Source organism: Tenacibaculum sp. (assembly GCF_048269885.1).
Taxonomy (GTDB): domain Bacteria; phylum Bacteroidota; class Bacteroidia; order Flavobacteriales; family Flavobacteriaceae; genus Polaribacter.
Genome location: NZ_JBLWTZ010000020.1, coordinates 1 through 57,671, shown reverse-complemented (window position 1 = coordinate 57,671; position 57,671 = coordinate 1). Strand labels below are relative to the sequence as shown.

Here is a 57,671-nt window from a genome sequence, read left to right as displayed (position 1 = left end):
TACGGTCTCTTTATTTTCTGCTGCTTCAAAAGAATCGTTAACAGCTATTACTTTATCTTCTTCTACCGGTGGTACAACTTCACTATCGCTACCTCCACAATTAATAAACAATGCGAGCATTGTTATTACTCCTATTACTTTCTTCATGATTCTCTATTAAATAATTTAGTCTTTTGTATGTTTATCATGCACCTTTGTTGGTACATTCTCATTCCATAGGGTTAAAATATCTGTCGCTACGCTTGCTCCACTTCCTGCGGCTATCGCAAATTGACTTCTCCAACCAGCTAGTGTTCCACAAACATATAATCCTTCTCTAATTAAGTGGTTAAAGTTACGCAATTGAATTCTATCTTTCATAGCATTTGCACGCATATGTCGTTCTACATATTGTTCTAAACCAGCTATATCGAACGGTTTAGAGTAATTAAGTGCTATAACTACATTGTTGCTACGGTACTCTTTTTTATTTGTAACAACTTTATAAATATCTTCTTCTTCCAAAACAGCGATTACTTTCTCGTTATCTATTTGAGATACCTTTGGGTATAATTGTGTTAACTGCTCTTTCCCTTCTTCGAGAATGTCTTTTCCTAAAGTTCCTGGAGCAAGTCCAAGAACATTATTAAAAAGTGCATCTTGTAAATGAGAAGAACGCTGATGCATTATAATTCCTACTTTTTTGTTTTTTGCATACTCTTTAGCAAGTCCAGACCCTAAAACTAAAGCACATTGCATGCCTGATACTCCTCCTCCTACAATAAGTGTGTCAAAAATCATCTTAAGCTACTAACATTTTAAAATTAGCTGCAAATAGTTTTACTGCAATGGCCAATAAGACTACTCCAAATATTTTTCTAATAATATTAATTCCGTTAGGTCCAATAACTTTTTCAATTTTAGAAGAAGTCTTTAACACAATGTAAATGACAATTACATTTAACAAAACAGCTACTATTATATTCTCCAAATTAAATTCAGCTCGTAAAGAAAGTAATGTTGTTAAACTACCAGGACCAGCAATTAATGGAAAAGCCAAAGGAAAAACAGTCGCGCTTAGCGCTTCCTCATCATCTTCTTTATAAAGGGTTATTCCCAATATCATTTCTAACGCTAGAAAAAATAAGATAAAAGAACCAGCTACGGCAAATGAATGTACATCAATACCTATTAAATTTAATAGTCTCTGTCCTAAAAATAAAAACAAAATCATGATAAAACCTGCTATTACAGAAGCTTTTTCTGATTGAATGTGTCCTACTTTTTTACGTAAATCTATAATAATAGGAATGTTCCCTACAATATCAATTACCGCAAACAGTACCATAAAGGCTGTAAAAATTTCTTTGAAGTTAAAGTCCATAGTTGCTATATTTTCGCGTGCAAAATTATATAAGTAATATTACAATCTAGTATTTTTGCATTTAAATTTACGAGAAGTTAATATAAACTTCCAATATTAAAGACATTTTATGTTTCAATTAGGAAAAACCATCGTTTCTGAAGACCTTATAGAAAAAGAGTTTGTTTGTAACTTATCGGCATGTAAAGGTGCTTGTTGTATAGATGGGGATGCAGGTGCGCCTCTTGAAAAAGAAGAGACCGCAATTTTAGAAGAGATTTACCCAAGAATCAAACCTTTTTTACGAAAGGAAGGAATTGATGCTATTGAAAAACAAGGTACTTGGATTACTAGTGATTTTGGTGAACTAGAAACCCCTTTAATAAACGATGCTGATTGTGCTTATGTTATTTTTGATGATAAGGGTACCGCTTTATGCGCTATTGAAGAAGCATACAATCAAGGTATTGTAGATTGGAAAAAACCTGTTTCTTGCCATTTGTATCCTGTTCGTGTAAAGGATTATAGTGAATTTGCTGCCGTTAACTACCACAAATGGGAAATTTGTGATGATGCTTGTTCTTTAGGTAAAGAACTGCAAGTTCCTGTATACAAATTTGTAAAACAAGCTTTAATTAGAAAGTTTGGGCAAAACTGGTATGATGAACTTGAAAAAGTAGCTGAGAAACATTTAAAAAAATAATTTCATAAAACTAAAAAGCGATGCTAAATAGCATCGCTTTTTTATTAAAAACTCTTTTTAGTTTACAGTAAAACTCCAAACTTGTCCTATTGACTTCGCTCCCGAGTTGTCTTTAGTATTTATTTTCCAATAGTACGTTTTACCACTTACAACATCAACTTCTAAACTAGTAGTACTTAAGTTTTCTTCTTTTATTGTTGTTGGGTCTGCATCTTCTCCAAAATATACATCATAGGTTAATGTATCTCCAGTATTTGAGTCAGCTCCTTTCCATTGAAGAGTTATGGTAGTTCCAGATATCGTTCCTTCATCTTCTGGTTTTACTAATTCAGCTGTAAATGGTGCTGTATTAGTTTCTCCCTCGCCTTTAGTATAAAAAGCAAAGACCTCCGATGGATCTCCTTCTTTTCCTTTATTATCAACTGCTGTCACTCTCCAATAATGAGCGACTCCTTTATCTAAAGCGATAGTGATGTTCGACGCAACTGCGGTTTGAGTTTTAACAATATTTGTTAATTCTCTATTCGTTGCTATTTCAATTTTATAACTAATGTTGTCATTATTTGGATCTGTCGCATCGCTCCAATCAAAAGGAATGCTATTATCAATACATAATAAGTTTTGTGTGGGATATGTTAGGGTTACCTTGGTTGGCGCTTCATTAACAACTTCTCCACCGCCGCCACTACTACTTCCTCCTCCACAACTAAATAACAGTGCTGTTGAAAATAATCCTAGTGTTTTAAGTACTCTTTTCATTATTTTAATATTTTAAATGTGTTTGTTTCATCTGTTCCTAGTTTTAGGATATAAATTCCTGATTTAAACTTATCGAAAGGAATAGATAACTCATTACCTTGTTTGTTAATCTTGTTTTTTAATACAACTTTTCCTGTAACGTCATAAACCATAACCTCAATAGTTGAGGCAGCATCGTTAGGAACTAATAAGTCAATAGATTCTGAAACTGGGTTTTTCTTAAGGAAAATATTGTCGATAACTGTTTTAAATTTTCCTTCACATTCTTTTGCTGTTTTAACTTCTAAGATACCACTTCCTTGAACATTGATATCAAACGTTGAGTGATTAAATGTGTCTATTAAGTTTCCGTTTAAATATACATTATAAGGAGCTGTACCCGATGTAACATTTATTGTATACCCTTTCGCTACATTATTTTTAGCAACTTTTAATGAAACTGGACTTGTTTCTTTTATTTGAACTTCGAAACATTGCACATAATCGTCTCTATCATTCACCTTCACGCACACTTCATACGCACCAGGTACTAGGTTTGAAAATGTTATTGATTCTGTTGTTAATTGTTCAGATACTTCTGTTGAGGTTCCTTTTACAGTAACGGTATAACTTACAAAGGTTTGCTTAACGTTTACAGTGATTTTTCCGTCGTTTTCATCTGCACAGGTTTCTGATGTAGTTTGGATAGCAATATTATCTGCATTCTTATAACTAGTATCACAAACATCACCTACTCCATCTCCATTACCATCTGCTTGGTCGGCATTTGCTGTATTAGGACAGTTGTCTACATTATCCATTACACCGTCTCCATCGGTATCTTGGCAAGCATCTCCTATTCCATTATTATCTGCATCTACTTGATCTGGATTTGCTGTTGTTGGACAATTATCATTGACATCTAAAATACCATCTCCATCGGTATCTTGACAAACATCTCCTATTCCGTTTCCATCAGCATCTGCTTGGTCTGGATTTGCTGTATTAGGGCAGTTGTCTACTCCGTTTAACACACCGTCTCCATCTTCGTCTCCATTTACATCAAAAGTAAATTTCCCTGAGAAAACACCTCTACCATAAGTAGCTGCAAAAACAGTATTATCATCTCGCAAATCTAAATCTAAAACAGGAACATTACTCATTCCATTATAAGACTGTGTCCAAGTAGGCGAAACATCATTAAAATTACTCGTTTTCCAAACACCTAAATCTGTACCTATAATTACTTCATTTTTACTTAATGGGTTTTGTAATATTGCTTTTACTGGGATATCAGGCAAATTACCTTCTTTACTAACCCAATTTGCTCCTCCATCATTAGAATACCAAATGTTGTTTACACCATAATTATGCATTGTAACAAAAATTTGATTTTCTGTTTCACCAAACTCAATATCAGATACCGAACCAACAAAGTCAGGTCCTGTTATATTAGACCAAGTACCAGAACCTGAATCAGCGCCCTCTACTTTAAGAAGTTTTCCATTTTTTAATCCCACAAATAGTTTACTTGAAGTAGTTGTGTGAGGTGATACTCTTAATGCAGATGGTTCAGAATCCATTAATACATTTGTTAATAATGATTTTTCTACCAAACCGTCTACCAAGATATTTGAGTATCTTCTAATTGCTGAACTAAAAGATGATGATGAATAATTTGAATATAAAATATTCAAATTAGAGTCTAACTCTTCTTGATTTATAAAATCTCCATTACGAGCATTTTCATCGTTAATGGTTATTACTTTATCTGTTTTGTAGTCATACAGTATTATACTTTGGTTATAAACATAGTTCGCTATAAAATACTTATCCTTTCCATCGGTGTCAAAAAAACTGGCAGCACCATCACCTCCAGAGGCTCTTATTGAACTATTAATTCCTTCCGAAGCTTCTTGAACTAACTGGGTTCCATTATCTTGTGCTCCTGCTAAGAAATATTCTTTTCCTTCAAATGCTGTTGTTGGTGCTACTCCTAGGGTATAAAACTGTAGTGTATTATAATTGTTGTTTCTAGCATCTATTGTAGATCCTGAGTTATTAGAATAGTATACTCCTCCATCATTACCAAACACCATTCTACTAGAAGAGGCAAATGCCAAACCATGGTGATCAGCATGTACCAAAGAAACCCCTAGTGAGGATAATAAATTGTTATTTGACCATTTTGAAATTTGTTGCCAACTATCTGCTCCATTGGTAGATTTAAATAAATCTATTCCTCCAACATACAGTGTGTTTTCATCATTTGGGTCTACCTTTATTAACAAATCATAAAAAGCTTGTCCTCTGGTAAAATCATTCGCTTCTATATCAGTATCCGCATCATTTGGTAATGCTGTTTCATTAACTGTAGTAAAGCTATCTGTCGTTTTTAAAATTTTTACTGGAGCTTCAGAATCATTAATTTCTGCTAACACATATACCATTCCTGCATTAGAAGGTGATAATGCTATTTCCGTTCTAATTCCATTTTCAATAGAATGAACTAAACTAAAATTCTCTCCATCAGTCGACTTTAAAATTGCTCCTCCTCCATCTCCAAAAGTAAAGCTTCTTGTAGTACTCAAATAGATTGAGTTATCTGAGGCAATTTCTAAATTATTTGGTTCATAAGGATTTCCTCCTGATGTTTTTGGAAGGTTTATTTTGGTAAAGTCCGTACCGTTAATTGATTTGTAAACACCAATGCTATCTCCTCCTAATGAAATTCCTCCTGTATATCCTGCTTCTCCTGCTGCTATGTATACTTCAGATACTCCTGAGTTATTTCTTATTACAATATCGTTTATGTGTTGTATTCCTGGAACTATAGTCGAATTTGTCGCATCCTCTTTTAATTTTGTTAACGTTCCATTTACAGAACCTGTAGATAACTTAGTTATTATAGCATCCCCTATTTCTTGGTTTATCATTACTGCTGGAATGGTTACTGCTTCCGCTCCATCACCTGCAGCCATGTTAAAAGGAGTTGTATTTTCATTATTAACTATAATTACAGCCACTGCTCCTGCGTCTTGAGCATTTTTTGCTTTTGCTGAAAAATTACAGGTTCCTCTTCTAATAACGGCTATTTTCCCATTTAGTTCTGATGCATTTGTAATAGCTTCACAACCATTGTCAGTTGGAGCTATTCCATCATTTACTAAAATTAAATCTTGTGTTATTGGTGTTGTTATATCTCCTCCAAAGGCAGTTGTTAATACTGATATATAATCTCCTCCTATTTCGGCAGGTGAATTAACGGTTAGTTTAGAATTTGTATCTAAAAAGCTTTCACCTGTAACTCCTCCTAGCACTTTTGACCAAGAGTTTCCTCCATCTGTAGATTTCCATAAACCATCTCCATTCACATCTCCGTTTACATACGACTCTCCAGTTCCTACATAAAAGGTTTTTGAGTCATTTGGATCTCCAGCTATACATGATACTGCTAAGTTTTCAGGTATTCCTACGCGAACCCATTTAGAATCTGGGTTTGATATGTTTGTATTTTTCCACAAACCTCCACTAACTCCTCCTGCAAAAACAGTTTCATTCGTAGCATCATTTGGATCGAACAAAAGTGCTCGTGTTCTTCCTCCAACATTATCTGGTCCTCTTTCTACCCAAGCATTATCGGCATCACCAGGTACTTTTCGTCCAATTCTTCGTTTGTTTAATTCCTCTTGAAGTCTGTAAACATTTTCTTTGTGTGTTCTTCCTGTACTAGGATTGATTTCATTCAGGTATTTTTGCTCAAAATAAGCGTTCGGAGGCAGTCCTTGCGCTTTTCTTTTTTTCTTAGGAAGTTTTCCTGTTTTTTGAAAAGGATGTTCTTGCAACGTTTTTGCATGCTGTTTTCTTAGTTTATCAATTTCCGTTTCATTAGTAACGGAAACTTTAAAAACAACACCGCAGATAGCTATAATTAAAAAGCTAAAAAAAAGTATTTTTTTATTCATAATAAAGTAGTTGATGAGTACTATAACAGATAATTTTTACTTTACCCTAATTATTTTTAGCAATAATACATCAAACGACTTGTTTTTAAATAAAAAAACTAACTATTTAACACTTTCTAACTAATATTTCCCATTATTTTTCTGTGTAAACGAATAGCATACCCGTCTGATAAACCTGCAACATAGCTAGAAATTTGCATAATTCTATCGTATAAACCCTCTTTATCTTGTTGGTACTCTTTGGGTATTAAGTTTAAGACCAGCTTATCATAATTAGATTGTTCATTATCAAACTTATTGTTTAAAGCCGTTACAAAAACATCTAGAAGGTCTGCAATAATTTTATATCCTGCAACTTCTTTTTCAACAACCTCTTTGCTTCTGTAAATTTTATCGACGCTTATTTTAATGATATCATTAATCTGAGCTTCGTATTTACATTTGTCTAACAGCCCCTTATCGAACGTTCCATTCAAAATAGCGACTTCATTGTCTAAAAAGATCGTTACTGCTTCATTAATTAACACTCCTATAGCTAACGCTCGTAAATAACTTACACGGTCTTTAGTGTGCTGTAATGAATGGTATTTTTGACTATCAATCGTATCTTTTACCAACTTAATCATGTATTCTAAGGCATAATCTTCTTCAATTAACCCTAAATTGATTCCATCTTCAAAATCGATAATTGTGTAACAAATATCATCAGCTGCTTCTACTAGGTACGCTAAGGGGTGTCGGTAATAAGAAATTCCTTCAGCTTCTTTCTTCAATAATCCTAAATCTTGCACTACATCTAAAAAAGCGTCTTTTTCTGACTGAAAAAAGCCGTATTTCTTATCTACGATGTGTTTCGTTGGTTTCTTTGGTAGACTCTCTTTAGGATACTTTAAAAAAGCTCCTAGTGTTGCATACGATAAGCGTAAGCCTCCTTGAATTCCTTCTCTATTTTCTGTAAGAATTTTAAATCCGTTGGCGTTTCCTTCAAAATCTATTAAATCTTGGTACTCTAAATCGGTTAATTGATCTTTGTACTGAAGCCCCTTTCCTGTTTTAAAATACTCTCCAATAGCTTTCTCTCCTGAATGTCCGAATGGCGGATTTCCAATATCGTGCATTACCGATGCCGCAGCTACAATGGCTCCAAAATCGTTAAAAGTATAGCCTAGCTCTTTTAAATGAGGGTGGCGCTCTAACAATACTTTTCCTACACGTCTTCCTAAAGTTCTACCTACAACCGATACTTCTAAACTGTGGGTTAAACGAGTGTGGACGAAATCAGTTTTAGACAATGGAATTACCTGTGTTTTATCTTGTAGGCTGCGAAAAGCCGATGAAAATATAATTCTATCAAAATCTACCTCAAAACCTAAACGAGTTTCATCTTGTTTTGCACGTTCACGTTTTTGAGTATCACCAAAACGTTTTAAAGAAAGGAGTTGTTCCCAGTTCATCATTCGTAAATAAAATTTTGTCGAAAATACAAAATCTTTATCCTAAACCTAGTTTTTCTTCTACATCATATTCTCTAATAACCTCCTTATCAGACGCAGCTACTTCTAGCCATTCTGTAAAACTTTTCACCTTGTAATGCAAACATCCATCCATATAGTAAGCTAATGACCATTCATTATCCTTTTTCTCTTCATGAGTTAACCAACACCATGCTCCTCCATTTGAATCTTCAGACATTAAAGAAAGTAAACTTTCTGTCATAACCTTCTCCTCTCCTAAATAAACAGATTCGTTTAAAGTATTATGGTAATCGTATTCTTTATAAAAGCCTCCATTTTGGATACTATCTATATTTTGTACAAAAACCCAATCGCCTCCATCTCCAAAATATTTCAGAAATAGTTTATATGACTTTGGGAGTTTTAGATTTAACTTCTCTTCAATCACTTTAATTTCTTCATCAGTTAATGTTTTTCCAACATTCTCATGGTAATGGTAGTTTTCTAATAACCTAACTATACTTTTAGAAATTTGATGATTGTAATCAGTAGAATTCCTAAATTTATCTAGCAAACTCTTTGATTTACTCCTAACAGCTTTTTTCTTTTCTATTTTATCTGAATCAATTCTGTTATTCTTTCTTAAAATAACAACAGCTACGGAAAAAATGCCAAGAATTATAAAGTATTTTATCTCCATAGACCTTTAAAATACTAAAAAAGAGAAGCCTTTCGACTTCTCTTTATCACTTTTAATTTAATTGGTAATTTTCATTGCTAACAAAAATGAATTCACTTTGTTTTCAATGATTTTTTTTAAGATCCACACATTAAGCAATCGTCTGGGCCTGCATTTTTGGAAGCTTCAACCATCGCCTTAAACTCTTCAGGACTCATCGGTTTTTCGTCTTCTTTCTTTTCTACATTTAATGTGAATTGCTTCGCATTTACAGCAGACTTTGTACGTAAATAGTACATTCCTGTTTTTAATCCAGATTTCCAAGCATAGAAATGCATCGATGTTAACTTTGCATAGTCAGGATCTTTCATAAATAAATTTAACGATTGAGATTGATCGATAAAATATCCTCTATGGCGTGCCATATCAATAATATCTTTCATACTCATTTCCCAAACGGTTTTGTATAACTCTTTTAGCTCTTGCGGAATTATGTCAATATGTTGAATAGATCCGTTTGCACGCATAATATCTTCTTTCATATTGTTATCCCATAAACCTAATTCTACTAAGTCTTCTAGTAAATGTTTATTTACTACAATAAACTCTCCTGATAATACTCTACGTGTATAGATATTAGAGGTGTATGGCTCGAATGCTTCGTTGTTTCCTAAAATTTGAGAAGTAGATGCTGTAGGCATTGGTGCTACTAATAACGAGTTACGAACTCCATGTTTTTTTACATTCTTACGTAGTTTTTCCCAATCCCAACGACCACTTAATTCTTCATCTTTAATTCCCCACATATTGTGTTGGAATTCTCCTTCTGACATAGGAGAACCTTTAAAAGTTGAATAGGCTCCTTTCGCCTTAGCAACTTCCATTGATGAGGTTACAGCTGCAAAGTATAGGGTTTCAAAAATTTCTTGGTTAAGCTTCTTTGCTTCTTCTGAAGTAAATGGTAAACGTAACATGATAAAAGCATCTGCTAATCCTTGAATTCCTAATCCTACTGGGCGGTGGCGGAAATTTGAATTTTCTGCCTCTTTAACAGGATAGTAGTTACGATCGATTACTGTATCTAAATTACGAATTACTTTTTTAGTGACTTTAAATAACTTTTGATGATCGAAAAACTTATTTCCATTTTCGTCTTCAGCAACAAACATTGGTATTGCTATTGATGCTAAGTTACAGACAGCTACTTCATCTTCTGCCGTATACTCCATAATCTCAGTACATAAATTTGAAGAACGGATTGTTCCTAAGTTCTTTTGATTCGACTTACGGTTTGCAGCATCTTTATATAACATGTACGGCGTACCTGTTTCTATTTGTGATTCTAAGATTTTCTCCCATAAATCACGTGCTTTAATCGTTTTTCTTCCCTTTCCAGCAGCTTCATAACCTGTGTATAAACGTTCAAATTCTTCTCCATAAGTGTCGTATAAATGAGGGCACTCGTGTGGACACATCAACGTCCAATCAGCATCTTCCTGTACACGTTTCATGAATAAATCTGAAATCCACATTGCATAGAATAAATCACGCGCACGCATTTCTTCTTTACCATGGTTTTTCTTCAAGTCTAAAAAGTCAAAAATATCTGCATGCCAAGGCTCTAAATACATTGCAAAAGACCCCTTACGTTTTCCTCCTCCTTGATCTACATAGCGTGCTGTATCGTTAAATACGCGTAACATAGGTACAATTCCGTTTGAGGTTCCGTTAGTTCCTGCAATATAACTTCCTGTAGCACGGATATTGTGAATAGATAACCCGATACCTCCAGCTGATTGTGAAATTTTGGCTGTTTGTTTTAGGGTATCATAAATTCCATCAATACTATCGTCTTGCATTTGTAGTAAGAAACAAGATGACATTTGTGGTTTTGGTGTACCTGAATTGAATAATGTTGGTGTTGCATGGGTAAAATATTTTTTACTCATCAATTCGTATGTAGCAATTGCTTCGTCAATATCTTCTTTGTGAATACCTATAGCAACACGCATTAACATTTGTTGTGGACGCTCAACAATATTTCCGTTTAACTTTAATAAATAAGAGCGTTCTAATGTTTTAAAACCAAAATAATCGTAATTAAAATCACGACTGTAGATAATTGTTGAATCTAATTTATCGGCATTTTCCATGATGATTTTATATACATCATCTGCTAGTAAAGGAGCTTTATTTCCTGTACGTGGATTGATGTATTCGTACAAATCAGTCATTGTTTCTGAAAACGATTTTTTGGTATTCTTATGTAAGTTAGATACGGCAATTCTCGCTGCTAATTTTGCATAATCAGGATGTGCAGTTGTCATTGTTGCAGCAATCTCTGCTGCTAAATTATCTAATTCAGAAGTAGTTACCCCATCATACAGTCCTTCAATAACACGCATTGCTACTTTAACTGGATCAACAATATTGTTTAATCCGTAACACATTTTTCTAACCCTTGCTGTGATTTTATCGAACATCACTGGCTCTTTTCTGCCGTCTCTTTTTACTACATACATATTGATATTGGTTTTTTGTTGGTTAATAGCGTCGCCAAAACATAGTTGTTTATGGCAACATGTAAAATGTTAATACTAGTTTTGTTTCTTTTGAAACGATTATAACGCTAAAACACTGTAAAAAGTGCTATAACTGAGTAAATACTGCATGTAGGGGAAATAGCAGCTTATTGGTTCCTAAAAATCTGCATCAAAGCTGATGCTTCCTGTACCTCCGGATTTTACTCCAGCTTTTTGGTACTCTGATACTCTTTTTTCAAAGAAGTTTGTTTTCCCTTCCAAAGAAATCATTTCCATGAAATCAAATGGATTGGTAGACCCATATTCTTTTTCGCATTCGAATTCTAAAAGTAGTCTATCGGTAACATACTCTAAATATTGAGTCATTAACGTTGCATTCATTCCTATTAAACTCACAGGCAAAGACTCCGTTATAAATTCTCTTTCAATATCTAAAGCAGAAATTATAATTTCTCTAATTCTTTCTTTTGGTACTTTATTTACCAAATGGTTGTTGTGTAAGTGTACTGCAAAATCACAGTGCATACCCTCATCACGAGAAATTAACTCGTTAGAGAATGTTAATCCAGGTAAAAGTCCACGCTTTTTTAACCAGAAAATTGAACAGAAAGATCCTGAAAAGAAAATTCCTTCAACTGCTGCAAAAGCAATTAAACGCTCGGCAAACGAATCTGAATCAATCCATTTTAATGCCCAATCTGCTTTCTTTTTTATAGCTGGGAAAACTTCAATTGCTTTAAATAATCTATTTTTTTCCTCTTCATCTTTAATATACGTATCAATTAATAATGAATAGGTTTCAGAATGAATATTTTCCATCATTATTTGAAAACCATAAAAGAACTTTGCTTCTGAATATTGCACTTCATTTACAAAGTTTTCTGCTAGGTTTTCATTTACAATTCCATCAGATGCTGCAAAAAATGCTAAAACATGCTTAATAAAGTAGCGTTCATCGTCTGTTAATTTAGAGTTCCAATCGGTTAAGTCTGAATGCAAGTCAATTTCTTCAGCAGTCCAAAAACAAGCTTGTTGCTTTTTATACCATTCCCATAAATCGTTATGTTGAATTGGAAAAATTACAAATCTGTCTTTATTTTCTTGTAAAATTGGTTCAATCGATGCCATGCTTTTTAAGCTCTTTTTAGTGTGTTATTTTTTATTCCCTGAGATAGAAACAAAGATTGGAAAAATTGCTAAATTTTGAAAGCTATACTTATTCACAAATCCCTTGAAGTTTTTAACAAATCTTCTTTTCTCCTTCAATTTACATTTTTTTTAAGTTTTTACAAAAACTTAAAAATCAATACTTTAAAATTAAAAAAAACGCTTGATAAGTGATACTCACTGAGTTTCTTATTTTGTGTTTAAACATAAAAAAAGTGACACAAAATGCATCACTTTTTAAGTTTTTATTTGCTTCTTTTTAAGGGCTATTTTGTAACCTTTAAAACGTCTTCGATTATTTGTTCAATTTGTTTTTTAGGCAGTGCTCCATGTGCCATTTGAGGATCTTCTTTAGCAGGGCAGAACAACATAGAAGGAATGCTTCTTATTCCAAAAGCAGCAGCTAATTCTTGTTCAGCTTCTGTATCTATTTTATAAACATGTATTTTTCCTTCATATTCTACACTTAATTCTTCCAAAACAGGAGCTAATGCTTTACATGGTCCACACCAGTCAGCATAAAAATCAATTATTGCAGGTAATTCTCCTTCAAATTTCCATTCTTTATTTTCTTCATAGTTAAAAACTTTTTTTAAAAAAGCTTCTTTGTTTAAGTTTTCAGTCATGCTTATTCATATTATAATTATGTAAAGGTAGTCGTTTTTATTTCAATAGGTTTACAGGGGCTTTTTTGTTAAAATCATCTTAAAATAAATGACTATGAGTGTTTTTCTTCTAAATTTGGTCTAATTAACCAATTTTTTAATCATGAGAAAAATCCTTCTTCCCATTATTTGTGCAGGAACAATTTTAGTTTCTTGCAAAGAAGAAAAGCAACCTAAAAAAAATATTAGTGTGAACTATCCAGAAACAACTAAAAAACCTGTTGTAGATGAATATTTTGGTACCAAAGTAACTGATAACTATCGTTGGTTAGAAGACGATAGAAGTGCTGAAACTGAAGCTTGGGTAAAAGCTGAGAACGAAGTTACTTTCGATTACTTAAACAAAATTCCATACCGTGAACAGTTAAAAAATCGTTTATCAGAGCTATGGAACTACGAAAAGGTAGGAACTCCGTTTAAAGAAGGTGACTATACCTATTTTTATAAAAACAACGGATTACAAAACCAATATGTTTTATATAGAAAAGATAAAGAAGGGAAAGAAGAGATTTTCTTAGACCCTAATACATTTGCTGAAGATGGAACAACATCGTTAGGTTCAGTAAGTTTTACCAAAGACGGAAAAACCGTTGCTTATGCTATTTCTGAAGGAGGAAGTGATTGGAGAAAGGTTATTATAATGGATGCTGAAACTAAAGAAATAAAAGAAGATACTTTAGTAGATGTAAAATTTTCTGGAATAGCTTGGAAAGGAAATGAAGGATTTTACTATTCTAGTTATGACAAACCTAAAGGAAGTGAATTGTCTGCCAAAACAGATCAACATAAATTATACTTCCATAAGTTAGGAACTCCTCAAAGTTCTGACGAAGTTATTTTTGGAGCCACTTCAGCAGAAAAACATCGTTATGTGGGTGGATACTTAACAGAAGACAACAAATACTTATTAGTTTCTGCTTCAACCTCAACTTCAGGAAATAAGTTATTTATTAAAGACCTCACTGACCCTAACAGTAAGTTAACTCCTATTATTGACAATTTTGATAGCGATACGGGGGTAATAGACAGTAGAGGTAGTAAATTATACTTAGTTACTAACTTGAATGCTCCTAACAAAAAGATTGTTACTGTTGATGCTGCAAACCCAACACCAGAAAACTGGGTAGATTTTATCCCTGAAACTGAAAATGTATTATCTCCATCAACAGGAGCTGGATACTTCTTTGCTAAATATATGGTAGATGCTGTTTCAAAAGTAGTACAATATGATTTTGACGGGAAACTAATTCGAGAAGTAAAATTACCAGGTGTAGGTTCTGCAGGTGGTTTTGGAGGAAAAGCAGAGGCAAAAGAATTATACTTCTCTTTTACCAACTACAATACTCCAAGCTCTTCATATAAGTTCAACCCAGAAGATGGAACTTATGAATTATACTGGAAACCTGCTATTTCTTTCAACGCAGATGACTATGAAAGTAAGCAAGTATTTTATACATCAAAAGATGGAACAAAAGTTCCTATGATTATTACCTATAAAAAAGGATTAGAGTTAAACGGTAAAAACCCTACTATTTTATATGGTTATGGCGGATTCAATGTAAGCTTAACTCCAAGTTTTAGTATTGCCAATGCGGTTTGGATGGAACAAGGTGGTGTATATGCTGTACCAAACTTACGTGGTGGTGGTGAATATGGTAAAAAATGGCACAACGCAGGGACACAGTTAAAAAAGCAAAATGTTTTTGACGATTTTATTGCTGCTGCTGAATACCTAATCAAAGAAAACTATACTTCTTCTGATTACTTAGCTATTAGAGGAGGATCAAACGGAGGTTTATTAGTAGGAGCTACAATGACACAACGTCCTGATTTAATGAAGGTAGCTTTGCCTGCTGTAGGCGTATTAGATATGTTACGTTACCACACATTTACAGCTGGAGCTGGTTGGGCGTATGACTACGGAACTTCTGAACAAAGCAAAGAAATGTTTGAATACTTAAAAGGATATTCACCAGTACACAATGTAAAAGAAGGTACTCAATATCCTGCAACTATGGTAACTACTGGTGATCATGATGATCGTGTAGTACCAGCTCATAGTTTTAAATTTGCTGCTGAATTACAAGAGAAACAACAAGGAGACAACCCTGTATTAATTAGAATTGAAACCAATGCGGGTCATGGAGCAGGAACTCCTGTAGCAAAAACTATTGAACAGTATGCTGATATTTTTGGATTTACTTTATTTAACATGGGATTTGAAACATTACCAAATGCTCCAAAATCGAAAATAAAAAGTTAAAAACTGTAACATTTTTATAAAAACAGACTCTTATTAGAGTAAATTTACTACCTCGGGACAAAATCTCGAGGTAGTTTGTTAAAATTAAGATTCATTCAAAAAACATTAAAAATGAAAACCATTCACAAAATGCTGTTTACTACTGCCGTTGCTTCTTTAGGAGTTATTGCATGTAAAACAGACAAAAAGCCTGAAGAAAAAGTACAGGCAATTGTTTTAGAAAACATGGATACTTCGGTTAAACCTACCGATGATTTCTTTAGATATGTTAACGGTTCTTGGATTGATAACACTGAAATTCCTGCTGACGAAACTTCTTGGGGAGGATTTAATCAGTTGAGAAAAACCACAACCAAAGATGTATTAGCTATCTTAAACAAAGCTATTGAAGAAGGTAATTTCCCTAAAGTAAAAGATGCTGAAGGAAACGAAATAGATTCTGATCAAGAAAAAGCGGTAAACTACTATGAAACTATCATGGATACCGTAGCTAGAAATAAAGCGGGTAAAGCACCTGTACAACCTTTTCTTCAAAAAATTGAAGAAATTAAAGACTTAAACGACGTACAAACTTTTATTACCAACATGGCTCCTTATGGAGGTGCTGGTTTTTATGGTTTTGGAGTGTTTAACGACCTTAAAAATAGTAGTATGAATGCGGGTTATATGGGAGCTGGCGGACTTGGTTTATCAAGAGATTACTACGTGGATGAAAAAGTAAAAGACAAACTTGAAAAATATGAGGTATTTGTAGCTAAAATGTTACAAGAGTTTGGTGATGATGAAGCTACAGCAAAAAAGAATGCAGCGACTATTGTTGCTTTTGAAAAAAGTTTGGCTGAGCCTAGAATGACAAAAGAAGAACGTAGAGATACGCGTAAAATTTACAACCCAATGACCCTTGCTGAATTGGCTGAATTAGCTCCTGTAATTGATTGGGAAGCTCATTTAAAAGGAATTGGTGTTGATAGTATTGATAAAATTATTGTTACAGATCCTGGGTATTTCAAAGCAATGAATGAAATCCTTAAGAACAGCCCTATTGAAACTGTTAAATTATCATTACGTTGGAACGCTATTAACAACTCTTTAGGTTTATTATCTACTGATTTAGAAAAAGCTAATTGGGAATTTTATAGCAAAGATATGCGTGGCGCGAAACAACAACGTCCAAGAGACGAGCGTGCTTTAGCTAATTTAAACGGCGCTATTGGTGAAGCTTTAGGTAAGTTATATGTAGATGAAAAATTTCCTCCTGAAGCGAAGCAAAAAGCTAAGGAAATGATTGATAACGTAATGTTAGGTTTTGAAAAACGCATTGCGCAATTACCTTGGATGAGTGCTGAAACTAAAGAAAAAGCTTTAGAGAAATTACACAAATTAACTGTTAAAATTGCGTATCCTGATAAATGGAAAGACTACTCAACTTTACTTGTTAAAGGATTAGACGAAGGGGGTACGTATTTTGACAACGCGGTTAATGTTCGTAAGTGGAACTTTGAAAAAGATATGGCTAAATTAGGTAAAGAAGTAGATAGAACTGAATGGGGAATGTCTCCTCAAACTGTAAATGCTTACTTTAATCCTGTAAACAATGAAATTGTATTTCCAGCCGCAATTTTACAACCTCCTTTCTATAACTATAAGGCTGATGAAGCTGTAAACTATGGAGGAATTGGAGCAGTTATTGGACACGAAATTTCACACAGTTTTGATGATTCTGGAGCTCGTTTTGACGGTGATGGAAACTTAAAAAACTGGTGGACAGAAGAAGATGCTGAAAAGTTTAAAGAAGTTGGTTCAAAGTTAATCAAACAATTTAGTGATATTGTTGCTATTGATAGTATGAACTTAAATGGTGAGTTTACTTTAGGTGAAAATATTGGTGATTTAGGTGGTGTACAAGCTGCTTATGAAGGATTACAAATTTTCTTAGAAAAGAATGGGCGTCCAGAAAAAATTGACGGATTTACACCAGAACAGCGTTTCTTCCTTTCTTGGGGAACTATTTGGAGAACAAAAATGCGTGATGAAGCGTTAAAAAACCGAATTATGACAGATACACATGCACCTGGAATGTACAGAGCTTATATGCCTCTTAAAAACGTAGATGCCTTTTATGAAGCATTTGATGTTAAAGAAGGAGACAAAATGTACTTAAAACCAGAAGATCGTGTAAGAATTTGGTAAATTCAATTAAAAAATAAGTACCTTTAAACCAGTGTATATACACTGGTTTTTTGTTTTCCAAAAATTAACAACAAGTTTTGTATATTCCAAAAAATAGTAAGTAATTCGCCCTCCTTAATTTTTAATAGAATGAGATTAATTGGAAGGATTGAAAAAATATCCTTTTTAAACTGGGAAATAGAAGATTTACCTGTAAAGATTGATACAGGAGCCTATACTTCTGCAATACATTGTAAGCATATTGAAGAAAAAGACGGTGTGTTAGAGTTTATATTACTCTGCCCAAAAACAGAAAAATATAATAATAAATTGCTTCAAACAAAAAAGTATAAAGTAAAAAGCATAAGAAGCTCAAACGGAAAGAAACAAAAAAGATATGTTGTTTCTACATCCGCTATTTTTTATGGTAAAAAATACAAAATAAAGCTATCGTTATCAGATAGAGGTAAAATGAATTATCCAGTATTAATTGGTAGAAAATTTTTAAACAAAAAATTTATTGTGGACGTTTCACAAAAAAACATCACATCAAAAGAAATATAAAAAATGAAAATTGTTGTTCTTTCTAGAAACCCTAAATTATATTCAACCAAACGCTTAGTAGAAGCAGGCGAAAAAAGAGGTCATGAAATGGTCGTATTAGACCATACCAAATGTGATCTTATTATCGAAAAAAGAAAGCCTGCAATAGTATACAACCATGAGCTTGTAACCGATGTTGATGCCATTATACCTCGTATTGGTGCTTCCGTTACTTTTTATGGTACTGCTGTTGTGCGTCAATTCGAAATGATGAAAGTTTTTTCTGCAGTAGAATCTCAAGCTTTGGTACGCTCAAGAGATAAACTAAGTAGTTTACAGGTACTTTCGAGAGCAAATTTAGGACTTCCAAAAACGGTTTTTACCAATTATTCGAAAGATACTTCAGAAATTATAAAAAAAGTAGGTGGAGCTCCTTTGATTGTTAAACTTTTAGAAGGCACACAAGGTTTAGGTGTTGTTTTAGCCGAAACCCGAAAAGCTGCCGAATCTGTTATTGAAGCTTTTAACGGATTACAGGCTCGGGTCATTGTTCAAGAATACATTAAAGAAGCTAAAGGAGCTGATATTCGTGCTTTTGTGGTAGATGGTGTGGTTGTAGGTGCTATGAAGCGCCAGGGAAAAGAAGGTGAATTTAGATCTAACTTGCACAGAGGAGGAACTTCAGAAATTATAGAGTTAACTGATGAAGAAGAAAATGCAGCTTTAAAAGCTGTAAAAGCAATGAAATTAGGTATTGCTGGTGTAGACATGTTACAGTCTGATAGAGGTCCCTTAATTTTAGAAGTTAATTCTTCTCCTGGTTTAGAAGGCATAGAAAAAGCCACAGGAAAAGATATAGCAAAAAGTATTATACGCTACGTAGAAAGAAATGCTTAAAACAAAACCGATACTCTTTTGTATCGGTTTTTTGTTTCTTACTAAAGAGTTACTTTTGTAGCCATGCTACAGGTAAATAATATTTCATTCACATATTCATCTAAAGAAAACACCTTAGAAAACATCCATTTTACACTTCAAAAAGGAGAACACTTATGTGTAATGGGAGAAAGCGGTTGTGGAAAATCTACACTTTTAAAAATTGTTTATGGCTTACTTGATGTTGATAAAGGAGATTTATATTGGAATGGTACTCAAATTTTGGGTCCTCAACACCATTTAGTTCCTGGAATGGCATTTTTTAAATATGTAGCACAAGATTTTGATTTAATGCCTTTTACCTCAGTAAGTGAAAACATAAAAAAGTTTTTATCTCGTTTTTACCCCAAAGAAGCAGAAGAAAGAACAGAAGAACTTCTTGATGTTATTGAAATGACTGAGTTAGCTAACGAAAAAGTTAAAAATTTAAGTGGCGGGCAACAACAACGAGTTGCTATTGCTAGGGCTTTGGCCAAAGAACCTGAATTATTATTGTTAGATGAACCTTTTAGTCAAATAGATAATTTTAAAAAAAACTCGTTAAGAAGACGCTTGTTTTCTTATTTAAAAAAGAAAAATATTGCTTGCATCGTAGCAACTCACGACGGAAATGATGCACTTTCTTTTGCTGATACTCTGATGGTAATTCGCAACAACCAAATCATTGCGCATGACAGTCCAGCAAATTTATATAAAACCCCAAAAGAAAAATATATCGCTTCTTTATTTGATGATGTAAATGAACTTACCATTAACAAACAAACACTACTGCTATATCCTAATTTGCTTGAGATTACCAAAGAACCTTCAAAACTAGAAGGAACGGTGCTAAAATCTTATTTTAAGGGAAGCCATTGGTTGATAGAAGTTGCTTATAACAACCAATCTATTTTTATACATCACTCTGAAAATATTGAGCATAAAAAAACAGTCCCTTTTAAGTTAAAAGAGACTGTTTAAACCAATAATAACTATCTCAATAATTATTACTCAACTATCTTAAAATAAATTACTTTCTTAAAAAAATACACCCTTACCGTCTAAACACCAAAAGATAAAAGTGTATTATAGCTTCTTCTTCTATTCTGGTTATAACAACCTTTCCTGAATGTAAAACAAGTAACTTTTATTTTACCCTACCTTTTTCTTTAAAAAATTTTTTTGATGGTGTTTTTTGCTCCATTAAACTCAAAAGATTCTCCTTCTTTTTTCCCTAAAATTAACTTCCCAATGGGTGAAGATGAAGATATGGCGAAGTATTTTTTATTTGCAAAAGTTAGCAAGCCTACGCTCACACTAATAAAGTAGTTTATAGTTGAAGTAGTTATAACCACACTACCCAAATGAGCCGTTTTTGAAGTTGTTTTTGTATTAATTTTAGCTAGTGTTTCTTTCATTTGAGCTATTCCACTAAGTTGTTGACCTGCTTTTTCCATTTCTAACTGTAGCATTGCCCTTCCTGTTTCGTGCTTATCTCCTGCAGAACTTTTTGTTTCAGATAGTAAGGCTTTCTGATGAGAAGAAATGGTTTCTTCCACCGTTTGTAAGCGTTTGTTTACATACAACTCACATTGTTTGTATAGCTCTTCTTTAATATTCATTTCTTAATATCTCTAAGCACTTTTAATTTACAAGTTCTGCCAACTCCTTTCCTACTAAACTCCCAATAGCTACTCCCATTCCGCCTAACCGTACACCACAAAAAACATTATTTGAAAGCTGTGTTACAATCGCTTTTTTCTGGTTTCCAACCCCCATAATTCCACTCCAACGATGTTCTATTTCGACTTTATTATTCGGTAAAATTGTCGTTTTTAAAATTTCTTCTAATTTATTTTGGATAAGCGATGTTTGTCCAAACTCGGTAGTTTCTTCTCTTTTTAAATCAAGGTTTCTTCCTCCTCCAAATAAAATTCTATCATCAATATTTCTAAAATAATAATACCCTTTATCTAGGTGAAAGGTTCCTTTAATATGTAGATTTTTAATGGGCTTGGTAATTAAAACTTGGGCCCTTGCTGGTTGTACATCTTCTTTTAAGAGCTGGTTTGCAAATCCGTTAGTAGCTACAAATAATTTGTGTGTGCTAAATGTAATTTTATTCGTTTTTACTACAACTCGCTCATTGTTTTCAAAAAAGTTTTCAACCTGAATATTGTTGATAATTTTTATCTTTGAAGACTGTACTTTTTCTAACAACTTTGCAGCCATTTTACCAGTATCTATCTGTCCTTCAAATTGATTTGTTATATAATGTTGATGGATGTTTTTAAAGTTAAATTCATTAGGTGCTACTGTAAAAACATCTGAAGAAAATAACGGTTTCAAAAGCTTGTTTATAGCCTCCTTTTTATTTAAACACGATTCATATAATTCGGTTGTTAAAAACAATTCAAATCCTTTATGCTGTTGAAAGTCGATATTCTTATCACCTAATGTCGTTCTTAAAAGCTGTAACCCTTCCCAACGTTTTTTTACCAAATTAAAAACCTCTTCTTCAGTATGTGTTTTTAAATCGTCTATTAGTTCTGATAAACTTCCAAAACAAGCAAAACCTGCATTTTTAGTACTGGCTCCTTGCGGTAGTATTCCTTTTTCTAGCACTAAAATTTTTGCTTTTGGATATTTTTTCCGCAACTGCAACGCACAATTTAATCCCACAATACCGCTTCCTACTACAGTAAAATCAACTTTTGAAAACCATTCTTTTAATTCCCAGTAACTGAAACTCAATATCATATAAATCTGATTATATTTGTGACTTGGCACATTCCTTGAATGCCTAAATTTAAACATTAAAAAACAACTCTATGAAATTAATTGGAATCTTAATTTTAGCTTTAAGTTTTGCAAAATGCGCAAGTGTAAAAACAGAAAATAATCATCCCTTTAAAATAGAATCTGCTAATTATTCTAATGTAACTGGTGGTGTAAAAGGTAGTTATAGTTCTACAAACTTAATTATATACTTTAGTGCTGAAGAGCCTATTGATTTTCAAAAAGTATATTTTCAAAACAGAATTACCAAAGCTGTCGTCGAACAACATAACAATCAAACATATATTGCAGCTCGCTATAAAACCTCCTCTGATGACGAACAAAAGGATATTGTTTTACATGCAGACCCTAAAAAAGAAATTGGAAATACCCCCAACACTCCAACTGAGGAATTCCCTTTTAAACTTAAAGAAAATGAAGCAATGGTTTCTTATGTTATAGGAGAAAAAACTTACTATGCGAAAGTAGAAAACATTGTAAAAAAAGAGACGGTTTTTATGGAATAAAAACCTTTACATAAACAATAAAAAGCACCTCAAAAGAGGTGTTTTTTATTTTTGGCACGTAATTTGAAAACTAATAAGCATAACCATAAAACGAATGCTTATGAAACGTATAAAATTACTTTTAATACTACTTATTAGTGGTGTAACACTTACGTCGTGTGTTGTAAGAAATGAAATTGTAGATGATGGTTTTTCATTAAACGAGTACATTTCTAGTTATGATTTATGGTATGTAGATTATCACAGAACAACTGGTAGTGGCGAAGTTCCTTTTTTATCAAGAGCTTTTACCATTTCTTTTTTAAATGGAACCATGTATGCAAATAATAATATTGTTGATATTGGTAAAACTGGAAATGGCTTAGGGATAGCAGTGGGTAACTATCGTACACAGGGAACGATTTTAGAAACGCGTCACGATATAGATGGGTATTTTGAATTTGATGTGGTACAACTTTCTAGTAACGAAATTAGAATTGATGATTTATCGCAAAATGTTAGTTATTATTTAGTAGGTTATCAAGTAAACACTTTTGATTATGACATGTTGTTCTACGAAAACATTGAGTATTTCTTACAAGAGTTTAAAGCTTGGGAACGAACAGGTGAGTCTGGAGGGGTAGCAAACCCTTTTGATCAAGAGCATTATCTTAGATTTACACCAGAAAATAACGTAACTTTCAATTCATCTCATGACCCTTTTGGCACAAATGTTGATTACATTAATTGGGACTTTGAAGGAAGCTATGTAGTTCGTAATGTTCAAGGTGTAGAAAATTTAAAATATTTAACACTTAATTATGATAACGGAGATACTGAAGAGTTTGATTTAACCGTTATAAATGACGAAACGATAGAATTGTATCATGTAAGTTCTAAAACAACATATGTTTTTTCAGGAATAGGGTTTATTCAATATCTAAAAGGAGAAAAAACAAGTACTGCTAAACCGGCTGTAAAAAATAGCGGTAGAAAGCGTACTAAAATAGAAAGAGAAACAGTTCCGAAAAGGAAATAAAAATAAAGTTTGGTTAGTTGATTTTTGGTTGGTGTAGTAGCCAACTAAAAGGAACCGCTCCGCTAGGGGCGGTTTTTCATTTTATAATGGTAGCTTAACATAAAAAAGGTTACCTTTATACAAAACAAAAAACCATGCAACAAACTGCTTTAATTACTGGAGCAACCTCAGGTATTGGTAAGGCAACCGCTCAACTTTTTGCAACAAATAACATCAATTTAATTCTTTGTGGTAGACGTATTGAAAAGCTACAACAATTACAACAAGAACTCTCACAATTCACCAAAGTGCATATACTTCCGTTTGATGTTCGTTATAATGAAGAAGTACAACGTGCAATCAACAGTTTACCTAATGAGTTTAAACATATTGATATTCTTATTAACAACGCTGGAAATGCCCATGGGCTAGACAGCATTCAAAATGGAAATATTGATGATTGGGATGCTATGATAGATGGAAACGTTAAAGGCCTCTTATATGTTTCAAAAGCAATCATTCCTCAAATGGTGGAGCGTAACAACGGTTTCATTGTAAATATTGGTTCTATTGCAGGAAAAGATGTGTACCCTAATGGAAATGTGTATTGTGCATCAAAGTTCGCTGTAAATGCTTTAAATAAAGGAATGCGTATTGATTTGAATCAACACAATATTCGCGTAAGCGCTATTCATCCTGGATTAGTAGAAACTGAATTTTCAGATGTTCGTTTTAAAGGAGATTCTGAAAGAGCTAAAACCGTATATCAAGGCTACAAAGCACTGCAACCTGAAGATATTGCAGATATTATACACTTTGTAGTTACTCGTCCGTACCATGTAAATATTGAAGATTTAATTGTATACCCAACAGCGCAAGCTAGTGCAACTATTGTAAACAAAAATGCTTAAGTTGTGATTAACAAACGTCTTTTAATTAAAAACTTACTGTCTCATAACGACGAGAATAGTTTTTATGATAAAAAACAAAAGTTATCCTTAAGCACTAAAGAAGGAAAAGCTAAGTTTATAAAACACGTTTGTGCTCTTTCTAATTCAAATCCTAACAATAACTCTTATATTGTTATTGGTATTGAAGATGAAGAAAATAAAATTATTGGAGTTGATTTTTACGATGATAGCAAAATTCAAAATTTAGTAAATGCTTACCTGAATAACCCTCCAAAAATAGAATACGAAAACGTTCCTTTCCCCCGTTTACAGCGTCATAAAGTAGTTGGTTTGGTAACTATTTATCCTACAAAATTAATTACCTCTTTAGCTAAAAATGCTTGGAAATACCGCAAAGAAACGATTTTTTATCGCAGAGGAAGTAACTCTATGCCTGTTGAAGGTAATTATGTACTTAAAAACAACAACCAAGCCATTGTTGAAGCTATTGAAAAAAATGCCAGCAATAATATTCAACTTACTCTTGACGGTGTTTTTGATTTTATAAATCGACATAAACCAGAGTACAACCCGCAATACAAAGTGTTTAATGAGCAATTTGTACTTTGTTGGGCAGGAAAAAAGAAAGTTATCGCTCATGAAGAGTTTTTTACTCGTGTAGACATTGAGTTGATAAACGAGCAAGTGCGTTTATTTTTCTCTTCATTAGACGATGTACAAATTAAGTATAATGAACAATCGTTTATTATTACCGAATACATTGTTTTAGGAATTGATAAGAGTGAAAAACGTTATCCATTAGAAAAAACAATTATCAATTTTAAAGATAATGGAAAGCACGATATTGTTACGGAATTTCTTTTTGAAGCTCCTCAATATCACAACGATATATTACAGCTTATTTATAAAAACAATAATAGTATTGTTGCTAAAATTGTAAAAAAGAAGCCCCTTTCAGTTATTGAACACGAAGATGTATATCGATTACCCACCTCCTATTTAATTTGTTATTTAAACGGGTTTGAAAGTGCTCCTCTACAACTTAAAAAAGCAAAATACTATATCAAAAATTTAGAGGATAAAACCACCTATATAAAATACAAAGAAGCCATGCGCGTAATACGTAAAGTGAAGTATAATTAGAATGTTTAATTTATCTTTTCAAACTTTTGAGAATATCCTTCGTTAGAAATAAAGTTTAAAATCAAAGACTCATTATTTAATTCAAAAAAAATCGTAGCTATATTAGAATCCTGACAACCAGTAGTTATAGTATTGTTTTCATAGGTTCCTGAACTTATCATTTCATCTGAGTATGGACCACATAAAGAATTATTAGTTGTTAATATTCCATTACTTTTAAATTCAATAGTTTTATTACTTCTAACAGGTTCAAAAGTTCCACTACCATCTCCTGGATCTGCTAAAACCTCAATTAATTTCCATTTTCCTACTAATTCAGTTTTTAAACCCTCTGTCTTATTACTACATGAGAACATAAGACTAACTGCTAATAAAAATAAAATTTTATTTTTCATTTTTTGGATTACCTCTTTAATAATTAGATGCTTATTTATATAAAAGGTTGCGTCATTTTTGTAAATAACATGATTAAAAATATAAAACAAACCTTAATATTTAATTACCTCAACACTAATTGTACCATTGTAATTATCCCAATTAATAGAATAAAAGACAACGACAGTTTTCTGAATTTTGACTGTGGGATGTATGCTAGTATTTTTTTTCCTATAAATGATCCTACTAATCCAATTACAAACAAAAAAGGTACATACTTTAAATCATGGTCATGAATATAACCGTTGTTGTAGTAGACAAATGTTCTTGAAAAATCAATCATAAAGTCTATAAAGGCCGACGTTGCTATAAACACACTCTTTTCTAAATTAAAAGCTGCCATGGTTAAACCTCTAATGGCGCCTCCTGTTCCTAACAACCCTGCAGAAAACCCAGAGAAAGAACCTCCAACAATAGCATTCTTTTTGTTTGGAGAAATAGTAAACTTACTTTTAATCAGGAAGAAAGCACTAAATGCAACTAAAAACAGTCCTAAAAATATTTCTAAATATGTACTGTTTAGATGTTTTGATAATATTCCTCCTAAAATCACAAAAACGACAGAAGGAATTCCGATGTTTATCAACAACTTCTTATCTAATCCTTTTTTAAACAACACGATTTTGCTCACATTACTCGACAAGTGAAAAATAGCTGTAAGCCCTAAAACAGAATAAAAATCGAAATAAAAGTTTCCTAAAGGAACAAAGAAAACAGATGATCCGAAACCACCTATGGTACCTATAACTTCAGCTACTAAAGCTAATAGTAAAAATATGAAGTTAATATCTTTCATCGTTTTTTATGCTAACATCGCAACCACTCTTGCTGGTGCGGCTGATGCTCCTACAATTTTTAACGGAAATACAGCTACTTTAAAGCCAGTTAACGGCAATGCATCTAAATTTACCAACTGTTCCATATGACAATACTCCTTGTTTTGTCCTACCAAATGCCCTTCCCAAAACAATTCAGAATTGTTGGTTTCTTTTGCTTTTTGAATCATGTACGGAAGTGGTAAATCCCATCCCCAAGCATCAATTCCCATCACTTTAATTCCTTGATCAATCAACCATTCAGTTGCTTTTGCACTTACTCCCGTACCTTTTTTATGAAAATCTTTTGTTCCGTTAAGTTTATCACGTCCTGTTTTAAGCAACACAATCATATTCGGTTGGATTTCTAGCTGATTTTCTTCTAAAAATTGTTGAATATCTTCTACAGTAATCGGATCAAAATCTACCTTATGTTTCATATCAATCACTATCCCTTCTCCAAAACACCAATCTAACGGAACTTCATCTATCGTTTTTGCTTTTTTCCCATTTACAGTAGGAGAATAATGCCAAGGTGCATCAATATGAGTTGTGGAGTGTACTCCCATTTTTTGAATTGTATCATCTGCCCATCCTGTAAAGTTTTTAGGAAAAAGTTTAAATGGCAATCCTAGTATTCTAATTAGCCATTTTGCTTTATGATGTGGTTTATGTTTTATTTTAACTTTCATAAACCAAGGGTCTTGTTTATTATACTGGATAGGTTTGGATAAATCGATAATTTTCATAGTAACATTCGTTGTTACAAACAAAGATAAAAGAAAATCCCTCGCTTTTGCGAGGGACTTATATTGTTTATTGGTTACTCATTTCGAAGACTATTTCACCTCCATTTACAATATCTTGATGGCTTAACAAAAAATTGTCTAACTTTTTACCATTAACGGTCACGCTTTTTACATATACATTTTCTTTGCTTTGATTTTTAGCTATAATGTTAAGCATTTTTCCATTTTCTAAATGAATCGTCGCTTCTTTTATGTTTGGACTTCCTAAAGCATAGTAAGGCGATCCGGGAGTTACTGGGTAAAAACCTAGACTACTAAAAATATACCATGCACTCATTTGACCAGCATCGTCGTTTCCACATAAACCTTCTACAGTATCTGCATACATGGTGTCCATAATCATACGAACACGTTGTTGTGTTTTTTCTGGGTGTCCTGTCCAGTTATATAAATACGGAATATGGTGTCCTGGTTCATTACCATGTACATAATTACCTATAATTCCATCTCTCGTAATATCTTCATGATGTGCGATATATTTATCATCTATTTCGGTTGTAAATAGCTCATCTAATTGCTTACTAAATTTTTCTTTACCTCCCATCATTTCAATCATATTATCAATGTTTTGAGGTACATACAACCCATAATTCCATGCATTTCCTTCTATAAAACCTTGACCGTGGGTATCCATCGGATCAAAATTTTCTCTAAACTTTCCATTCGAAAGTTTAGGTCTCATAAAACCTATGTTTGGATCATACACGTTTTTATAATATTCAGCTCTTGCTAAATACTCTTTTTCTGTATCCTTATCTCCTATTTTATTAGCTATTTGCGCAATACACCAATCATTGTAGGCATATTCTAACGTTTTTGAAACAGATGAACTACTTTTATCTTCTGGAACATAGTTGTAGTCCATATAATCTCCTATTCCGTCAAAATACTTAACTGTTGCTGTGTTGGTAGATGCTTTTAAAGCGTGATTTACATCGAAATCTCCCACATTTTTCACCAACGCATCTGCAATTACAGAGGTTGCATGATACCCTATCATACACCAGTTTTCATTCGCATAATGACTCCAAATAGGTAGCATTTTATGAACGCTTTGATCATGATGTGCTAACATCGATTTTATCATATCGTTATTTCGCTGTGGTTGCGTAATATTATACAGTGGATGTAATGCTCTATAGGTATCCCAAAGTGAAAAAATAGTATAGTTTGTAAATCCTTCTGAAGTATAAATATTTTGATCTAATCCACGGTATTTTCCATCAACGTCTTCATATAAAATAGGAGATAAATTTGTGTGATATAAGGCGGTGTAGAATGTTGTTTTATCTTTTTCTGAAATGGTTTCTACATCGATTTTACTAAGCTCGTTATTCCACTTATTTTTAGTTTCTTCTTTTGTTTTATTAAAATTCCAATGAGGAATTTCAGTTTTTAAATTGGCAAGTGCTCCATTAGTACTTACTGGTGATAAAGCAAATTTTATCTTGATTTGCTCTCCTTCTTCCGTATCAAAATTGAAATAGGCTCTAATGTCTTTTCCTGCCATTTCAGGAAAGTTTTCATTTTGTTTAAACTTTCTATAAAAACCATCATAGGTTTCCTTATTATATTTTTTATGTCCGTAACTTTTAAAAGGTTTAGAAAATTCCATAGCAAAGAACACTTTCTTGGTTCTTGCCCATCCTTTTGTTTGTCTATACCCAGTTACCAATGAATCGTTTTCAACACGAATAAATGTCCATACATTTTTATTATCGTGGTGGTATACATTGTACACTAAATCTAAAAGAATGTGTGCCTTCTCTGATTTTGGGAATGTGTATTGATGAAAACCTACGCGCTCACTTGCTGTAAGTTCTGCTTTGATGTTGTAGCTATCTAGGTTTACTTCATAAAATCCAGGTGACGCTTTTTCTGTATCGTGTGAAAAAGTAGCATAAAAACCTTTGGTTCCTTCTTTTGTTTGTAATGGATCTAAAATTAAATCGCCTGTAGTTGGCATTACTAAAAAGTCTCCAAGATCAGCATGCCCTGTACCACTAAAATTTGTGTGTGCAAAACCAATTATGATTGAGTCTTTGTATTGGTATCCTGCACAATATTCATAGGTTTCTTTATTATACCTTCCTTCTTCATCAAACATGACTTCAAAATTTGTTTGCGGACTCAATTGTACCATACCAAAAGGAGCTGTAGCACCCGGAAAAACATGTCCCATTTTACTAGTTCCAATTAATGGGTTTACATATTTTGTATAATCTTTTACATCTGCACTTTTTTCTGTTAGTGTTTTTGAATCTTTATTACATTTTACATTTAATAAAAGTACAAAGAGAAAAAGTGATAAGCCTATTATTTTTTTCATATCCTTAATAAATACAATTGATGACACTAAAAAAATAAAAAAGATGTTACAATTACTTTTTTATATTACTAAATTCATAAAAAGATATAATTCTAAACTTATTATTTCTTTTTGTTTTATAATAAACAAACAAGAAAAAATCCCTTGCTAAAAATACAAGGGATTTTGGTTATTCTTCTATAATGGTTCTCACTTTCCGCCATCTAAATTTTTTTGCCAATCTTTCAGCTCTTGCCATTTACCTTCGTAGGCTAATTTTGCTTGTTTTGGCCATGTATTAGGTTTATGAACTCTGTAACGGTCTCCTCCACTTTTTAATACTTCTTGGCATTTTTCTATAGATGTTTCTGACAATAACTTCCAGGTATTAATACTAAAATTATGGAAAAGTTCTTCAATTTTAGGTCCTATTCCTTCTACTATTTTTAAATCATTCTCTTTTATTTTTTTACCAAAAACCTTTTTAATTTCATTGATATCAAATGGTTTTTGTTCTTCAGATATAGAGGGAACTATATTAGATTTTGCTAATTTTAAATCAGTTTCCAATACTAATTTACTTTCTTTACAATTCCTTAAACTTGATTCTAACTTTGCTATTTTATTCTTTAAGAGAACTATTTCATCTTTCTTAATGTTTTTACTTGATAGCTTTCCTAATAAATAGCCTAAAATAGCGGCAATTATTGCTACTGCTATTGAAATTAATATACACCAATTCATGATTTTATTATTCGGTTAATAGTTAGTTAAATTACTGATTGTTAATTTATTAAAAATAACTTAATCTATTAAGAGATTTTTAAGACCTTATCTTAAATAATTGTTAAGTGTGCGTTTTTGATGAAACGTTTTGTTTTAACAGGCGTCTTTTAGCTGTAACCTAATCTTAAAAATAAAAACGTAACATCATGAAAAAATTTGTATTAACTGCTTTAGCAATCGCTTTATCTTTCGGAACTATTACCGCTTCAACTTCATACAAAGTTCCTGTTAAAACCACCTTAGAATACCCTAACGTAAGTACTTTTTGTAAGTTAATTAGAGCTGGAAATTTTGAGGCTGTAAAAGCTATGGTTGAAAACGGAACAGATATCAACAGAAAATCTACTGGATTAACTCCTTTAATGTTTGCTGCTAGATATAACAAAGCAGATATTGTTCAATTATTAATTGATAGTGGAGCAAAATTAAACGTAAAATCAGAAAGAGGATATACTGCTTTAGAATATGCTAAAATGTCGAAAGCGCATGAAGCTTATACCGTTATTGCTGCTGCTTTAGAAAAATAATATAGCCACCAACTTAGTTAAAAACAAAAAGTCTCATCGAAATGATGAGACTTTTTTATATTTTGAAAACTTTGTTTTCTTATAAATCGAACTTAATTCCTTGTGCTAAAGGTAATTCATCAGAATAATTTACAGTGTTAGTTTGACGACGCATGTACACTTTCCAAGCATCAGATCCAGACTCACGTCCACCACCTGTTTCTTTTTCACCACCAAAAGCTCCGCCAATTTCAGCACCAGAAGTACCAATGTTAACATTAGCAATACCACAGTCAGACCCTGCGAATGATAAGAATTTTTCAGCTTCTTTCATTTCTGCTGTCATGATTGAAGAAGACAACCCTTGCGCTACTCCATTTTGTAATTCAATCGCATTTTCAACATCTCCTGAATACTTCATTAAGTATAAAATTGGGGCAAATGTTTCGTGTTGAACGATTTCATAGTGGTTTTCAGCTTCAATAATTGCTGGTTTCACATAACAACCACTTTCATAACCTTCTCCTTCTAAAACGCCTCCTTCTACTAATACGTTACCTCCTTCAGCTTTTGCTTTTTCAATAGCGGCTAAATACGTATTTACAGAGTCTTTATCAATTAATGGTCCAACGTGATTGTTTTCATCTAATGGGTTTCCTATTTTTATTTGACCGTAAGCACCAACAATCGCATCTCTTACTTTATCATATACCGACTCGTGAATGATTAAACGACGTGTAGATGTACAACGTTGACCACAAGTACCAACAGCTCCAAATACAGCACCTGGAACCACTACTTTTAAATCAGCAGTTGGCGTAATGATAATTGCATTGTTTCCTCCTAATTCTAATAATGATTTACCGAAACGCTCAGCAACTTTAGTACCAACAATTCGTCCCATTCTTGTAGATCCAGTAGCAGATACTAAAGGAATACGAGTATCTTCAGTAATGTATTCACCAACTTTATAATCTCCATTAACAATACAAGAAATTCCTTCTGGTAAATCGTTAGCTTTTAAAACCTCAGCTATAATATTTTGGCAAGCTACTGAACATAAAGGCGCTTTTTCTGAACCTTTCCATACACATACGTTACCACAAATCCATGCCAATGCTGTATTCCAAGACCAAACAGCTACTGGGAAGTTAAATGCAGAGATGATTCCAACCACTCCTAATGGATGCCATTGCTCTCTCATTACGTGTCCTGGTCTTTCTGATGGAATTACTTGTCCGTTTAACTGACGAGATAAACCTACAGCAAAATCACAGATATCAATCATTTCTTGAACTTCACCTAAACCTTCTTGGTAAGATTTTCCCATTTCGTAAGAAACTAATTTACCTAAGGGTTCTTTTAACTCTCTTAATTTATTTCCAAATTGACGAACTATTTCTCCTCTTTGTGGAGCAGGCATTGCTCTAAAAGTTTTAAAAGCAGAAGTAGCTGCTTCCATTACCTTTTCGTAATCTTCTTTGGTAGAAGCTTTTACTTTTCCTATTAACTTTCCATCTACAGGTGAATATGATTCAATAATTTCACCATTTGCAAAGTTTACTGAACCTGTTGAAGTTCCTTCATTTATCTCTTGTAAGCCTAAAGTAGCTAATGCTTCTTTGATACCAAAATCTGCCATATTTTATATTCTAATTTTAGTTGTTTAAATTTAAAGCTCAAAACTACGAATAATTTTACAATTAATAAATTAAACAAACAGTGTTGTTTTTGTTTAAAAATTAACAAATAATCATGAAAAACATTTATATATTACTTTCATTACTGTTGATTTTGTCAGCATGTGATGCTCCTAAAAAAACTTCTAATAAACAAAAAGACATACCTGTAAATGAATTCGCCATTATTATTCATGGAGGTGCTGGAACTATTCTAAAAAAGAACATGACTCCCGAAAAAGAAACTGCTTATAAAACTATATTAGAAGAAGCAATTAAAACCGGATATGAGATTTTAAAAAATGGTGGTTCTAGTGCTGATGCTGTTGTAAAAACCATTCAAGTAATGGAAGAATCTCCTTTGTTTAATGCAGGGAAAGGTGCTGTATTTACCCATGATGAAACTAATGAATTAGATGCTTCTTTTATGGATGGAAAAACACTGAACGCTGGTGCAGTAGCTGGAGTAAAAGATATAAAAAGCCCTATTGAAGCGGCAAGAATTGTAATGACAAACTCTAATCACGTAATGCTTTCTGGTAGTGGAGCTTCTCAATTTGCTAAAGAACAAGGATTAGAAATTGTAGATCCGAGTTATTTTTATACTGAAAATCGTTTTCAATCTTTACAAAAAATAAAAGATAAAGAAAAAACTGCATTGGATCATGATGATAAAAAAGCCTCTTTTTATGATGCTGATATTAAAAATAGTAAGTTTGGTACTGTTGGCTGTGTAGCCTTAGATAAAGAAGGTAATATTTCTGCTGGAACTTCTACTGGTGGTATGACTAACAAACGTTGGGGGCGAATTGGAGATTCTCCTATTATTGGTTCAGGTACCTATGCCAATAATAACACCTGTGGTGTTTCGTCAACGGGTTGGGGTGAATATTTTATCCGTACTCAAGTAGCTTATGATATTTCTGCTCAAATGGAATATCAGCAAAAATCGTTGAAAGAAGCTACTAAAGATGTTATTCAAAACAAATTAACAAAACTTGGGGGTACTGGTGGTGTCGTTGCTTTAGATAAAAATGGCAACATGTCTTTTGAATTCAATACTGCGGGAATGTACAGAGCTTCAATGAATGATAAAGGTGATTTGGTAGTAAAAATCTACAACGATTAAAACTGGTAGTTTAAACCTGTATAAACACCTATAAAATAAGGTTGAAACCCATTTGAATCATTTTTAAATGTATTTAACTGGGTTTTTAACATTGGGTTAATATTTAAAGACCATTTTTTACTGAACTTATAACTAAGGTCCACTCCTAAATTTCCACTGAAGTTAATGTTATTTAAATTATTCGCTTCTCCTGAAGTTGAAAAAGCAGTGGTTTTTAAATTCACATCATTCTTATTTAAAAACAAAGAACTAAAACCAACAACTACTTGTGTTTGTAACTTTTTTCCTTCTAATACACTATACTTAACTTCTACTGGAACCTCAATATATCCATAACTTTGATTCAATTCACCATCAAGGCTTCCTGAACTTATAGACACTGAACTTGTACTGAAACCTGTTTGAGAAGTATCACTTAATGCATAACTTTCTCCTGAACTGAATGCTACATTTGCACTACTGGACTTTACTGGGTTTACTGCCACGTTGTTATTAGAGAATCCTATTTCTTGCAAATGTATCCCCGATTGAAGTGTCCACTTTTTATTGAATTGATAAGCTACTTGAACTCCGTACGAATAACTTGTATTTCCTTTTGTTGAATTTGATAAGCTAGCATCAATTGGAGATGATTTAGAAAATGAATTGGAATTTAATACTGCTACGGTCGGTGAAACCGTCCAAAGTTTCTTTATTTCTTCCTTTTCTTCATCAATATCTTTAGCGTTTACAATCGCTAAAAAGTCTTTTTTAGGCTTTACATCTTTTTTAATTGAATCATTTTCTTTTTTCAAAAAAGTACTTTCTTTCTTTTTAAGAACTGGCAAGCTCCTTTCAAGCTTGCCAGTAGAGTTTTCTTCTTTCACAACATCATTTTTAGCCAGTAAAGCCCCTTCAACTACTCTACTTGACGTGTTGTTGCTATCTTTTTCTTGCAACTCTTTTTTGCTAACCTTCACAACATGATTAGCGGTTAAAACTTCATTAGAATGAAGCTTTTCTTTCAATGTTTTTCTCTTACTTTTTTCTTCTTTTACAATAGGTGTTTCTCTTATATTCTCTTTTGTTGGTTGTAATAATAACGTCTCTTTTAATTCTTCTTTTTTAATTACTTGCTTTTTGGGTGCAGACTTTGGCGATTCAACAACAATTGCATCTGTATCCTCTGTATTTTCTTGATTAGTAACGTAAGGATAAAGCAAAAGACCTAAAACAAATACCGCAGCTGCTCCTCCTGAAAACCACCAAATAGGAAAAACACGATGTTTTTTCTTTTTTTGGAGTTTTTCTTCAATAGTACTCCATACTCTTTCATTTGGAACAACCTCCAAATCTTTAAGTTTTTCTTGAAATAGTCTATCGATGTTTTTTTCTTCCATCAGTTATGCTTTTGCCTTTTTTGCTTGATATAATTCCATTTCTTTTTTCAATATCTGCCTTGCTCGTGATAAATTTGATTTTGATGTTCCTACAGAAATTTTTAATAATTCTGCTATTTCTTTATGTGAATAATTATCTAATACATATAAGTTAAAAACTAAACGATACCTATCTGGTAAGTTTTGGATAAACTTTAATAAAACGTCAATACTCACATTTTCAGTTTCAAGCTCTACTTCTTCAATTATTACTTCGTCAGGTGCTTCAGAAACTAACTGTAAGGGTGATTTTTCTCTATACTTCTGTAACGCTGTATTTATGGTTATTCTCTTCATCCACCCTTCAAAAGATCCTTTGTGTTGGTATTGAGGTATCTTTTTAAAAATTGTTAGAAAACTATCTTGCAATGTGTCTTCTGCATCTTGATAATTACGAGAATACTTTAGACAAAGCGCAAAAAGCTTACCAGAAAATAACTGGTAAACTTGTGCTTGCGCTGTGATATTTTGATGACAGCATCCTTGTATGAGTTTTTCTAAATTGATGTTACAAATTTACTGGAATTACCACTTCTTCGTATACATCTTCTCCTTCTTCATTCTTACCTTTCCAAAACTTAAAAACATAATCTTCTTCTTGGGTTGCCTCAACAGGAAAAGCATATTCTTCTTGTCTTGCATCTTGTGTACAAGCAACATCAAGAGCTACTATTGCTGTACCAGCTACAATTCTAGTGGTATCTACTTTTTGGTAGTACAATCCATTAAAAGAATAGCAACTATTGGGCAACGTATACTTTATTTTTATGGTATCTACTTCTCCGAATGTGAAACTTTCAGGGGTTGTGGCACTATCAACCTTTAAAAACTCATACTTAAACTTAGGGCTGTCATCATCTAAACAAGAATAAAACGTAAATACACTTAAAAAAAGGATTAAAATTTTTTTCATGATATATATAATTGGGGGTTATTATTATTTTAATTTTCCATGGTTTATATACTAGATGAAAAAAAAACTAAAAGGTTGCGTCGAATACTCTTACTTTTGTGAAAGTTTATGAAAACCACCATTTTTAACATACAATCTACAGAAGATTTTAACACAACCGCATTACAGGTTTTTTCACATCAGTTTACAAACAACAAGGTGTATCGTTCTTTTTGTGATTTGATATACGTTCATCCTTCTGATGTAAACACCATAGAACAAATTCCGTTTTTACCTATTCAGTTTTTTAAAACTCGAGAAGTGCTTTCTTCAACTGATGAAATTCAAGAAATTTTTACAAGCTCTGGTACTACAGGAAGTACAACAAGCAAGCATTTAGTTACCGATGTATCTTGGTACGAAACCAGTTATGTAAAAGGTTTTGAACATTTTTATGGAAATATAGAAGATTATGTGGTATTAGCATTACTCCCTAATTATCTCGAACGTAAAGGATCTTCTTTAGTTTATATGGTTGACGATTTAATCAAACGTTCTAAACATCCAGAAAGTGGCTTTTACCTCAACAATCTAGACGAACTTGCTCAAAAGCTTATACATTTAGATTCACAAGGAAAAAAAGTATTACTTATAGGTGTTTCTTTTGCTTTGTTAGATTTGGTAGAACAATACCATTTCAATCTTTCTAATACCATCATAATGGAAACTGGCGGCATGAAAGGTAGAAGAAAAGAGCTTATTCGTAACGAACTACATACTATTTTAAGCAATGGTTTTGGAGTGAATACAATTCATTCTGAATATGGAATGACGGAGTTGTTAAGTCAAGGGTATTCAAAAGGAAATGGTCTTTTTAACTGTCCGCCTTGGATGCAAGTCTTAACTCGTGATCCAGAAGATGCTTTGACTATTTTACCTAAAGGAAAATCAGGAGGGATTAATGTAATTGATTTAGCAAACTATAATTCTTGTTCCTTTATTGCTACACAAGATTTAGGTAAAGTATACCAAGACAACAGTTTTGAAATTATCGGTCGTTTTGATAATTCCGATATTCGTGGTTGTAATTTAATGGTTTTATAACTTTTTTATTTTTTGCTATCTTACCTTGCTATTAACCTCTATTAGTTCAAGGTCTTATGAAAAACTGGGCAGAAAATGTACAGTGGAATCCATCTGCAGTTGCACTTCCTCATTCGGAAAATGAAATTCAACAACTTGTTTTAAAAGCAATTCGATGTAACCAAAAAATTCGAGTTATTGGTTCAGGCCATTCCTTTACTTCGCTATGTAGTACTGATGAAATATTGGTAACTCTCGATAATTTTCAAGGACTCATTTCAATTGATAAAGAAAAAAATCAAGCTACTGTAAAAGCAGGAACAAAACTTTCTTTATTAGGAGAATTATTGTTTAATGAAGGATTAGCCATGGAAAACCTAGGTGATATCAACGTTCAGTCAATCGCAGGCGCTATAAGTACCGGAACACATGGAACTGGTGTAAATCTTAAATCCATTAGTAACCAAGTTATTGGGTTAAAATTTGTAAATGGAAAAGGAGAAATCATTGAGTGCTCCACTACAAAAAACACAGAACTATTTAAAGCTGCTCAAGTATCGTTAGGCTGTTTAGGCATTATTACTGAAGTTACTTTGCAATGTATTTCTACCTATAAGCTAAAACTTCAAAACAAAAAGGAGAAACTAAGCGATGTATTGGCTACTTTAAGTGAAAGAAATTCCAAAAACCGTAATTTTGAGTTTTACTGGATTCCATATACCAATATTGCCTGGACCAAAACTTCAAACATTGTTGAAGATTCTGAACCTGATAAAGTAAACTTTTTTAATTATTGGACTGAATATATACTTGAAAATCACGTTTTCAAACTCATGTGTGAATATGCTACCATTTTTCCATCACAAAACAAAACAGTAGCTAACATCACTGCAGCAAGTATTAGCAATGTAAAAAAAGTATATCACAGTCATAAAGTATATGCCACACAACGAATGGTAAAGTTTCATGAAATGGAATACAATATTCCTGCAGAAGCTTATCAAGATGTGTTTAAAGATGTGCAAAAAATTGTCAATTCTAAAAAATTCAATATTCATTTTCCTATTGAAAATCGCTGGGTAAAAGGAGATGATGTATACATGAGTCCTGCTTACAATAGAGATTCGGCATATATTGCTTGTCATGTATATAATAAAAAAGATAGCAGAGCTTATTTTGCTGCTCTTGAAGAAGTTTTTAAAGCCTATGACGGAAGACCTCATTGGGGAAAAATGAATACATTTAACACAGAAGATATTGTAAGAATGTATCCTAAATTCACCCATTTTATGACTTTCAGAAAAGAACATGATCCCGAAAATATCTTTGTGAATCCATATCTTCAAAAACTGTTAGGTATTTAATTGTATGGATGCATATTTTAAAAACATAAATCAAGAGCTAAAAAACTACCAACGAGCTATTCCTTGTTTGTTGGTAGATTTAGATATTTTAGATGAAAATATAACAGAAGTACTTTCTAATTTTAGAAACGATGCTTCACTCAGAGTGGTAGTAAAATCATTGCCCTCTGTTCAATTGATTGAATATATTTTACATAAAACAAACTCAAATAAGTTGATGGTCTTTCATCAACCATTTTTAACAGATTTAGCCTCTCGATTAGATAACAAAGCAGATGTTTTACTGGGTAAACCTATGCCTATAAAAACTGCAATATATTTTTACAACAACTTAGCTCAGCCAAATAATGGGTTCAATCCATTTACTCAAATTCAATGGTTGGTAGATACCGAAAAACGAATTGAAGAATACATTAATTTAGCCAAACAACACAACCAAAAACTACGATTAAACATTGAAATTGATGTGGGATTACATCGTGGTGGTTTTTCTTCTTTAGAAAACTTATCAAAAGGACTATCTCTTATTGAAAACAATCAAGATTTTGTTGAATTTTCTGGGTTTATGGGCTATGACCCACATGTAGTAAAGCTGCCTAAAATTATTCGTTCGCAAAAAAAATCCTTACAATTTGCAAATCAATTTTATGGGGATTGTAAAGCCTTAGTTCGAAATGATTTTCCTGAGCTATGGAATAAAAATTTAACCTTTAACGGAGCTGGAAGTCCGACTTTAAATTTACATAAAGAACAACGTTCTCCAATAAACGATATTGCTATTGGTTCATGTTTTGTAAAACCTACGATGTTTGATATTCCTTCCTTAAAAAACTACAAACCAGCAGCATTTATCGCTACTCCTATTTTAAAAAATTTTTCAAATACAACGCTTCCTGGGTTAGAAAAGCTAAAACAATTTTTTTCTAAAAAGTCTGCTTTTATTTATGGTGGATTTTGGAAAGCTGATTATTACTATCCAAAAGGTATAAAACAAAATAATTTATTTGGTGCTTCTACCAACCAAACCATGATTAATATTCCTAAAAATGAATCTATACTAGTAGATGATTTTATTTTTTTAAGACCCCATCAAAGTGAATTTGTTTGTCTACAGTTTGGTGAAATTTTACCTATTAGAAACGGTAAAATTCAACAGTCTTGGCAATTATTAAATAATTTCTGATTGTATTTGTAATGTTTTTGTTTTTTATCGACTACCCATAAAATTTACTACTGATGAAAAACTTTTTTACACTGCTTTTAATCGTAATTTCTACTGCATTATACGCTCAAAAAACAGACTACAACACAAAAAAAGGCTATGTAGCCGAAGGATACGATGTTGTTTCTTACTTTACAAATAATGAACCCATTGAAGGAAAAAAGAAATTTCAAACCACGTACGACGGAGCTAAATTTAAATTCGCTTCAGAAAAAAACTTAATGCTTTTTAAAGAAAACCCGACGAAGTATGTTCCTCAATATGGTGGATACTGTGCTTATGCTGTAGCTGCCAAAAAAACCAAAATGTATATAGATGCTGAAGCCTATGAAATTAGAGATGGAAAATTATATCTTTTTTACAGCTCTTGGATTTCTAGCAAACTTGACGATTGGAAAAATGGTGATACTAAAAAGTTACAGGCACAAGGAGATAAAAATTGGGAAGAACTAAAACATAAAAAGAACTAGTATGAAGCATTTATTCATCCTTTTTATATTTTTTTCAACCCTTGCTTTTTCACAAGAATACAATACTAAAAATGGTGTTATTGCCAAAGGTTATGATGTGGTAAGTTATTTTCATGCTAAAGTTGAAAAAGGAAATAAAAAATTTACCACCTCTTACCAAGGGGTTACTTTTCGCTTTTCTTCAAAAGAAAACTTAACTACCTTTCTTAAAAACCCTCAAAAATACACTCCTCAATATGGAGGATACTGTGCTTATGCCATAGGAAAAACTGGAGAAAAGGTAGATATTGATCCGAAAACTTTTGAAATACGAGATGGTAAATTGTATTTATTTTATAACTCATGGGGAACCAATACATTAACCTTGTGGTTAAAAGAAAAACCAGAAGAGCTCAAAAAACAAGCAGATGTTAATTGGAAAAAATTGAATCGTTAGTTTTAGATTTAATAGTTGCGGGGGCGACTTCTTAAAGGGCTGATAATTTCAGCTCTTTTTTTATACTTATCGTTTCTTTTTATTCTTATTTTTGGTTGATAAAAACAGCTCTATGAATCATTTCTCTTCTTTCAATAGAAAAAACATTCAACAAGAATTACAAACAACCGAATTTGATCTTTTGGTAATTGGCGGTGGTATTACAGGTGCAGGTATCGCTTTAGATGCTGCCTCACGTGGAATGAAAGTCGCCTTAATTGAAAAGAACGACTTTGCCTCAGGAACCTCTAGTAAATCTACCAAACTAATTCATGGAGGTTTACGTTACCTAAAACAATTTGACTTTTGGTTGGTAAAAGAAGTGGGTACTGAGCGTGCTATTGTTCATAAACTAGCACCACATTTGGTAATTCCTGAAAAAATGATTTTACCTTTAATTGAAAATGGAACTTACGGTTCGTGGCTAACATCAATCGGACTTAAAGTTTATGATGTGTTAGCTTCTGTTGAAGGAGATGATAAACGTAAAATGCTTGATAAAAAAGAAGCCTTAGAAAAAGAACCTTTGTTACCTGAAAGTATTTTAAACGGTGCTGGTTTTTATGCCGAATATCGTACCGATGATGCTCGTTTAACTATTGAAGTTTTAAAAACAGCAAGTCAATACGACGCACAAATATTGAACTACACCTGTGCAAACGAGTTTATTTATGAAAACAAACGTGTAGTAGGCGCTAAAGTAACCGATGTTTTTACTGAAGAAAGTTATGATGTTAAAGCTAAATATGTAGTAAATGCAGCAGGTCCTTGGGTAGATGAATTACGCCAAATTAACAATTCTAAAATTGGAAAACGCTTGCATTTAACCAAGGGAGTACATTTGGTTGTTCCGCATGAAAAATTACCTGTAAAACAAGCTGTTTATTTTGATATTCCTGATGGCCGTATGATGTTTGCCATTCCTCGTGGAAAGGTAACTTATTTTGGAACTACCGATACCAATTACCAACAGGATAAAAATACTGTGAAAACTTCAATGGTAGATGCGTTGTATTTAATTGAAGCCGTAAATAACATGTTTCCTGATATTCAATTAACTATAAATGATATACAATCTTCTTGGGCTGGGCTGCGTCCGTTAATTCATGAAGAAGGAAAATCTGCTTCTGAATTATCTCGTAAAGATGAAATTTTTGTGTCTGATACTAAGTTAATTTCAATTGCTGGAGGGAAACTAACAGGCTATAGAAAAATGGCAGAACGTATTGTAGATATTGTTGCTAAAAAAATGAAACGACGTTTTGAAGTAGATTTTGACCCAATTCAAACAGAAGAAATTGTTTTAACAGGAGGTCCTTTTCAAAATTACAAATCAGTAAAATTATACATCAATCAAATTTATAAACAACTAAAATCACAAGGGTTTTCTGAGAAAGATGCTAGTTATTTAGTACACAACTACGGTAAACAAACTGAACTCATTTTAGATAAGTTTGATGAACTAAATGAAGAAAATTTGCAAGAGCGTTTGTTAAAAGCTGAAATATGGTTTGCTATAAAGCATGAAATGACCTGCACTCCTACCGACTTTTTTATACGAAGAACAGGTCGCCTATTTTTTGATAAACCAAGTGTTGATCTTTATAAAAACTTTGTCATTCAAGAATTTACAAACCGTTTTAATTGGGACGAAAACACAACTTTAAAACACCAACAAGAATTAGATAAAAAAATAGATTTAGCTGTAAATTTTAACTAGTTTCTTACCTAGAAAATTAATCGAGTATCATATCTTTGGCGATTGCAAAAATTAGCTATGTAAAAGGTTTGTACAATTAATTTTTAAATAATATGAAACAACTAGTACTCGTATTTTTTCTATTAACCACAATTATAGCAAAAAGTCAAACTAATATTATTTCTAATTCAGATTTTGACAATATTAAAATAAATAATATTGCCTTAACTGATATAAAAAAGACTTACGGAAAACAAGCTAAAGTAGAATCTTTGTTGGGTGCAACTACTTCTTATGAAGACAATGGGTTTTATCACTATTTTAGATTTAATGGTTTAAAACTTGATTTTTCTACTTCGGGAAGTAAACCTTACATAGAATCGTTAGATGTTTTAAGTAATGAAGCTACTTTTACAATTAAAGGAATTACCGTTACTGTAGGAGACTCTATTAGTAAGTTAGGAGAGGTAGCCTTTAGTACTGGTAGGAATGGTTCAAAAAGTATTTTATATGCTGAATGTGATAGTTGTGATGTTTTTATTAATATAGATTTTAATCAAGCAACTAAAAAAATTACAAAAATCAATTATTTTGATATGTCGTAATTGATTTACTTTAAAAAGTATATTAAAAATGCCTAGAAGTAATTTTCTAGGCATTTTTATTTATAGCTATAGAACATCAGTTTACTTGTTATTCTTCCTTCTCATGCTCTTCCAAATCTTTAGTTAAATCTAACTTTCTAAGTGTTGGATTTACAATTCCTGTAGTAATAACGGTAATTAAGGTCATGGTTCCACCAAAAACTACTGCCGTTACTGTTCCCATTAGTTTTGCTGTTACCCCACTTTCAAAAGCTCCTAATTCGTTAGAAGAACCAACAAACATAGAATTTACTGAAGCTACTCTACCACGCATATGATCGGGTGTTTTTAATTGTAAAATGGTTTGACGAATCACCATTGAAACTCCATCGGTTACACCGCTAAAGAACAGGGCTACAATAGAAATCCAAAAAACGGTTGATAAACCAAATACTATAATACAAATTCCAAAGCCAAATATGGCCGTTAAAAGCTTCATTCCTGCATTTTTACTGATAGGTATATAAGCAGTTACTAACATCGTTAAAAAAGCTCCTATGGCAGGTGCAGCACGCAATGCACCAAACCCTTCTGGCCCCACTTTTAGGATATCTTGAGCATAAACAGGTAGTAATGCTACGGCTCCACCAAACAATACCGAAATCATATCTAAGGTAAGTGCTCCTAAAATAGCTTTTGTTTTATACACAAAACGCACTCCTTCTTTTAAACTTTTCATTACAGGTTCCCCTATTTTAGGATTTAAAATAGGTTTCTTTTTGATAAAAAATACCGTAAAAAATGATACGGATACTAAACCAAATACAATACATAACGACCAATGTACTCCAATCCATGAAATGGTTAATCCTGCAAAAGCTGGCCCTAATACTGAAGCTATTTGCCAAGTTGAACTACTCCATGTTGCGGCGTTAGGATATAGTTTTTTAGGTACAATTAGAGCTATTAATGAAAAAATAGTAGGTCCGAAAAACGAACGTAATAAGCCACCAAAAAACACCAAAGCATAAATGGCATATAGTACTGTATTTTTATTCCACCCATCGATAAAACTAGGCAGTGTTAAAAAGAACAACCCCAAACTAATTAATGAAAATAACCCAATACACAAAGCTAGTAAGTTCCTTTTTTCTTTTTGATCTACAATATGACCTGCAAACAACGCCATAGATACTGCTGGAATTACTTCCATTAGTCCTATAATTCCTAACGATAACGGATTTTTAGTGATACTGTATACCTGCCATTCGATAATAATGAATTGCATAGACCATGCAAATACCAAGGCAAAACGTACTAAAAGAAAAATATTAAACTCTTTGATTCTTAAGGATGCGTAGGGATCTTTTTTCTCCATGAATTAATTTAGTTTCAAATCCATTAAAATGGCAAATGTTTCATTAACATCTCTTTCTTTTACTACTATGGTCATTTCGTGTGTGGTAGAAATTACTTCTTGTACCGCAATGTTTGCCCAAGCAAATTGTTTTAAAATAAAATAATAAATACCTGATTGATCTAGATTTCCTTTAGGAAGTTTTATGGTTATAGAAGCTAAATCGTTTACATTGTTAATTAGTGCTTCTTTCTTAAAAATTTCTTCAACAAATGGCTGTAAATTTTTACTTGTAACAATATTGGTTTCAAAAATACCTTGTGAAACTGTTAAAAAATAATCTTTACTATCTGCCGATTTACTTAAAATTTTAGCGATTTCCTTTAATAACGAAGTCGTATTTTTAAACGTAAAATCACATAAATCTGAACGTACAATTACGTCTCCCAAATTCAAAGCAAGTCGTTTAATATTTTTTCGAACTCTCAATTCATTCGCTGGAGACAATCTGTTAATAGCCATCATAACTGCACCTACTTTTACTTCTTTTTTCAACAGTTTAGAAACTTCAGGTAAAATTTCTCTTGCTAACGATGATACGTTAATTAGCTTCTCATTTAGAGCCTCCTCTATGAAAGGGGTTTTTCTGATGGTGATTTCAACAGCTTCTTGAATTGTTTTCATGTTTGTTTAGTTTTAAACTAAAAGTAACAAAAATACAATTAATAGTGAATTTATACTATATTTTTAATTTGTAATATATTTTATTAAAAACTTTGTTAATCAGATTTTTAAACTAAATTTGTGCTTATTGTATCTTGTTACAAGACCTATACACAACTCAAATATAGAAGCGATTGATGGGGCTTCTTAATTTTTATTAAGAAGGATTATTTGTACAAATGCAAACAACTAATCTAATCTATTTGTTAACTTTAAAAACTCATCTTTCGCTTCTTTTTTGTCGTACAAAACGTTATAAACAGCGTCGATTATTGGAGTTTTAGCTTTGTTTTTTTGATTGATTTTATAAGCACTTTTTGTAGCATAATACCCTTCAGCAACCATACTCATTTCTAACATTGCAGATTTTACAGTATAGCCTTTCCCTATCATATTTCCAAACATTCGATTTCTACTAAATGTCGAATATCCCGTAACCAATAAATCACCTAGGTATGCTGAATTATTAATATTACGCTTCATTTTATGAATCTTTTTAATAAAGCGTTTCATTTCACGTATACCATTACTCATTAACACCGCTTGAAAATTATCTCCATAGCCTAAACCATGGGCAATTCCTGCTGCAATGGCATAAATATTTTTTAGCATTGCTGCGTATTCTGTACCAATAATATCATCAGAAATTTTGGTTTTAATATAGCGTCCAGCTATTGCTTTGCTTAGGTTTGTTGCTTTTTTCTCATCTTGGCACGCCAATGTTAAATACGATAAACGTTCCATCGCTACTTCTTCTGCATGACAGGGTCCTGATATTACTCCAATATTTTCATATGGTATGTTGTATTTTTCATGAAAATGCTCACCTACTATTAATCCAGATTCAGGAACAATTCCTTTAATAGCTGAAAAAATAATTTTATTTTCTAAAGATGTTGTTAGTTTTTCCAGTTCAGTACTTAAAAAAGCTGAAGGAATGGCAAAAATTAACACATCGTAATTTTCAATAATATAATTTATATCTTCAGACAAATCTAACTGTTCAGGATGTAATTCAGCAGAACTTAAATAACTTGGATTATGTTTATTGCGCTTAATATGCTCAATGGCATATATGCTACGCATATACCAACCAATAGTTTCTAAATTTTCAGATAACATTTTAACAATAGCTGTAGCCCAACTTCCACCTCCTAAAACGGCTATTCTAGTTTGATTGCTCATAAGTAGTATTTGTTTGTAATACAAAATTAAGAAATCTATAAACGACTCTCTAAACTTAAAGCTTATTATATTTGAAAATTGAAAAATCAAGTAACATGAATGTACAAATCATAAACAAGTCAAAACACCAAACCCCTGCCTATGAAACTGAAGGTTCTGCGGGTATGGATTTGCGTGCGAATATAGATGCTGCTATTACTTTAAAACCTTTAGAAAGAGCCATAATAAAAACGGGATTATTTATTGCCCTCCCTGTTGGCTATGAAGCTCAAGTTCGTCCTCGTAGTGGACTTGCAGCTAAAAAAGGAATTACAGTATTAAACTCTCCTGGAACTGTTGATGCAGATTACCGTGGTGAAATAGGGGTTATTTTAGTTAATTTATCTAATGAAGAGTTTGTAGTAAATGATGGTGAGCGTATTGCTCAATTAATTATAGCAAAACACGAACGTGTAAATTGGCAAGAAGTAACTATTTTAGATGAAACTGAGCGTGGAGCAGGAGGTTTTGGAAGTACTGGAGTATAATGGAAGAACCTAATTTACAACCCTTACGAATTACTTCTGGTTGGAAAATAGAATGGAATTTATTTTATGAAGTAGATCCTTCAGAAGGTTTTATGCATTATTTAGACTCAAGTTCTTTATTGCATCTGACTAATTACCAACTTATGAGAGCTATTGATTTAGATTTCAGACCAGAAAATGACCTTAACGGTCTTTTTTATCTTAGAGTTATAAATCTTACTGAAGTTAAAAATCCTAAGACTCAAAAAACAGATTACAAAGGTGATTGGGAAAACTTATATTTTGAGTTATCTTCAAAAAATAGGTTAGAAATTGTTAAGGAAATTGAACGTTTGGTAGTACAAATACCACCCTACAAACAATAGTAATTTACAATAGTTTACATACTTGACTCATTTTTCGAACATCCTCAAATAACAATTCAAAGGTTAAAAAACAATGTGAATGATATTGATATCCTAACTTTTTATAAAATTCAAAGGCTTGTGGTTTCTCATCCATAGTATCTAACCATATCAATTCATATTGTTTTTTAATGGCTTCCTCTTCTAACCAAGCTAACAATTGCTTTCCAATTCCTTTACCTTGAGTGTTTTTATGCAAATAAATTCGATGAAGTTTTAATGATTTTTTTTGCTCAAACCCTGATAATTTTTCATCCCATAAAATCCTAAAAATACCTACTATTTTTGTATTGAAAAGAACAAAATAATAACTTGTTTTTTCTGCTGATAGCTCTTTTTCAAGATTCCTTTTAGAAAATTGACTTTGCACATACCAATTGCCTTCATCTTTCCAAAAATGTTTGTATGCAGCTTTATACACATCATCCATTAAGGTAATGAGGAATTTAAAATCTTCAACCTGTATTTTTTGTAATTGTATGGTATTTGAGATTCTAATCATGTTTTTTTTATAAAAAAAGCTGTTCTAGATAACCAGAACAGCTTTTTAAAATAGTAATAGTTTGAACTTTAAATTTAAAATTTCTTATTCTTGGTTTTCAATAGCTTCTTTAATTTTATTTTCAAGTTCTTCCATTAATTCAGGATTGTCTTTAATAACTCCTTTTACAGCGTCTCTACCCTGACCTAGTTTAGTGTCTCCATAGCTAAACCATGAACCACTTTTCTTTATAATTCCGTATTCTACTCCAATATCTAAAACTTCACCAACTTTTGATATTCCTGCTCCATACATAATATCAAATTCTGCTTGTTGAAATGGCGGAGCAACTTTATTTTTTACAATTTTAACTTTGGTACTGTTACCAATTACTTTATCACCATCTTTAATTTGTGTTCTTCTACGAATATCTAAACGAACCGAAGCGTAGAATTTTAAAGCATTACCACCTGTTGTCGTTTCAGGGTTCCCAAACATAACCCCAATTTTTTCACGTAACTGGTTAATAAAAATAACAGTACAGTTTGTTTTGCTAATCGTACCTGTTAATTTACGCAAAGCTTGTGACATTAAACGTGCATGTAGTCCCATTTTAGAATCTCCCATTTCACCTTCAATCTCTGATTTTGGTGTTAAGGCTGCAACCGAGTCAATCACTACAATATCAATAGCTCCTGAACGAATTAAGTTATCGGCAATTTCCAATGCTTGTTCACCATGATCTGGTTGAGAAATAATTAAATTATCAACATCAACACCCAAACTTTCAGCATAAAAACGATCAAAAGCATGTTCTGCATCAATAAAAGCAGCAATGCCTCCTGCTTTTTGCGCTTCTGCAATCGCATGTATAGTTAATGTTGTTTTACCTGATGATTCTGGTCCGTAAATTTCTATAATTCTTCCACGAGGGTATCCTCCTACTCCTAAGGCTAAATCTAATCCTAAAGAACCTGACGATATTGCATCTACATCTTCTACTTGGCTATCTCCTAACTTCATTACGGTTCCTTTACCGTACGTTTTATCTAACTTATCTAGTGTAAGTTGAAGCGCTTTTAATTTGGCTTCTTTTTCTTTATCTGCTGCCATAAATCGTGCTAATTATTTTAAATAATAAGAACGGCTAAGTTATGAAAAACTAGCCTTAATATCCTATCTTTTTATGTTACATTTTGTAATATTGTGCTTCTTAAAAAAAGAAAAGATGTCAAACCATCGTCACTTCATGATTTATAAACCTTATGGTTTTTTATCACAATTTATTACCAATCAAAAAAAAGGAGGAAAACACAAATTACTAGGAGAACTGCATGCTTTTCCTGAAAAAACAATGGCTGTTGGTAGATTAGATGTAAAATCTGAAGGTTTATTACTATTAACAACTGATGGAAAAGTAAGTGATTTTATTACTACCAGAGGTAGTGTTGAAAAGGAGTATTATGTTCAATTAGATGGTGCTATTACATCTGAAGCTATTGAACAATTACGAAATGGAGTGGAAATTGGTTTTGAGGGAAAAAAATACATAACCAAACCTTGTAAAGTTGAATTAATTGATACTCCCCATTTACCTGAACGTTCTAAAAAAATTCGCGATTCTCGTCACGGACCTACTCCTTGGATAACAGTTACCTTAACCGAAGGAAAATTTAGGCAAGTACGTAAAATGACCTCGGCTGTTGGTTTTCCTACATTGCGTTTGGTACGTGTTCGTGTAGGTGATATTTTATTAGGTAATATGCAAGTTGGGGAAGTAAAAGAGGTTGAGGAATTAATGTAACCTAAGTTATTTTTTAAAAGTATCTTTTAAGTACTTTTACAAGTATGAGGGATAATTCAAACACTTTTATTTACATTATAGCGGGTATAATTATTCTACACTTTTTAATAGGCTTTGGATATTTACTTTATAAAATGAGTAAAAAAGAAAATAAAAAATAATTACCCCTTTACCATTCTTATATGCGGAATACCATCTTCTAAATAGCCTTCTCCTACTTGTTTAAATCCGTGAGATTCGTAGAATTTTTGCAAATAGGTTTGTGCAGAAATCGTTATAGTAGTTTCATTATAATTATCAACAATAGCTTTGATAGATGCTTTAATCAAATCGTGTCCGTACCCATATTTACGTTCACTTTCTTTTACTACTACCCTACCAATACTAGGGGTATCAAAATATTCACCACTATTAAACAAACGAGTGTACGCTATTATTTCACCTTCTTTTTCTCCTATCACATGTAAAGCTTTTTGATCTTTACCATCAAGATCTTGATACACACAATCTTGTTCAACAACAAAAACTTCAGAACGTAATTGAAGTAATTCATACAGTTCTGAAGTTGTTAATTCTTTAAATTTTTTTACTATAAAATTCATGAACAGCAAGCTATTTTATTGACTCTATTCGCATGACGACCACCTTCAAATTCGGTAGATAGAAAAATCTTTACAAAACCTAAAGCTTGTTGTAACGATACAAAACGAGCTGGAATAGTTAAGATATTTGCATCGTTGTGTTGACGTGTTAATTCAACCAATTCGTTATTCCAACATAAAGCTGCACGCACTCCCTGATGCTTGTTAGCAGTCATTTGTGCTCCATTACCACTACCGCATAAAATAATTCCCATTTCTGCTTGTCCTGTCTCCACAGCTTCAGCAGCCGGATGAATGGTATCGGGGTAATCCATACTATCGGTTTCATTCGTACCAAAGTTGATTACTTTATGTCCTAATTCTTCTAAAAGTTTAACGATTTCAAATTTGTATTCGGTACCTGCGTGATCGTTTCCTACAGCGATTGTCATAATTTGTTGATTTTAATTCAGTTGTGAATTACAAAAATACAGTTATTCACGGTTATCAACAGTAATTAACAATGCTTTTTTTAGTATTCTTAATAACCTCTTTAAAATTAAGAGGTTAAACTATATTATCTAATTGTTAAGAACTCATAAAATATTCTGAAAAGAAAATTTGATTTTCTAAATATTTTTTACAATACAAGAACACATATTAATTATGCAACTTTTTTTTTGAGATTTTAATGAACATTTATCAACATTAAATTAACCCTTTTTTTACATTGAAAAGAAAATAAACTATTCATAATTTTCAGTGAATTGCTGTTTATAACTTTTGTTAATAACTCTATTTTATAGTTGATTTTTAAAGTTTTATTTAACTAATAACTTGTTTATTTATTTTAATAAGTCACTTCACCAAAAATAAAATCCACTTTTTATGCTACATATTAACACACTATAATAACAATCATTTCTTTTTTTAAATTTTTAAAATCTCTTTTATTAATAATATAATATGTTAATAACAGTTTTTTTTAAATTTAAGTTTTAGAGATTCTTCTACTAATCATTTACTGAGTTACAAAAATTAGAGTAACTTCTTTGTCTTCTTTTAGTGCAAATTGCAAAAAATAAGACGTAAATACTACGTTTGTTGAAAAGTGATAATAAGTGAGTAAAAAAGGCTTATACGGCTTTTTTAGAAGCTTTGATTAAGTAAATAGTATCTTTAGTTACAACTTCTGAAGGAGTTTTTTTGTTTAAAGTCGTATTAATACTCACAACAGTTACGATAATTCCTGTAATGAATATAAAAATAAACAGCGCTATTATTTTTCGTAAGTTTTTCATTTATAACGACTTTCTTACTATAAAGACGTATGAATTTAAGAAACGTTACAATTTTATTAAGTTTTTTTTAACTTTTTAAGGAATAACTATTTGAATAGCACTTTTTAGAATACTAACTTTAACTTCACCTTTACCTATTAACTCACCATCTGCTTGAATATAAGGAAGTTCATCATTGTTTTTGGGAGTTATTAACAATGAGTTAGCCAAATGCGTTTCTACTTTTTTATGCTGAAGAATTTTTCCGTTGTATAATTTTTTAATTGAAAAAAGTAAGTCCCAGAAAGATAGGTTTTTAGCTATTGTTATATCAAATAACCCATTATTAGAACCTTTATAATCAGTTAATTGCATACCTCCTGCAGAATACTTACAAATTCCAAACAAAGTCATTAAACACGTTGTTTCAATAATTTTATTGTTAATAGCTATTTTAAAAGTAGTTTTTTTGTAGAGTAATAAACCAGCTATTCCACTTAATAAGTACGCTATAGAGCCAAATCTTTTCAATTTATTTAACTTGTTAACAACATATCCGTCATAGCCAATACCTGCAACATTATTAAAATAAGAAGTAGTATTAGCCAATTCTAGATAACCAATATCTTGAAAAACAGTATTTTCCTGTTTTATTAAATTAACAGAAGCTTTTATATTTTTTGGTATATTATAGGCCTTAATCCAATCATTACCAGTACCTAATGGAATAACTGCAATGGTAATTTCTTTTGAATTTATTGAGTCTTGAGACATAATTCCGTTAACAACGTGATGTAAAGTGCCATCACCACCAACAGAAATTATTTTTTTATAGCCTTTGTTAATAGCTTGTTGAACAATTAATTTTTCATGATTTGCATATTCAGTTTTTGCATATTCATAGGTTATATTATTACATTTTAATTCCTGTTGAATATCAGACCAATATTTATTGAATTTACCATTACCAGCAACGGGATTTACAATAACAAACCAAGAATTATTCATATAAATACATTAAATAAAGAGCGGTAAAGTACAAAATGAATTTATAACAGTTATTTAAATTAGTAGCATTAATTTTATTTGTACTTTGGTAAAAATTTAAATAAGACGAAAGATTAATGACTAGAAAGAAAAAAATCTACAAAAAAAAGGGTAAAGTTATCAAAGATCTTACCCGAAACATTTTCAAAATTCTTAACGAAGACAGTACTAAATATTATAATTATAAGCAGATTGCTGCTAAATTAAAGGTTTCCGATACAGATGGTAAAAATCAAATTATTAAAAAATTAGCTGAATTAACGGCAAATAAAAAGATTAAAGAAGTAGATAGAGGTAAATACCAAATTGACGAAGACCGTAAATATCACGTTGGTACACTTGATGCTACTTCTAACGGTAACGCTTATTTTATTTGTGATGATTTTGAACACGATATTTTTGTGCCTTCAGTAAACTTAGGTAAAGGTCTACATAATGATACTGTTAAAGCTTACGTATATAAAAAGCGTAGAAGTAACAAATTAGAAGCTGATGTTGTAGAAATTATAGAAAGAGCAAAAGCTGAATTTGTTGGGGTATTACAAATGAACAAAAACTTCGGATTTGTTATACCTGATAACAGTAAAATGTATGCTGACATCTTCATCTCTCAAAGTAAACTGAATGGAGCTCAAGACGGCGATAAAGTGGTGGCTAAAATGACCGATTGGCCAGAGAATTCTAAAAATCCGTTTGGAAAAATTACTCAAGTTTTAGGAAAACCTGGAGATCATGATACCGAAATTCATTCTATTTTATTAGAATACGGTTTGCCTTATGAGTTTCCTTCAGAAGTTGAAAAAGAAGCTTCAGAGCTACCTATTGAAATTACCAAGGAGGAAATAGCCAAACGTAGAGACATGAGAGGTGATTTAACATTTACTATAGATCCTAAGGATGCCAAGGATTTTGACGATGCCCTATCCTTTACCAAACTTGAAAATGGAAACTATGAAATAGGTATTCACATTGCCGACGTATCTCATTACTTGCAACCTAAAACAGTTTTAGACGACGAAGCTTACGAACGTGCTACATCTGTGTATTTAGTTGACAGAGTGGTTCCAATGCTTCCAGAAATGTTGAGTAATGGAGTATGTTCATTGCGACCCAATGAAGAAAAACTTACCTTTTCTGCCGTATTTGAAATGAATGAAAAGGCACAAATTATTAATCAATGGTTTGGAAGAACAGTAACCTATTCAGATAAGCGTTTTGCTTACGAAGAAGCCCAAGCAATTATTGAAAATAAAACGAATATAATTCCTGCAGATGTTTCTTTAACTGGTGAAGCTTATGAGGTTGATGAAACTATTGTTGAAGCTACGTTAAAATTAGATGAATTAGCCAAAAAGATGCGTAAGAAACGCATGAAATCTGGAGCTATTTCTTTTGATAGAGTTGAAGTAAAATTCAATTTAGATGAAAATGCTAATCCCATTGGTGTTTTCTTTAAAGAAGCAAAAGATGCTAATAAACTAATTGAAGAATTTATGTTATTAGCAAACAAAAAAGTAGCAGAATTTGTAGGGTTATCAGCAGGAAGACCAAGTAAGAAAACTTTTGTGTATCGTGTACACGATGAACCAGATGTAGAAAAATTAGCTTCATTACAAAACATTGTTAGCAAATTTGGCTATAAAATCAACACAGAAACACGTCAAAAAACATCTGATAGCTTAAATAAATTATTATCAGACGTGCATGGTAAAGGAGAAGCCAATATGGTTGAAACCTTAGCGATACGTTCAATGAGTAAAGCTGAATATACTACACAAAATATAGGTCACTACGGTTTAGCTTTTGATTATTACAGTCACTTTACTTCACCAATTCGTCGTTATCCTGACGTGATGACACATCGCTTATTACAACATTATTTAGATGGTGGAAATTCACCAAAAGCAGAAATTTATGAAGAGAAATGTAAACACTCTTCAAAAATGGAAGAATTAGCCTCAAAAGCAGAAAGAGATTCTATCAAATATATGCAGGTTAAATACATGCAAGATCATAAAGATGAAGAATTTGAGGGGGTAGTTTCTGGTGTTACAGAATGGGGAATTTATGTTGAAATACAATCTAATAAATGTGAAGGAATGGTTCGGATCAAAGATATTAAGGATGATTATTATATATTTGACGAAAAACAATACGCTGTGATAGGTCAATCGACCAAAAATATGATCCAATTGGGTGACGAAGTTGTGGTTACAGTTAAACACACCGATTTGGAACGTAAACACCTTGATTTTAATTTAATTTCGCACTAATTTGTATAGTTTTAGACAATAAAAATTGATATTTACCTTTATAGTATTGGTATAATTATTGGTTATACTCAATTAACTAATGGAATTAATTATGAAGAAGTTAGCAATATTAAGTTTGTTTTTGATGACCGTTATAGCATCAGCTCAAACAACCATAACTAAGAATTTAGGAGACTTTTCAATTGTAAAAGTGTATAACGGTATTGATGTAAAACTCGTTAAATCAGATGTTTCTAAAATTATAGTTACTGGTGAAAAAACAGATAAGGTTAAAATTAAGTTGGATGGAACTACTTTAAAAATACTATTGAGATTCCCTGAAACCACTGCCGATGGTAAAGTAAAAGCAACATTATATTACAATAAAACTTTATCAATTATTGATGCCAATGAAGGTGCTACAATTACTGGAAAAGATATCCATCAACAAAAAGTTGAGATTAGAGCACAAGAAGGAGCTTTTATTAACCTTGTGGTAGATGTTAAGCATTTAGAGGTAAAAAGCTCTTCAGGAGCTGTTATAAGGCTATCAGGTGCGACTAAGAATCAAAATGTCAATGCAGATTTAGGTGGAATGTATCATGGATACAAATTATCAGTAGAAGAAATGACCACTGTAAAGGCTGGATCTGGATCTAAAGTAGAAGTACAATCAGGAGAAACGTTAGATGCTAAAGTATCATTTGGAGGTTCAATTTTTTACAAAGGAAAACCAGAAGTATTTAGAGACAAAAAAGTAATTGGTGGAGTAATTGAACACCGAAGTTAATTTCGTATCTTTGTTGCGCAAAATTTAATAAAAATGAATTTACTTACTATATTTTTAGGAATGATCGGACCATGGCAAATAGCTATTGTTGTTGCATTAGTATTATTATTATTTGGAGGTAGAAAAATCCCTGAATTAATGAGAGGTTTGGGAACTGGTATCAAAGAATTTAAGGATGCTACTAAAGATGAAGAGAATACAGATAAAGTAGAAGATAAGAAATAAGATATTTATTATAAAAAAAAACCGAAACATAATTGTTTCGGTTTTTTATTTAATTAAAGTTTTATAGCGGTCCCAGAAGCAGTAACCATAAGCATACCGCCATTGGAACCCACTGTTTCATAATCCAAATCAATTCCAACAACAGCATCAGCTCCTAACATTTTAGCTCTATCTGACATTTCTTTCATAGCTATTTCTTTAGCTTCTCTTAGTACTTTTTCGTACGAGCCAGACCTACCTCCTACAATGTCTCTAATACCAGCAAAAAAGTCTTTAAAAATGTTTGCACCAATAATTGTTTCACCAGTAACAATACCTAAATATTCTTTAGCAGGTTTATTTTCTAATAATGGCGTAGTTGATAATATCATACTTATTCTTTGTCTTTATTTTCCTGTGCTTTCTTCATAGCTTCACCAATTTGATTACTAGCTGTAAAGCTTGCTACCATATCATTTAACATGTTACTACCAGCTTGAGGTGAATTAGGTAATAAAATTAAGTTACTATTTGTTTCTTCACCAATAGATTGTAAAGTATCGTAGTGTTGTGTTACAACAATTAATGCAGATGCTTCTTGGCTGTTAATCCCAACTTTATTTAATACTTCTACAGATTCTTCTAAACCACGAGCAATTTCTCTACGTTGATCTGCAATACCCTGCCCTTGTAAACGCTTACTTTCAGCTTCAGCTTTTGCTTTTTCAACAATTAAAATACGTTGAGCATCTCCCTCAAATTGTGCTGCTATTTTTTCACGTTCAGAAGCATTAATACGGTTCATTGCTGCCTTTACTTGTGCATCTGGATCAATATCTGTTACTAAAGTTTTTATAATGTCATAACCATAATCAGCCATGGCATCGTTTAATTCAGTTTTTACAGCAATTGCAATATCATCTTTTTTAACAAATACATCATCTAACTTCATTTTAGGCACTTCTGCACGTACTACATCAAAAACATAAGATGTAATTTGATCGTGAGGATAATCTAGCTTATAAAACGCATCATATACCTTATCACGGATAACTTTGTATTGTACAGAAACTTTTAATTTCACAAATACATCGTCTAAAGTTTTGGTTTCCACAATTACATCTAATTGTTGAATTTTTAAACTTAATTTACCAGCAATTCTATCTACAATAGGAATTTTTAATTGTAAACCTGAATGACGAATGCTTTGAAAGCGACCAAAACGTTCAATAATTGCAGCTGTTTGCTGCTTAACAATAAAGAATAACGATAAGAATACAAGAATTCCGATAACAATGACCGGATACATATAAATTGACATAATTTTAATTTTTAAATGTTAGTAATTTTTTTTTTGATAAATATACTATTTAATAATAGATATTTATAGGACGAATTTTTATAGAATTGTTACAATTCTTTTTTTAAAATTATATTTGTAAAAAATCAATTATATGGAACTTATACAACAAAGCATAACAGAAATTTTAATCCTACTTTTTTTAATCGTTACTTTTTTACAATCAGGAATAGATAAGGTAACAGATTGGAAAGGAAATTTGGCCTTTATAAAAGGGCATTTTAAAGACTCTCCTTTAAAAAATTCAGTGCCTTTTTTACTTGCTGTAATATTGGTGATGGAATTATTAGCAGGTGCACTAATGTTTGTAGGAATATTTCATTTATCAACAACAGGTAATCATAATATAGCTTTAATAGGAGCAGAATTATCGGCTGTAACTTTGATCTTTCTATTAATTGGTCAACGATTGGCAAAAGATTACGCCGGAGCGATGACTTTGGCAGTATACTTTATAATTGCCATTTTAGCGGTTTATTTATTAAATAGATAAAAATTAT

58 protein-coding genes (1 of these 58 running past the window's edge) are annotated in these 57,671 nt (G+C 32.1%); 26 read left to right on the top strand and 32 right to left on the bottom strand.

Annotated features, from left to right (window positions below):
• The 3 genes in view from ACN0WY_RS14185 to ACN0WY_RS14175 are tightly spaced (at most 18 nt apart) and all read right to left on the bottom strand, a layout consistent with a single transcriptional unit that may run on beyond the window.
• On the bottom strand, positions 1–147 hold the start of the coding sequence (locus ACN0WY_RS14185) for an endonuclease (RefSeq protein ID WP_417800781.1). Its footprint begins 990 nt before the window's first position; 147 of the gene's 1,137 nt are visible here — the first part of the coding sequence; it begins with the start codon at positions 145–147; its stop codon lies beyond the left edge, outside the window.
• Between the two features lie 18 nt (positions 148–165).
• Positions 166–780 carry an FAD-dependent oxidoreductase gene (locus ACN0WY_RS14180; RefSeq protein ID WP_330487752.1) on the bottom strand — a complete coding sequence of 205 codons (615 nt, stop codon included), beginning with the start codon at positions 778–780 and terminating at the stop codon, positions 166–168.
• 1 nt (position 781) lies between these two features.
• Positions 782–1,363, bottom strand: coding sequence for a MarC family protein (locus tag ACN0WY_RS14175; protein WP_330487751.1), 582 nt, complete (start codon positions 1,361–1,363; stop codon positions 782–784).
• Between the two features lie 109 nt (positions 1,364–1,472).
• Between ACN0WY_RS14175 and ACN0WY_RS14170 the strand changes: the two genes are divergently transcribed.
• Complete coding sequence (locus tag ACN0WY_RS14170) at positions 1,473–2,045, top strand: DUF3109 family protein (RefSeq protein ID WP_330487750.1); 573 nt, start codon at positions 1,473–1,475, stop codon at positions 2,043–2,045.
• Between the two features lie 57 nt (positions 2,046–2,102).
• Here the strand turns inward: ACN0WY_RS14170 and ACN0WY_RS14165 are convergent, their stop codons facing one another.
• The 7 genes from ACN0WY_RS14165 to trxA all read right to left on the bottom strand — a co-directional run bounded on the left by ACN0WY_RS14165 (position 2,103) and on the right by trxA (position 13,217).
• Positions 2,103–2,804, bottom strand: coding sequence for a hypothetical protein (locus tag ACN0WY_RS14165; RefSeq protein ID WP_330487749.1), 702 nt, complete (start codon positions 2,802–2,804; stop codon positions 2,103–2,105).
• Positions 2,804–6,748 carry a thrombospondin type 3 repeat-containing protein gene (locus tag ACN0WY_RS14160; RefSeq protein WP_417800780.1) on the bottom strand — a complete coding sequence of 1,315 codons (3,945 nt, stop codon included), beginning with the start codon at positions 6,746–6,748 and terminating at the stop codon, positions 2,804–2,806. Before ACN0WY_RS14160 ends, ACN0WY_RS14165 begins: the two co-directional genes overlap by 1 nt.
• 116 nt (positions 6,749–6,864) lie before the next feature.
• The gene (locus ACN0WY_RS14155) at positions 6,865–8,202 is read right to left on the bottom strand and encodes a deoxyguanosinetriphosphate triphosphohydrolase (RefSeq protein WP_417800786.1); all 1,338 of its coding nucleotides are present in this window, start codon (positions 8,200–8,202) and stop codon (positions 6,865–6,867) included.
• Positions 8,203–8,239: 37 nt separating this feature from the next.
• Complete coding sequence (locus tag ACN0WY_RS14150; protein ID WP_417800779.1) at positions 8,240–8,902, bottom strand: SMI1/KNR4 family protein; 663 nt, start codon at positions 8,900–8,902, stop codon at positions 8,240–8,242.
• A 116-nt stretch (positions 8,903–9,018) separates the two neighbouring features.
• Positions 9,019–11,403, bottom strand: a complete 2,385-nt coding sequence (locus ACN0WY_RS14145) for a ribonucleoside-diphosphate reductase subunit alpha (RefSeq protein ID WP_330487746.1) — start codon at positions 11,401–11,403, stop codon at positions 9,019–9,021.
• Positions 11,404–11,580: 177 nt separating this feature from the next.
• Positions 11,581–12,552 carry a ribonucleotide-diphosphate reductase subunit beta gene (locus ACN0WY_RS14140; RefSeq protein ID WP_330487745.1) on the bottom strand — a complete coding sequence of 324 codons (972 nt, stop codon included), beginning with the start codon at positions 12,550–12,552 and terminating at the stop codon, positions 11,581–11,583.
• A gap of 305 nt (positions 12,553–12,857) precedes the next feature.
• On the bottom strand, positions 12,858–13,217 hold the full coding sequence (gene trxA / locus ACN0WY_RS14135) for a thioredoxin (protein WP_417800778.1): 360 nt from the start codon (positions 13,215–13,217) through the stop codon (positions 12,858–12,860).
• A 142-nt stretch (positions 13,218–13,359) separates the two neighbouring features.
• Between trxA and ACN0WY_RS14130 the strand changes: the two genes are divergently transcribed.
• From ACN0WY_RS14130 to ACN0WY_RS14110, 5 genes are all read left to right on the top strand, one after another.
• Positions 13,360–15,519, top strand: a complete 2,160-nt coding sequence (locus ACN0WY_RS14130; protein ID WP_417800777.1) for a prolyl oligopeptidase family serine peptidase — start codon at positions 13,360–13,362, stop codon at positions 15,517–15,519.
• 111 nt (positions 15,520–15,630) lie between these two features.
• A complete protein-coding gene (locus ACN0WY_RS14125) occupies positions 15,631–17,709 on the top strand; it encodes a M13 family metallopeptidase (RefSeq protein WP_417800776.1) in 2,079 nt (692 codons plus the stop codon).
• A 129-nt stretch (positions 17,710–17,838) separates the two neighbouring features.
• Positions 17,839–18,252 (top strand): ATP-dependent zinc protease, encoded by a 414-nt coding sequence (locus ACN0WY_RS14120; protein ID WP_330487740.1) that lies wholly within the window; start codon positions 17,839–17,841, stop codon positions 18,250–18,252.
• Positions 18,253–18,255: 3 nt separating this feature from the next.
• Positions 18,256–19,128, top strand: a complete 873-nt coding sequence (gene rimK, locus ACN0WY_RS14115) for a 30S ribosomal protein S6--L-glutamate ligase (RefSeq protein WP_330487739.1) — start codon at positions 18,256–18,258, stop codon at positions 19,126–19,128.
• A 63-nt stretch (positions 19,129–19,191) separates the two neighbouring features.
• Positions 19,192–20,127 carry an ABC transporter ATP-binding protein gene (locus ACN0WY_RS14110; protein ID WP_330487738.1) on the top strand — a complete coding sequence of 312 codons (936 nt, stop codon included), beginning with the start codon at positions 19,192–19,194 and terminating at the stop codon, positions 20,125–20,127.
• 188 nt (positions 20,128–20,315) lie between these two features.
• On the opposite strand, the gene ACN0WY_RS14105 is transcribed toward ACN0WY_RS14110, so the two are convergent.
• Together ACN0WY_RS14105 and ACN0WY_RS14100 are read right to left on the bottom strand one after the other, a co-directional pair.
• A complete protein-coding gene (locus tag ACN0WY_RS14105) occupies positions 20,316–20,768 on the bottom strand; it encodes a 3-oxoacyl-ACP synthase (protein ID WP_417800775.1) in 453 nt (150 codons plus the stop codon).
• Positions 20,769–20,790: 22 nt separating this feature from the next.
• Positions 20,791–21,900, bottom strand: a complete 1,110-nt coding sequence (locus ACN0WY_RS14100) for an NAD(P)/FAD-dependent oxidoreductase (RefSeq protein ID WP_417800785.1) — start codon at positions 21,898–21,900, stop codon at positions 20,791–20,793.
• A gap of 77 nt (positions 21,901–21,977) precedes the next feature.
• Here ACN0WY_RS14100 and ACN0WY_RS14095 point away from each other — a divergent pair, with 77 nt between their 5' ends.
• The 4 genes from ACN0WY_RS14095 (at position 21,978) to ACN0WY_RS14080 (ending at position 25,502) form a co-directional block, all read left to right on the top strand.
• Entirely contained in the window at positions 21,978–22,451 is a 474-nt protein-coding gene (locus ACN0WY_RS14095; RefSeq protein WP_417800774.1) for a hypothetical protein, read from the top strand.
• 100 nt (positions 22,452–22,551) lie between these two features.
• Entirely contained in the window at positions 22,552–23,469 is a 918-nt protein-coding gene (locus ACN0WY_RS14090; protein WP_417800773.1) for a hypothetical protein, read from the top strand.
• Positions 23,470–23,603: 134 nt separating this feature from the next.
• Positions 23,604–24,359, top strand: coding sequence for an SDR family NAD(P)-dependent oxidoreductase (locus ACN0WY_RS14085; protein ID WP_417800772.1), 756 nt, complete (start codon positions 23,604–23,606; stop codon positions 24,357–24,359).
• Between the two features lie 3 nt (positions 24,360–24,362).
• The gene (locus tag ACN0WY_RS14080; RefSeq protein ID WP_330487733.1) at positions 24,363–25,502 is read left to right on the top strand and encodes an ATP-binding protein; all 1,140 of its coding nucleotides are present in this window, start codon (positions 24,363–24,365) and stop codon (positions 25,500–25,502) included.
• Between the two features lie 5 nt (positions 25,503–25,507).
• Here the strand turns inward: ACN0WY_RS14080 and ACN0WY_RS14075 are convergent, their stop codons facing one another.
• The 5 genes from ACN0WY_RS14075 to ACN0WY_RS14055 all read right to left on the bottom strand — a co-directional run bounded on the left by ACN0WY_RS14075 (position 25,508) and on the right by ACN0WY_RS14055 (position 30,613).
• Entirely contained in the window at positions 25,508–25,897 is a 390-nt protein-coding gene (locus ACN0WY_RS14075; RefSeq protein ID WP_417800771.1) for a hypothetical protein, read from the bottom strand.
• A 104-nt stretch (positions 25,898–26,001) separates the two neighbouring features.
• Complete coding sequence (locus tag ACN0WY_RS14070; protein ID WP_417800770.1) at positions 26,002–26,733, bottom strand: sulfite exporter TauE/SafE family protein; 732 nt, start codon at positions 26,731–26,733, stop codon at positions 26,002–26,004.
• 6 nt (positions 26,734–26,739) lie between these two features.
• A complete protein-coding gene (locus ACN0WY_RS14065; RefSeq protein ID WP_330487730.1) occupies positions 26,740–27,501 on the bottom strand; it encodes a cyclase family protein in 762 nt (253 codons plus the stop codon).
• A gap of 67 nt (positions 27,502–27,568) precedes the next feature.
• Positions 27,569–29,890 (bottom strand): GH92 family glycosyl hydrolase, encoded by a 2,322-nt coding sequence (locus ACN0WY_RS14060; RefSeq protein ID WP_417800769.1) that lies wholly within the window; start codon positions 29,888–29,890, stop codon positions 27,569–27,571.
• A gap of 189 nt (positions 29,891–30,079) precedes the next feature.
• Complete coding sequence (locus ACN0WY_RS14055) at positions 30,080–30,613, bottom strand: hypothetical protein (protein WP_330487728.1); 534 nt, start codon at positions 30,611–30,613, stop codon at positions 30,080–30,082.
• 188 nt (positions 30,614–30,801) lie between these two features.
• Here ACN0WY_RS14055 and ACN0WY_RS14050 point away from each other — a divergent pair, with 188 nt between their 5' ends.
• Positions 30,802–31,182 (top strand): ankyrin repeat domain-containing protein, encoded by a 381-nt coding sequence (locus ACN0WY_RS14050; protein WP_330487727.1) that lies wholly within the window; start codon positions 30,802–30,804, stop codon positions 31,180–31,182.
• A 79-nt stretch (positions 31,183–31,261) separates the two neighbouring features.
• Here the strand turns inward: ACN0WY_RS14050 and ACN0WY_RS14045 are convergent, their stop codons facing one another.
• On the bottom strand, positions 31,262–32,803 hold the full coding sequence (locus ACN0WY_RS14045; protein WP_330487726.1) for an aldehyde dehydrogenase family protein: 1,542 nt from the start codon (positions 32,801–32,803) through the stop codon (positions 31,262–31,264).
• 113 nt (positions 32,804–32,916) lie between these two features.
• Between ACN0WY_RS14045 and ACN0WY_RS14040 the strand changes: the two genes are divergently transcribed.
• Positions 32,917–33,969, top strand: coding sequence for an isoaspartyl peptidase/L-asparaginase family protein (locus tag ACN0WY_RS14040; protein ID WP_417800768.1), 1,053 nt, complete (start codon positions 32,917–32,919; stop codon positions 33,967–33,969).
• Here the strand turns inward: ACN0WY_RS14040 and ACN0WY_RS14035 are convergent.
• From ACN0WY_RS14035 to ACN0WY_RS14025, 3 genes are read right to left on the bottom strand one after another with little or no spacing between them, the layout of a single operon-like run.
• Positions 33,966–35,348, bottom strand: a complete 1,383-nt coding sequence (locus tag ACN0WY_RS14035; protein WP_417800767.1) for an outer membrane beta-barrel protein — start codon at positions 35,346–35,348, stop codon at positions 33,966–33,968. The two genes, ACN0WY_RS14040 and ACN0WY_RS14035, sit on opposite strands and share 4 nt — an antisense overlap.
• A 3-nt stretch (positions 35,349–35,351) precedes the next feature.
• Positions 35,352–35,894 (bottom strand): RNA polymerase sigma factor, encoded by a 543-nt coding sequence (locus tag ACN0WY_RS14030; protein WP_417800784.1) that lies wholly within the window; start codon positions 35,892–35,894, stop codon positions 35,352–35,354.
• A 1-nt stretch (position 35,895) separates the two neighbouring features.
• Positions 35,896–36,300, bottom strand: coding sequence for a hypothetical protein (locus tag ACN0WY_RS14025; RefSeq protein ID WP_330487723.1), 405 nt, complete (start codon positions 36,298–36,300; stop codon positions 35,896–35,898).
• Positions 36,301–36,408: 108 nt separating this feature from the next.
• Here ACN0WY_RS14025 and ACN0WY_RS14020 point away from each other — a divergent pair, with 108 nt between their 5' ends.
• The 7 genes from ACN0WY_RS14020 (at position 36,409) to ACN0WY_RS13990 (ending at position 43,197) form a co-directional block, all read left to right on the top strand.
• Positions 36,409–37,383 (top strand): acyl transferase, encoded by a 975-nt coding sequence (locus ACN0WY_RS14020; protein ID WP_330487722.1) that lies wholly within the window; start codon positions 36,409–36,411, stop codon positions 37,381–37,383.
• Between the two features lie 56 nt (positions 37,384–37,439).
• Positions 37,440–38,726, top strand: coding sequence for a D-arabinono-1,4-lactone oxidase (locus tag ACN0WY_RS14015; RefSeq protein WP_417800766.1), 1,287 nt, complete (start codon positions 37,440–37,442; stop codon positions 38,724–38,726).
• A gap of 4 nt (positions 38,727–38,730) precedes the next feature.
• Positions 38,731–39,909 (top strand): alanine racemase, encoded by a 1,179-nt coding sequence (locus ACN0WY_RS14010; protein ID WP_417800765.1) that lies wholly within the window; start codon positions 38,731–38,733, stop codon positions 39,907–39,909.
• 53 nt (positions 39,910–39,962) lie between these two features.
• Positions 39,963–40,418 carry a YHS domain-containing (seleno)protein gene (locus ACN0WY_RS14005; protein ID WP_330487719.1) on the top strand — a complete coding sequence of 152 codons (456 nt, stop codon included), beginning with the start codon at positions 39,963–39,965 and terminating at the stop codon, positions 40,416–40,418.
• A gap of 1 nt (position 40,419) precedes the next feature.
• Positions 40,420–40,854 carry a YHS domain-containing (seleno)protein gene (locus ACN0WY_RS14000; RefSeq protein WP_417800764.1) on the top strand — a complete coding sequence of 145 codons (435 nt, stop codon included), beginning with the start codon at positions 40,420–40,422 and terminating at the stop codon, positions 40,852–40,854.
• A 112-nt stretch (positions 40,855–40,966) separates the two neighbouring features.
• Positions 40,967–42,613, top strand: a complete 1,647-nt coding sequence (locus ACN0WY_RS13995; RefSeq protein ID WP_417800763.1) for a glycerol-3-phosphate dehydrogenase/oxidase — start codon at positions 40,967–40,969, stop codon at positions 42,611–42,613.
• 92 nt (positions 42,614–42,705) lie between these two features.
• Positions 42,706–43,197, top strand: a complete 492-nt coding sequence (locus ACN0WY_RS13990) for a hypothetical protein (RefSeq protein WP_330487716.1) — start codon at positions 42,706–42,708, stop codon at positions 43,195–43,197.
• Positions 43,198–43,285: 88 nt separating this feature from the next.
• On the opposite strand, the gene ACN0WY_RS13985 is transcribed toward ACN0WY_RS13990, so the two are convergent.
• From ACN0WY_RS13985 to ACN0WY_RS13975, 3 genes are all read right to left on the bottom strand, one after another.
• Positions 43,286–44,554 carry an MFS transporter gene (locus ACN0WY_RS13985; protein ID WP_417800762.1) on the bottom strand — a complete coding sequence of 423 codons (1,269 nt, stop codon included), beginning with the start codon at positions 44,552–44,554 and terminating at the stop codon, positions 43,286–43,288.
• A gap of 3 nt (positions 44,555–44,557) precedes the next feature.
• Positions 44,558–45,217 (bottom strand): hypothetical protein, encoded by a 660-nt coding sequence (locus ACN0WY_RS13980; RefSeq protein WP_047788067.1) that lies wholly within the window; start codon positions 45,215–45,217, stop codon positions 44,558–44,560.
• 228 nt (positions 45,218–45,445) lie between these two features.
• Entirely contained in the window at positions 45,446–46,441 is a 996-nt protein-coding gene (locus ACN0WY_RS13975; RefSeq protein ID WP_417800761.1) for an NAD(P)H-dependent glycerol-3-phosphate dehydrogenase, read from the bottom strand.
• A gap of 95 nt (positions 46,442–46,536) precedes the next feature.
• Between ACN0WY_RS13975 and dut the strand changes: the two genes are divergently transcribed.
• A complete protein-coding gene (gene dut / locus ACN0WY_RS13970) occupies positions 46,537–46,968 on the top strand; it encodes a dUTP diphosphatase (RefSeq protein WP_274638841.1) in 432 nt (143 codons plus the stop codon).
• Complete coding sequence (locus tag ACN0WY_RS13965; protein ID WP_417800760.1) at positions 46,968–47,333, top strand: hypothetical protein; 366 nt, start codon at positions 46,968–46,970, stop codon at positions 47,331–47,333. The genes dut and ACN0WY_RS13965 overlap by 1 nt, the downstream gene beginning before the upstream one ends.
• A 4-nt stretch (positions 47,334–47,337) precedes the next feature.
• Here ACN0WY_RS13965 and ACN0WY_RS13960 read toward each other — a convergent pair whose 3' ends face one another.
• Entirely contained in the window at positions 47,338–47,874 is a 537-nt protein-coding gene (locus ACN0WY_RS13960) for a GNAT family N-acetyltransferase (RefSeq protein ID WP_417800759.1), read from the bottom strand.
• Between the two features lie 84 nt (positions 47,875–47,958).
• Positions 47,959–48,966, bottom strand: a complete 1,008-nt coding sequence (gene recA / locus ACN0WY_RS13955) for a recombinase RecA (RefSeq protein WP_330487710.1) — start codon at positions 48,964–48,966, stop codon at positions 47,959–47,961.
• A gap of 115 nt (positions 48,967–49,081) precedes the next feature.
• On the opposite strand from recA, the gene ACN0WY_RS13950 reads away from it, so the two are divergent.
• The gene (locus tag ACN0WY_RS13950) at positions 49,082–49,657 is read left to right on the top strand and encodes a pseudouridine synthase (RefSeq protein ID WP_417800758.1); all 576 of its coding nucleotides are present in this window, start codon (positions 49,082–49,084) and stop codon (positions 49,655–49,657) included.
• 161 nt (positions 49,658–49,818) lie between these two features.
• On the opposite strand, the gene ACN0WY_RS13945 is transcribed toward ACN0WY_RS13950, so the two are convergent.
• From ACN0WY_RS13945 to ACN0WY_RS13930, 4 genes are all read right to left on the bottom strand, one after another.
• On the bottom strand, positions 49,819–50,259 hold the full coding sequence (locus ACN0WY_RS13945) for a GNAT family N-acetyltransferase (RefSeq protein WP_330487708.1): 441 nt from the start codon (positions 50,257–50,259) through the stop codon (positions 49,819–49,821).
• Positions 50,256–50,690 (bottom strand): ribose 5-phosphate isomerase B, encoded by a 435-nt coding sequence (gene rpiB / locus ACN0WY_RS13940; protein WP_330487707.1) that lies wholly within the window; start codon positions 50,688–50,690, stop codon positions 50,256–50,258. The genes ACN0WY_RS13945 and rpiB overlap by 4 nt, the downstream gene beginning before the upstream one ends.
• 684 nt (positions 50,691–51,374) lie before the next feature.
• Entirely contained in the window at positions 51,375–51,539 is a 165-nt protein-coding gene (locus ACN0WY_RS13935; protein WP_164505163.1) for a hypothetical protein, read from the bottom strand.
• 75 nt (positions 51,540–51,614) lie between these two features.
• Positions 51,615–52,526: a diacylglycerol/lipid kinase family protein gene (locus ACN0WY_RS13930; RefSeq protein WP_417800757.1), complete on the bottom strand. Its 912-nt coding sequence runs from the start codon at positions 52,524–52,526 to the stop codon at positions 51,615–51,617.
• A 116-nt stretch (positions 52,527–52,642) separates the two neighbouring features.
• Between ACN0WY_RS13930 and rnr the strand changes: the two genes are divergently transcribed.
• The 3 genes from rnr (at position 52,643) to ACN0WY_RS13915 (ending at position 55,832) form a co-directional block, all read left to right on the top strand.
• Complete coding sequence (rnr, locus tag ACN0WY_RS13925; RefSeq protein WP_417800756.1) at positions 52,643–54,838, top strand: ribonuclease R; 2,196 nt, start codon at positions 52,643–52,645, stop codon at positions 54,836–54,838.
• 91 nt (positions 54,839–54,929) lie between these two features.
• Positions 54,930–55,607, top strand: a complete 678-nt coding sequence (locus tag ACN0WY_RS13920; protein WP_330487704.1) for a head GIN domain-containing protein — start codon at positions 54,930–54,932, stop codon at positions 55,605–55,607.
• 33 nt (positions 55,608–55,640) lie between these two features.
• The gene (locus ACN0WY_RS13915; protein ID WP_330487703.1) at positions 55,641–55,832 is read left to right on the top strand and encodes a twin-arginine translocase TatA/TatE family subunit; all 192 of its coding nucleotides are present in this window, start codon (positions 55,641–55,643) and stop codon (positions 55,830–55,832) included.
• A gap of 53 nt (positions 55,833–55,885) precedes the next feature.
• On the opposite strand, the gene ACN0WY_RS13910 is transcribed toward ACN0WY_RS13915, so the two are convergent.
• Together ACN0WY_RS13910 and ACN0WY_RS13905 are read right to left on the bottom strand one after the other, a co-directional pair.
• On the bottom strand, positions 55,886–56,203 hold the full coding sequence (locus ACN0WY_RS13910; RefSeq protein WP_330487702.1) for a heavy metal-binding domain-containing protein: 318 nt from the start codon (positions 56,201–56,203) through the stop codon (positions 55,886–55,888).
• Positions 56,204–56,205: 2 nt separating this feature from the next.
• Positions 56,206–57,132, bottom strand: a complete 927-nt coding sequence (locus ACN0WY_RS13905; RefSeq protein ID WP_047788054.1) for an SPFH domain-containing protein — start codon at positions 57,130–57,132, stop codon at positions 56,206–56,208.
• A 133-nt stretch (positions 57,133–57,265) separates the two neighbouring features.
• On the opposite strand from ACN0WY_RS13905, the gene ACN0WY_RS13900 reads away from it, so the two are divergent.
• Positions 57,266–57,664, top strand: a complete 399-nt coding sequence (locus tag ACN0WY_RS13900) for a DoxX family membrane protein (protein WP_330487701.1) — start codon at positions 57,266–57,268, stop codon at positions 57,662–57,664.
• Positions 57,665–57,671: the final 7 nt, after the last annotated feature.

Coding starts and splice junctions, on each gene's coding strand:
- ACN0WY_RS14180 (WP_330487752.1), bottom strand. CDS start 780: ATGATTTTTGACACACTTATTGTAGGAGGAGGAGTATCAGGCATGCAA.
- ACN0WY_RS14175 (WP_330487751.1), bottom strand. CDS start 1,363: ATGGACTTTAACTTCAAAGAAATTTTTACAGCCTTTATGGTACTGTTT.
- ACN0WY_RS14170 (WP_330487750.1), top strand. CDS start 1,473: ATGTTTCAATTAGGAAAAACCATCGTTTCTGAAGACCTTATAGAAAAA.
- ACN0WY_RS14165 (WP_330487749.1), bottom strand. CDS start 2,804: ATGAAAAGAGTACTTAAAACACTAGGATTATTTTCAACAGCACTGTTA.
- ACN0WY_RS14160 (WP_417800780.1), bottom strand. CDS start 6,748: ATGAATAAAAAAATACTTTTTTTTAGCTTTTTAATTATAGCTATCTGC.
- ACN0WY_RS14155 (WP_417800786.1), bottom strand. CDS start 8,202: ATGAACTGGGAACAACTCCTTTCTTTAAAACGTTTTGGTGATACTCAA.
- ACN0WY_RS14150 (WP_417800779.1), bottom strand. CDS start 8,902: ATGGAGATAAAATACTTTATAATTCTTGGCATTTTTTCCGTAGCTGTT.
- ACN0WY_RS14145 (WP_330487746.1), bottom strand. CDS start 11,403: ATGTATGTAGTAAAAAGAGACGGCAGAAAAGAGCCAGTGATGTTCGAT.
- ACN0WY_RS14140 (WP_330487745.1), bottom strand. CDS start 12,552: ATGGCATCGATTGAACCAATTTTACAAGAAAATAAAGACAGATTTGTA.
- trxA (WP_417800778.1), bottom strand. CDS start 13,217: ATGACTGAAAACTTAAACAAAGAAGCTTTTTTAAAAAAAGTTTTTAAC.
- ACN0WY_RS14130 (WP_417800777.1), top strand. CDS start 13,360: ATGAGAAAAATCCTTCTTCCCATTATTTGTGCAGGAACAATTTTAGTT.
- ACN0WY_RS14125 (WP_417800776.1), top strand. CDS start 15,631: ATGAAAACCATTCACAAAATGCTGTTTACTACTGCCGTTGCTTCTTTA.
- ACN0WY_RS14120 (WP_330487740.1), top strand. CDS start 17,839: ATGAGATTAATTGGAAGGATTGAAAAAATATCCTTTTTAAACTGGGAA.
- rimK (WP_330487739.1), top strand. CDS start 18,256: ATGAAAATTGTTGTTCTTTCTAGAAACCCTAAATTATATTCAACCAAA.
- ACN0WY_RS14110 (WP_330487738.1), top strand. CDS start 19,192: ATGCTACAGGTAAATAATATTTCATTCACATATTCATCTAAAGAAAAC.
- ACN0WY_RS14105 (WP_417800775.1), bottom strand. CDS start 20,768: ATGAATATTAAAGAAGAGCTATACAAACAATGTGAGTTGTATGTAAAC.
- ACN0WY_RS14095 (WP_417800774.1), top strand. CDS start 21,978: ATGAAATTAATTGGAATCTTAATTTTAGCTTTAAGTTTTGCAAAATGC.
- ACN0WY_RS14090 (WP_417800773.1), top strand. CDS start 22,552: ATGAAACGTATAAAATTACTTTTAATACTACTTATTAGTGGTGTAACA.
- ACN0WY_RS14085 (WP_417800772.1), top strand. CDS start 23,604: ATGCAACAAACTGCTTTAATTACTGGAGCAACCTCAGGTATTGGTAAG.
- ACN0WY_RS14075 (WP_417800771.1), bottom strand. CDS start 25,897: ATGAAAAATAAAATTTTATTTTTATTAGCAGTTAGTCTTATGTTCTCA.
- ACN0WY_RS14070 (WP_417800770.1), bottom strand. CDS start 26,733: ATGAAAGATATTAACTTCATATTTTTACTATTAGCTTTAGTAGCTGAA.
- ACN0WY_RS14065 (WP_330487730.1), bottom strand. CDS start 27,501: ATGAAAATTATCGATTTATCCAAACCTATCCAGTATAATAAACAAGAC.
- ACN0WY_RS14060 (WP_417800769.1), bottom strand. CDS start 29,890: ATGAAAAAAATAATAGGCTTATCACTTTTTCTCTTTGTACTTTTATTA.
- ACN0WY_RS14055 (WP_330487728.1), bottom strand. CDS start 30,613: ATGAATTGGTGTATATTAATTTCAATAGCAGTAGCAATAATTGCCGCT.
- ACN0WY_RS14050 (WP_330487727.1), top strand. CDS start 30,802: ATGAAAAAATTTGTATTAACTGCTTTAGCAATCGCTTTATCTTTCGGA.
- ACN0WY_RS14045 (WP_330487726.1), bottom strand. CDS start 32,803: ATGGCAGATTTTGGTATCAAAGAAGCATTAGCTACTTTAGGCTTACAA.
- ACN0WY_RS14040 (WP_417800768.1), top strand. CDS start 32,917: ATGAAAAACATTTATATATTACTTTCATTACTGTTGATTTTGTCAGCA.
- ACN0WY_RS14035 (WP_417800767.1), bottom strand. CDS start 35,348: ATGGAAGAAAAAAACATCGATAGACTATTTCAAGAAAAACTTAAAGAT.
- ACN0WY_RS14025 (WP_330487723.1), bottom strand. CDS start 36,300: ATGAAAAAAATTTTAATCCTTTTTTTAAGTGTATTTACGTTTTATTCT.
- ACN0WY_RS14020 (WP_330487722.1), top strand. CDS start 36,409: ATGAAAACCACCATTTTTAACATACAATCTACAGAAGATTTTAACACA.
- ACN0WY_RS14015 (WP_417800766.1), top strand. CDS start 37,440: ATGAAAAACTGGGCAGAAAATGTACAGTGGAATCCATCTGCAGTTGCA.
- ACN0WY_RS14010 (WP_417800765.1), top strand. CDS start 38,731: ATGGATGCATATTTTAAAAACATAAATCAAGAGCTAAAAAACTACCAA.
- ACN0WY_RS14005 (WP_330487719.1), top strand. CDS start 39,963: ATGAAAAACTTTTTTACACTGCTTTTAATCGTAATTTCTACTGCATTA.
- ACN0WY_RS14000 (WP_417800764.1), top strand. CDS start 40,420: ATGAAGCATTTATTCATCCTTTTTATATTTTTTTCAACCCTTGCTTTT.
- ACN0WY_RS13995 (WP_417800763.1), top strand. CDS start 40,967: ATGAATCATTTCTCTTCTTTCAATAGAAAAAACATTCAACAAGAATTA.
- ACN0WY_RS13990 (WP_330487716.1), top strand. CDS start 42,706: ATGAAACAACTAGTACTCGTATTTTTTCTATTAACCACAATTATAGCA.
- ACN0WY_RS13985 (WP_417800762.1), bottom strand. CDS start 44,554: ATGGAGAAAAAAGATCCCTACGCATCCTTAAGAATCAAAGAGTTTAAT.
- ACN0WY_RS13980 (WP_047788067.1), bottom strand. CDS start 45,217: ATGAAAACAATTCAAGAAGCTGTTGAAATCACCATCAGAAAAACCCCT.
- ACN0WY_RS13975 (WP_417800761.1), bottom strand. CDS start 46,441: ATGAGCAATCAAACTAGAATAGCCGTTTTAGGAGGTGGAAGTTGGGCT.
- dut (WP_274638841.1), top strand. CDS start 46,537: ATGAATGTACAAATCATAAACAAGTCAAAACACCAAACCCCTGCCTAT.
- ACN0WY_RS13965 (WP_417800760.1), top strand. CDS start 46,968: ATGGAAGAACCTAATTTACAACCCTTACGAATTACTTCTGGTTGGAAA.
- ACN0WY_RS13960 (WP_417800759.1), bottom strand. CDS start 47,874: ATGATTAGAATCTCAAATACCATACAATTACAAAAAATACAGGTTGAA.
- recA (WP_330487710.1), bottom strand. CDS start 48,966: ATGGCAGCAGATAAAGAAAAAGAAGCCAAATTAAAAGCGCTTCAACTT.
- ACN0WY_RS13950 (WP_417800758.1), top strand. CDS start 49,082: ATGTCAAACCATCGTCACTTCATGATTTATAAACCTTATGGTTTTTTA.
- ACN0WY_RS13945 (WP_330487708.1), bottom strand. CDS start 50,259: ATGAATTTTATAGTAAAAAAATTTAAAGAATTAACAACTTCAGAACTG.
- rpiB (WP_330487707.1), bottom strand. CDS start 50,690: ATGACAATCGCTGTAGGAAACGATCACGCAGGTACCGAATACAAATTT.
- ACN0WY_RS13935 (WP_164505163.1), bottom strand. CDS start 51,539: ATGAAAAACTTACGAAAAATAATAGCGCTGTTTATTTTTATATTCATT.
- ACN0WY_RS13930 (WP_417800757.1), bottom strand. CDS start 52,526: ATGAATAATTCTTGGTTTGTTATTGTAAATCCCGTTGCTGGTAATGGT.
- rnr (WP_417800756.1), top strand. CDS start 52,643: ATGACTAGAAAGAAAAAAATCTACAAAAAAAAGGGTAAAGTTATCAAA.
- ACN0WY_RS13920 (WP_330487704.1), top strand. CDS start 54,930: ATGAAGAAGTTAGCAATATTAAGTTTGTTTTTGATGACCGTTATAGCA.
- ACN0WY_RS13915 (WP_330487703.1), top strand. CDS start 55,641: ATGAATTTACTTACTATATTTTTAGGAATGATCGGACCATGGCAAATA.
- ACN0WY_RS13910 (WP_330487702.1), bottom strand. CDS start 56,203: ATGATATTATCAACTACGCCATTATTAGAAAATAAACCTGCTAAAGAA.
- ACN0WY_RS13905 (WP_047788054.1), bottom strand. CDS start 57,132: ATGTCAATTTATATGTATCCGGTCATTGTTATCGGAATTCTTGTATTC.
- ACN0WY_RS13900 (WP_330487701.1), top strand. CDS start 57,266: ATGGAACTTATACAACAAAGCATAACAGAAATTTTAATCCTACTTTTT.